The organism is Serratia sp. CY52157 (genome assembly GCF_052168495.1).
GTDB lineage: Bacteria > Pseudomonadota > Gammaproteobacteria > Enterobacterales > Enterobacteriaceae > Serratia > Serratia ureilytica.
Map to the genome: position 1 here is coordinate 282,162 of NZ_JBJNMO010000005.1, position 56,264 is coordinate 338,425.

Here is a 56,264-nt window from a genome sequence, read left to right on the forward strand (position 1 = left end):
AGTTACTCGGCCCATCCATGGGCCTCACCCCTTCGGGGCCGCTGCAAGCAGCGTTTAAATCTGCTCCCGGCAGATTTTTCACCCCAGTCACTTACTTCAGTAAGCTCCTGGGGCTCCTGCGCTTGCCGCCTAGCTGCAACTTGAAAGCTATAGGCTATAGGTAACGGCGCGGCATGCCGCGCCACGGGAAAACCTTCGCCTCCCAGCGTTTACCTCATCCCATTACGCGTTCAACCCACCAGCTTTTTGGTCATCGCCAGCAGGGCTTTCACGTCCTGCGGACGCGTATCGCCGCTGGTGGCGTCGATGATCGAGCTGTAGATATGCGGGATCACGCGTTTCACGCCGGCCGCCAGCGCGATCTCGACGATCGGCTCAAAGTTCTCCAGATCGATACCGCCGGTCGGCTCCAGCATGAAGTCATGCTCGGCGCAGGCCTTGGCTACGTACTGGTACTCGTCCTTGCACTTCAGGCCACCCATCGGGAAATACTTGATGGAGCTGCCGCCCATGTCTTTCAGCAGGGCGATGGCGGTTTCCACCGGCACGATGCCATCCGGCGCCGCGGCGCTCAATGGGCCGGTAGAGATCTTCACCCAACCGACGCGGCCGGTCGGCGACACCAGGCCGTTGACCACGCTGTCGTTCTGGCCCAGCAGCGCGCGGCTGGCGCCGACGCCGGTGAACACCTGGTTAACGTGCTGCGGCTGCACCTGCTGAGCGATCAGGCTGACCATCGCCGACTGCTTCGGATCGCCGGCACCCAGGCCGACCGAGAGCGCGTTTTCAATCAGGCGCGCATAGCGCAGCATGTCGGTCACCGCGCTGTCGACGTCCGGGTAGTTCTTGGAGAGCACGCCCACCAGCACATGGCCTTCCGCCGCGGCGTAGATGTCCTGCGCGTTGGCTTTGGAGCCGGCCAGCACGTTCAGGCAGACGCGGTCGCGATAGTAGTTAGGCTGCAGCTTCATGCTTGTTTCTCCGTAAACAGATTTTTGATACAGGTAAAGACGGTCATCAGTTGCCGCTCGTCGACGCTGCGCACGTCGACCTCAATCTTGCCCTCGTTGGCCTTGTAGCCGCGGAAGTAGATGGCGATATCGCCGGTTTTCAGCGCCTGGACGATGTCATAAGTCGACCGCCCCAGCACCGCTTCGTCAAAGGCGATCTCGGCGCGGGCGATATCGCGGCCGGCGCTGTCCCAGACGGTCCTGGCGCTGACGCCGGTCAGGGTGTTGAGGCTGTCGAGGAACGGCGTCATCCGCTCCACCATCTGTTGCCCGGTGGTTTTCTCAAGCGTCAGATAGCTTTCAATCGCCTGGGTCAGGCCGAGGATGCCCTCTTTGCCGACCTTCATCGCCCGGCCGATGCCGCCGGATTGCAACTTCACCCACTCGACGTACTGTTTCTTGCCGATCACGAGACCGCTGGTCGGCCCCTCGATGGCTTTGGCGCCGCTGTAAATCACCAGATCGGCCCCCATCTGGTAATAACACATCAGATCTTCTTCCGCCGCGGCGTCGACGATCAGCGGCAGGTTATGTTTGCGCGCCACCACCGCCGCCTGCTCGACGGATAGAATGCTTTTCTGCACGCAGTGGTGCGATTTGACGTACAGGATCGCCGCAGTCTGCGGCGTGATGCAGGCTTCAATCTGCTCCGGCGAACATTCGTTGGCGTACCCCGCCTCCACCACCTTGCCGCCGCCCAGCGCCACCATGGTGTCCACCGGCGCGCCGAAGTTGACGTTGTGACCGCGCGGCAGCACGATCTCGCGCGGCACGGCGATCGGCGCCGAATGCAGGTTCACCAGCAGATTGGCGTTATCTTTAACGATCACCGCCGCCACCGACTGGGCGATGCCCGCCGAGGCGCAGGAGACGATCACCGCATCTTCCACGTTGAGCAGATCGGCGATGTAGGCGCCGGTCTTGTTGACCAGATCCTTGATTTCGAAATAGTGGTTCAGGCCGTAATCAACGGCGTCGATCACGTCCTGGCGCGGCGTGGAAACGCCGAGAATGGTCATGCGGCCGGAGGTGTTGATCACCTGCTTCAAACCGTATTTTTCATAAATCGAAGACATGGCTTGCCTCCCCTTGTTCGGTTAATAGGATTTCCCCGGCCACCACCGCGGCCAGCGGCACCAGCAGCCGTTCGCCCTCGGCGGTTTGCCCTTCGGCGTCGGCGAATACCTGCGGTTCGCAGCGCAGCTCAAACAGCGTGAAATCGGCGTCATAGCCCGGCTCCAGCCGCCCTTTGCCGCTCAGCTGCAGGGCCGACGCGGCGTTCTCCGTCACGCAGGCGATCACCTGCGGCAGCGTCAGGCCGACGCTGAAGAATTTGGACATCACCGTCGCCAGGCTGTGCACCGGCCCGTTCATGCGGTTGCGGCAGTAAATATCGGAGCTGATGGTGTGCGGCAAAATGCCCAGTTTGATTGCCTGGCGCGCCACCTCGAAGCTGAAGCTGGCGGTGCCGTGCCCTACGTCGAGCAATACGCCGCGCCGCAGCGCGCGCTGGATAGACTCGCGCAGCGTGCCCGCCGGCGTCAGAATGCGGTTCGGTTTGCCGTTGTAGCAGTGGGTGATAATGTCGCCACGGGTCAGCAGATCGGCGATGTCGTCCAGATCCGGCGGGTTATTACCGATATGCACCATCAGCGGCAGCTGGCGGTTTTCCTGCTGGATCTCTTTGGCCAACACCAGCGGCCGGGTGCCGTTCTTGCCCACCACGCTGCTGCTCATGCGCGCCTTGATGCCGATGATAAAGCCGGGGTGGTTGGCGATGGCCTGGCCGGCCTCGCGCTTGTCGATGTCCGTCAACTCCGCCAGCTCGTTCTGCCGCAGCAGGCCGATGCGCGAGATATTGAGGAAGGCGAAAACGTTGGTTTTGGCGCTGCGCGTCAGCTGATAAAAGGCGTCGATATCGTCGGCACCGGCGCTGCCGGCATCGACCACGCTGGTGACGCCGCTGGCGACGCCGACCCGATCCGGCTCGTCATGGTAGATCGGCGATTCGGGATAGCAGTGCACGTGCGCATCGATCCAACCGGCACTCAGGCGGCAGTTGCCCGCCAGATCCAGCTGGCGAACGGCGCTGACGTCCGCCGCCAACCGCCCCACCGAGGCTATTTTGCCGTCTTTCACCGCCAGATCGATCAGCGTATCGTCCGCCAGTCTGGCGCCTCTGATTACTAAGTCATACATACCGCATTGCTCCTGTTAGCCCGGGCGCCGCCGCAGCATCGGGCGGCGCCTGGCGCAGGCCTCTTAAGAAATGGCTACCGGGAAGATCGCCCCCAGGATCATCGCGCCGAGGATCGCTCCGCCGGTGATCGGTTTACCCCAGATATAGAACAGCAGCGCGCCGAGCAACGAACCGATGCCGATCGGGATCGAGGCGGTCATCGCCGACAGGATGATCAACGGCCCGAGGAAGCGGCCCGAGGAGTTGCCCGCGCCCATCATCACGTCAGCCCCGTAGGTGGAGTTGCTCTGATTGATGGTGAATTTGCGCGCCAGAATGATCACATAACCGATCGCCAGGCCGATGATCAGGCCGGTAGCCAGCGAAGCGGCGAAGTTGGCGACCGGGAACACGATGCCGGCCCCCAAAAGCAGCGCCGGTACGCCCAGCCCGACGCCGGTCTGGATCGCGCCGCCAATGTCGAGGATGCCTACCAGCGAACCTTCGATGATGCGCGCGAACAGGAAGCTGGCGCCGAACGCCGCCACCGCGCCGTACACGCCGGTATCCATCCCCGCCCGCAGCATGGAGACGAAGGCCACTTCGTTAAAGGCGCCGATGCCGTACAGGTAGTACATGTGCGTCCCGGCGAACACGCCGGAGGACAGCAGGCCAACAAAAATCGGGAATGACCAGTCGGCGTACCAGAAGCCTTTTTGGGTTTGCTCTTCCATCATCCCGCTCCTTATTTACCGCTCAGGGTGTTGTGAATGGCGTCCAGCCAGCCCGGCACGCCGAGGCTGAAGGACTCGAGAACTTTCATGTCGAAGCCGCGGAAGAAGCCGCTCAGCACGAACAGCAGCACGATCACCGCCATCATGATCTTGGTGATTTTGTTCCAGCCGCTCTCTTCCACGCCTTTGCCGATCAGAATGCCCAGCACCAGGCCCGGTACGGCGTTGCCCATGATCAGCTGCGCCAGGCCGCCGAAAATGGTGCCCCAGAAGCCGGAACGGCGCCCGGCGTCGATCGCCGCCAGCCAGAAGATCACCGGCATCACGGTGTTCACCAGCAGGTTGGCCGCCGGCACCAGCACCTTGATCGCGGTGACCTGCAGCGCGGCAGGCACGGCGGAAGCGGTGGTATTGAGGAAGGCCACCACCAGCATGCCGATGATGCCGCAGGCGATGGCCATTTTTTTCGGATCGTGCAGCGTTTGCGCCAGATTGCGGTTCTTGACCATCAGGGCCGCCGCGCCCCAGTGCGGGATGATGCGGTGATCGACGTCCTGCGTGAAGGAGCCCGCCGCCACGGAAGACGCCCAGGCGTTGAAGAAGAAGCCCAGACCGAATGAGAAGTGGGAAGCCGGATCGCCCTCGCAGGAGTTCAGCTCGCCCAGGGTACGAAACGCCCCCATGCCCTGTGTTGTCGGCGCGTGGAACATGCGTGCGGCGCCGGCCCCTACGCCGACCCCCACCAGCCCACCGATAATAATCGATTTAAATAAGATGATTAAAAACATCAGTATACCCTTTCATTTATGCTAACGTTTTTATTTCGTGACGAAGACAACCTTCTCGGTATTGATAATGGTTACGTTCACGGTTATTTCCAGAGAAACGGCATAGCTCTTTCTTTCACGCGGCAAAAAGAAGAAAAGAAATTTCTCTTTTGTTATTTTCTCTTCCGCTTTCACCACGCTGACGTCCTGCGGCTCGATGCGCAGCAGAATATTGTTGGTGGACTTTAATACCGCGCCCTGCACATTAGCCAAGGCGGAAGCAAAAGCTTTCGCTTTGCTGTCGCCTTTACCCTCCACCTTTACCGATGTGGTATATTGCTCTTTCATTATGGGTTGCCATGTTTTTTGACGTAGGCTTCCACCAGTTTCTGGCCCAGCTCTTCTTTATCCATAAAGCCGAACCCCAGCACGTTGCAGCCTTCGTTAATTGCCGTCACGCCCTCTTCCACCGAACGCATGCCGTATTTGGCTTTGTAGCCGTATTTGGTTTGCGCGGTAATCGCGCCGGCGCCGCCGCTGCCGCAAAAAGAGATGCCCAGCTGCGCGTTTTCCGCTTTCATGACGTCGCCCAGCTTCATATCCGCCGCCACGCCGGGGATAACCACCGCTTTTCCGCCTGCGTTTTCAACGCCCTGGCCGACTTTTTGCCCTTTGCCCAAACGATCGCCGATCACTACGGTAATTTGACCCATGGTATATTCTCCTGATTGAAATCGATGCGTTAACCGCTATGCGTTATTATCTTTCGCCACTTCGAAGTGCACTGAAAGCAAATAGGCTTCTTCGATAGGCAATGTGCCAAACTGATCCACCACGCGCTCCGCCATTTGCATGGACTCGGCGGAAATTTCGTCGAACAGTGATTTATCCACCTCCGGCAACGGCTCACCGGTTATTGAGCGCAGCACCATGGCGCGAATATGCGATTCCAGCATCTGTTGCTGCACCGCATTGGTATAAATATTCTCAGCATTCAGCATCGCGGTAATATCCGCCAGCACCCGAGCGGTGATCTCACCGGCTTCGCTGATATCGGATTGTTCAATTTCTTTTATCGAAGCAGATCCATCATTCACTTTTCAGTACCCCTAGATCCCACATTAATCAGTAAGCCGTAAAGCGCATCACCTGAATAACCCGCTTTCTGTGATGTCTTTACCCTACCCCCGGTAAGATTTTCTGTGGAGACCGGTTTTTTCCAGTTCGAAGTGGAAATCGAATGACGCGCGGAGATCCATTTCGCAAAACGGCGTTAAGGCGAAAAAGTAAATGAGATAACAATTACATAACCCGGCTAACGGTTTTTTTTGCCTCGATTGACGATAAAAGCCTTCGTGATCGGGATCTCTTTCTTTTCTCGCCCCAACCGCCTACTATCAATGGGACAAATCGACATTACCCACACCCCCGCTCCTCTGGCGCGGGGGTGTTGCTTTGTGTTGTTTTTCCGAATTTATGGGTGCACAGACTGGCGCCCTTTGATTTGACTGGAGAGTGGAATGACCAAACCCATCATTACTATTAATGAGCTGGATGCGGAACGCCTGGATGCGCTATTGGAACAACCGGCCTTTGCCAACACCGACGTCGCCGCCGCGCTGAACGACGAATTGGATCGCGCGGAAATCCTGCCGCCGGAGAAAATGCCGGCCAACGTGGTGACCATGAACAGCCGCGTGCGTTTTCGCGATCTGCACACCGATGAAGAGCACGTGCGCACGCTGGTTTACCCGGCCTCGCTGAAAGACAGCCACGATCAGCTGTCGGTGATGGCGCCGCTGGGCGCAGCGCTGCTCGGCATGCACGTCGGCAAGCAGATCTCCTGGCAATTGCCGAACGGTGAAGAAGCGCGGATTGAAGTGCTGGAATTGCTGTACCAGCCGGAAGCGGCGGGCGAATACCACCGTTAAGCGGTTCTCAGGGCGGCATCCGGCCGCCCTTTCTGTTTCAGAGGCAGATAGCGATCAGCACGGCGATCAGCAGCAGCACGTAGATTTTGGCATGCAGCGCATCGCTCACCTTCGGCAAACAGCGCCTGGCAAACACGATCCCCGCAATCCCCGCCACCACCAGCAGCCCCAAAATGTTCAGATTGACGTAGCCCAGATACTGCGGCCCGCTCATCTCGCGCCACCCCAACACGATATACATCAGCGCCCCGATCACCGCCACCGGGATCGACAGCGGGTTGGCGGCGCTGACGCAATACTTCATGTCATAGCCATGGCGGCGCAGCAGCGGCACGGTCATCACGCTGCCGCCCACCCCCAGCAGCGTGGCAATGCCGCCGATCAGCGGCCCGCCGCCCCACAGCGTGGCAGGGGAAAGTTCAGCGCGCGCCGGTTTGGTCAGGAACCCCCGGCGGAACAGACAGTCGGCGATGGTCACCGCCATATAGGCCACGAACAGCACGCGGATCACGCCGTCCGCCAGCAGCGAGGAGGCAAACGCGCCCAGCGCCGCGCCGATGCCGATGAAAAAGATCAGCGGCACGATGGTTTCCCGCAGCAGGTTGCCGCTGCGCCAGTTGGTCAGGGTGGCGTACCCCGCGTTGAGGATCATCACCGCCGTCGAGGTCGCCACCGCAATATGCATCGCCTGGCCGGGCTGCTCGCCTGAGGCGGAGATCAAATGGTAAACGAAAGGCACCACCACAAAGCCGCCGCCGAAGCCGAACAGAATGGTGGTGATGCCGGTCAGAAAACCGGCACCCAGAACGATTAACATTTCAATCATGGCCGTGCGCCCGCACGAAGTCGTCGAACCCGGCGCAGAACTGCCCCGCCAGCGGGTGGAAACGATCGCCGACGAACAGCCCCAGATACTGCTCGCGCACGGCGTCGTGATCCACCAGCTCAATGCCCGCCTGTTCCGCCTGCGCCAGCGTCTGCGCATCCGGGAAGCCCCAATAGCGCGAATCGCCCTGCTTTTCCGCCGCTATCGCTTCGCTCCGTTCCGCCCGCATCAGCTGGCGCGCCAGGAAGGTGCCGCTCTGCACGCCCAGCAACATCATGTTTTCCAGGAACGACAGGTCGTGGCGCAGCTCGGCGGGCAGGCGGGCGAGCACCGGGCCGGCATCCCAATGTTCGTCCATTTCATGCAGCGTCACCGCACAGTCCTTGTCACCGTTCATCATCGCGCGGAACAGCGTCATCACCCCGCGATAGCGCGGCAAGTCGCCCGGATGCAGGTTCCACAGCAGCTTGCCGCGCCGGCTGAAGGCGCGCACATAGTCGGCGGAAAATTTCTGATAACAGCGCAAAGAAATCACCCCGTCCATATGACCCAGGCTGCTGATAAACGCGGCGTCATTGATGTCGAGAATGCGATGCGCTTTGACCCCGGCGGCGGCCAGGAACAGTGCCGGCGGCTGATAGGCGCCCTCACAGGCGGCGGCGTTGCGGCCAACGAACGGGAACACGAAATCGTTCAGCACCTCGCGCTCATACAGCCCCAGGCGGCGAACCGCCGGCTCTTGGGCGCGGCCGCCGCTTTTCGCCAGGGGGAAATACACCGTAAAAGCACACTCGCCTTTCAGGGCGGCGATCAGATCCTGACACACCAGCCAGGAGAAAATGTCGTTGCCGACAAAGAGCGCTACGTTTTTCATGCTTCAGCCTTCTTTGCGTTGAAAATAGGGTTGTTAAACACGATTTTGCTGATATCTCGCGTGATGGATTCCATCGCCGAGGTGTAAAAAAGGTCGCCCTTGGCGGGCGCACCGAGCGAGTAGAGATGCTGCTCGCGGCCGCGGCGATCGGCGATTTTCAGCGTGTGCGGGTTGCACTTCACGCCGCCGAACAGGTTCTCCTGCACCACCCCGTCTTGCAGCAGTTGATGGCTCAGGCGGTTGGGCGGCAGTTGATAGGAAGGCGTGGTGCAGTTGAACAGATACTGCGCATGCACCCGCGTCTCATGGCAACGAAGGATAAATCCGTCCGTCCCCTTGCTGATATCCGCCAGGCCACCGCAGGCGCGCAGGCGTTGGCTCTCCAACGCCGCCACGATCTTGTAGGCGTTCTTGATCGGCATGGCGTGCCGATTGCGCATCCAGGAGGAGTTGTAAAAGCGCATGAAGATCTGCCGGTTGTTGGCATCCATTTTGACCCAGGCGGCGCACACCGTCGGATGGATCGCCGCCAGGTAGCTGCAGATGTGCTCCCGGGCAAAGCGCGCCCGGTCGAGGCTGTCCGCCAGATCGCGGTAGCAATCGCGCCTTTCCCCCAGCGCCGAGAGCACCGTCAACCGTTCCGGCCCCGGATAGTGACGCGCCAGCGCGGCGTTGATCGCATGCACCAACTGATGCGCATCAATAAAATCGTTACCGGCGACAAAGCGCCGCAGCCCCTCAACAAACGCCTCCGGCGGCGGACGCATCAACGCCGGTTGCACGCTGGGGAACAGGCCCGAACGCGACAGGGCGCAGATATCGGTGGCCCCCAGGCGCTCCATCAGTTCAACGATGGCGTCGATCGCCGTCAGGCTGCAGCCGATCACGCCGATGGTTGAGTAAGGGTTGATCGGCGGCAGATCCCGGTGGGCCTGATAAGCGATCACCCCGTCCACCGGATAGAGACATTCCGGCGGGTTATGCCCAGAACACAGCACCAGCGCGTTCATCTGTTCGGCGGCGCCGCAGGCGGTGGTCAGCCGATAGCCTGCCTCGTGCGGCGCAATGGCATTCACTTCGGCGGTCACGAAATTCAGCGCCACGTTGCTGTCCGCCGCCATATACATCGTCATGTCGCGAATAAAATCGAGATATTCCCGATACAGCCAACGCGGCGGATAACGATCCTGGCAAAACTGCGGGAAATGCATGGCGATCCAATCGACGAAGTGCGCGTCGTCGAAAATATCCGCCGACATATTTTCTGGCGTCATATTTAATATATGGCTGTCAAAATCGCTGCTGTATGCCATACCGCCCTTGAAGCCCTGCTTGTCGAACACCGTCAGGGAAAGCGGCCTTTTGCAATGATTAACCGACTTATTTTTTATAAAGTTATACGCAAAAGAGATGCCGGCGGCTCCGCCGCCAATCACACCGAACTTATACATGAAATATCACCTTATAGTCATTGAACTGCGCTAAGAACTATTGCTTCAGGTGTTGGAATAAAATGACGATTTATTCCTTATTAACTTCTTGTATTGCGAGAACGAAAACCTTCTTCTCACCCCGGTGTGAAAACTTGCGCGGGCTTTATGGCCGATAAAATAACGGCGCCCCGGACAAGCGTTATTTTTCTGCCCCGATAGTAGGGCGACCTCCGCTGGCTTGCTTTATATGAAAGGCCAACTATCATTGCGTTTCGGCCAACCTGCCGCCAAAGGGGACACATGCGCAACGTCCGCATTGATGACATCGACCACGTAGCGCGCGCGGTGATCGCCATCGGCACCGATTATCCGCCGGGGCATTTGCTGCCGATGCACAGCCACCGGCGCGCGCAGTTGCTGTACGGCGCCACCGGCGTCATGCACGTTTTCACGCAGCAAGGCAATTGGATCGTCCCGCCGCAACACGCGGTGTGGCTGCCGCCGCAGATGCCGCACGCGGTGAGGATGGTCGGCGTCACTACCCGCAGTCTGTACCTCGAACCGGGCGCGTTGCCCGCCGAACAGCCTCAGGTTTGCCAGGTGGTTAGCGTCACCCCGCTGATGCGCCAGCTGTTGATGGCGGCGGTGGACATGCCGCTGGAGTATGAGCGGGAGGGACGCGACGGGGCGCTGGCGACGCTGCTGCTGCACGAGCTGGCCCGGCTGCAACCCTTGCCGTTGCACATCCCGCTGCCCGCCGATCCTCGGCTGGGCGAGCTGTGCCGCGCCTTTTTGCAGCACCCCGACGCCCACGACTCCGCGCAGCAATGGGCCCCTCGTCTGTACATGAGCATTCGCACCTTCAGCCGCTTCTTTCGGGCGCAGACCGGCCTGCCTTTTTCGCAATGGCGTCAGCGCGCCTGCGTGGTGCTGGCGCTGGCGCTGCTGGCCGAAGGGCGCAGCGTGACGCAGGTGGCCATGGAGATGGGATATGACAGCAGCGCGGCGTTTTCAACCATGTTTCGCCGCGTGCTGGGGCAGGCGCCCTCCTCCTATCTGACGGAAGACGGGCGCGACGGTTGACGGGTTAGCGGAATTTCTTGTGATTGGCGTCGCGGGTCTGCTTGAAGCCCTGCGCCAGCTGCTTGGCTTCGGCGACTTTGCCCTGATTGGCCAGCGCCAGCGCCTGATCGATCTGGCCGATCAGGGTATCCAACCCGCTGCGGAAATCTTTCATCTCCGGGCTGTCGGCGGCTTTGCTCTCCAGTTTCGGCGGAGTACCCTGCTTGGCATCCTGCGCGGCGGCGCGCATGTTCTGCAGGCTCTGTTTGAGGGTGGCGGCGGAGTCGGTATTCAGCACCGTTTTGTAGTTTTCCGCCAGGGTGTCCATATCGTCGCCCAGATCGGCGGCGGCCGCCAGCGAACTGGCCGCCAGCAGCGTCAACGCCGCCAGCGCTTTCAGGGTATTCTGCATGTTTGCTCACCTTCCAGTTATTGTTTTAGTTAACCCACCGCTACCATAGGCAAGGCCGGGCAAAATCGAAACCGGAGATTTGTAAGCAAGGTTGAGACGGGATAACGCGCGGCCGGCGGGCGCCGACCGCACAGAGGATCACTGGCCGGCGATCTTCATTTCCGGCAGCAGCACCGAACCGCACTGGATATTGCTGCGGGTTTCGATATCGCTGCCGACGCTGACGATGTTGCGCAGCATGTCTTTCAGGTTGCCGGCGATGGTGATCTCGCTGACCGGGTACTGGATCTCGCCATTTTCCACCCAAAAACCGGCGGCGCCGCGAGAATAATCGCCGGTGACGCCGCTGACGCCCTGGCCCATCAATTCGGTAACCACCAGGCCGGTGCCAAGCTGTTTCAGCATGCCGGCGAAGTCTGCGCCCTGCCCGGCAATACGCCAGTTATGGATGCCGCCGGCATGGCCGGTGCTGTGCAGGCCAAGCTTGCGCGCCGAGTAGCTGGTCATCAGCCAGGTTTGCAGCACGCCATCCTTGACGATATCGCGCCGTTGGGTGCGCACGCCCTCGCTGTCGAACGGCGTTGATGCCAGCCCTTTCAGCAGATGCGGGTGTTCCTCGACGGTCAGCCACGACGGCAGGATCTGCTTGCCGAGCGCGTCCAGCAGGAAAGTGGATTTGCGGTAGACGCTGCTGCCGCTGATGGCCCCCACCAGATGGCCGAACAGCCCGGTGGCCACTTCGGAGGCGAACAGCACCGGCGCCTTCATGGTCGACAGTTTACGCGGCGCGAGACGCGCCAGCGTGCGGCGGGCACACTCCTGCCCCACCCACTCGGGGCTGTGCAGATCGCCCATCGCACGGCCGATGGTGTAAGCGTAATCCCGCTCCATGTCGCCGTCCTGCTCCGCAATGACGCAGCTGGACAGCGAATGACGGCTGGAACAGTAGCTTTGCAGCATGCCGTGGCTGTTGCCGAACACCTTGATGCCGTAGTGGCTGTTGAAGCTGCCGCCTTCGGTGTTGGTAATGCGTTTGTCCGCCGCCAGCGAAGCCTGCTCGGCGCGCGCCGCCAGCTCGATGCCGCGCTCGGCGTCCAGCTCGGTCGGGTGGAACAGATCGAGATCCGGCGCCTCAAACGCCAACAAATCTTTCTCCGCCGGGCCGGCGCAGGGATCTTCAGAGGTGTAACGCGCGATGTCCAGCGCCGCCTGTACGGTGCGGGCGATGGCATCCGGGCTGAGATCGGTGGAAGAGGCGCTGCCTTTGCGCTGACGGTGATACACGGTGATGCCCAGCGCGCCATCGCTGTTGAACTCGACGTTTTCCACCTCGCCGAAGCGGGTGCTGACGCTGATACCGGTCGATTTGGTGACCGCGACTTCCGCCGCGTCGGAACCGGCGCATGCCAGCTCCAGAGCCTGAGAAACGGCCTGTTCCAGCGCCTTGCGCTGTTCTGCAACTTGAGTGACTACTTTCATCAATCTGCCATAATTAATCAGAAAATCGTTGAGAAAAGTGCCGGAGCGGCGTAGTTGTGCACGCGGGGCGGCGCGCAAAAATCCTGAGATCTCTGCCGTTGAGTCTAACAGGAACCGCGTTGAATTTCGCATAAAGCCGAACGGTAAGGCCGGGATAAAATACAAAACTCGCGCGTCACTCGACGATAAGTTTTACCGACTTGCCGATATTCGCCATCATGTTGACCAACGCATCCAACGTAAATTTCTCGGTTTTCTGATTCACCACGTCGGACACGCGCGGCCGGGAAGTGTGCAGATAACGCGCCGCCTCTTCCTGGCGATAGCCTTCTTCCTCAATCCACGCGCTGATCTCTCCCATCAGCTGTTTTTTTAGTGCGATAAGCTGCGCAATCTCCGCATTGGACTGTGCTTGCAATTGCCGAGCCTCATCGGCGGAAAACCCCAAATCTGCAAACACATTGCCGCCTGCTGGCGTAATGTGGCGCGAACCGGTATCAATCGGCTTGGTCATGACCTTTACTCCGCTCATTAATGACCGCGTCATAACGCGCTTTGATTATCTGAATATCGTGGCGGCTGGTTTTCTCCGCCTTCTTTTGAAAGCTGTGCAGAACGTAGATCGCTTCACTGAACTTTGCCACATAGACCACCCTGAACGCTCCGTCGATGGCATATAAACAGATTTCGATAACGCCATTTCCACAACTGGTCATCGTTTTCCAATTACCGGGCTCCAAACCTCTTTGCACTTTACTCAGTTCAAATCCTGCCGCTTTTCGCGCATCTATTGGAAAGGCCAATAAATCCTCTAACGATGAACCGCGCCAATCAATGGCTTTCTCGATGCCATCATCCATGAATACCACCTCATTTTGTATAAAATTTTATACAAACATGATGATAAAAACAACAGCATGAATTCAGAGGACAGGAGCCTAGACATAATAATGCCCCAGCGCGGCAGCTATACTCAGTTTGCTCAGGGCACGCAATTGGCGGGTTGCCGGACAACCTGTTAGGATTAGCCTCTTTTTAACGGAGCCTACCATGAACAAACAGCCTGAAGACTGGCTCGACGATGTCCCGGAGAATGAAAACGAGGACGATGACGAGATTATCTGGGTCAGTAAAAGTGAAATTAAACGTGATGCCGAAGCGCTGAAAGACCTGGGGGCCGAAATGGTCGATCTGGGCAAAAACGCGCTGGATCGCATTCCGTTGGACGAAGATTTGCGCGCCGCCATCGAGCTGGCGCAGAAGATCAAGAAAGAAGGCCGTCGCCGTCAGCTGCAGCTGATCGGCAAGATGCTGCGCGCCCGCGATATCGAGCCGATCCAGACCGCGCTCGACAAACTGAAAAACCGCCACAACCAACAGGTTTCGCTGTTCCATAAGCTGGAAGCGCTGCGCGACCGCCTGGTGGAAGAAGGCGATGACGTCATTCCGTCGATCCTGGATCTGTATCCGGCCGCCGATCGTCAACAGCTGCGTTCACTGGTGCGCAATGCGCAAAAAGAGAAGGCCGCCAACAAGCCGCCTAAGGCTTACCGCCAGATCTTCCAATACCTGCGCGAGCTGGCCGAAGCGGCTGACTAAGCGCCGCCGCCATCCCGGGATGAACCCGTTTCATCCCCGGTGATGCGCCGGTTCACCGCTGCTTTCGCGGATATTGAAACGCAGGCTGCCTTCCAGCTCTTCTTCCGCTTCTTCAAACAACAGAATGATCGCGCCAAAACGACGCTTGCTGCGGGCATTGAGGTGGGTGAACTCGATTTCCACCGGCAGACCGATATCGCCGGTCACCACGTCCCACAGCGCGTCGAGGTTGGCGCCAAACCCCTCGTCCAGCGCAAACTTATGCGCGAAATCGCGGTAGAAGGCCGGCACATCCTGGATCTGCTCAAAATCAAACTCTACTTTTGCCATCAAACTCACTCCACACGAATGAAGTTTTTGTAATGGTCACGCGAGACGAAGATCAGACCGTCGCTCGAATACAGCAGGCGATCGGCGCCGCGCCGGCCACACTGGTAATTGATGTCCGCTTCACGCCAGACCCGGCCGCCGGCGCTCGGCAGTTGCCCTTCACGGTTAGAAAATCGATCGCCGCCAATCGCCTTGCCCGGCAATACCGAACAGAGGTTGCCTGAACGCGGGTCCCAGCCCTGCTCGCGCGCCTGCTTCTTGGTGATGTAATAATCCGGCAGCCGCTGATGCTGCTGCAGGTAACTCACCACCGTTTGCTGCTGCGTGAGCCGATCGATGCTCTGTTGCTGCCCCGCCGGCGCTTGCACCACCGCCGCATTGCCGCCAATCGCACGGTGCTCGTTGCCGCGCAACGCGCTGAAGACGGCGATGACCACGGCGATGACAATCGCCAACAGAATCCGCTTGTTCATGACATTCCCTGAAATTATGCCGCCGGAGGCGCCGCAGCTCCCCCAGGCTAGTTAGGTATATAGTCGACCTGGATGAAACTAAGATGACCGACACGTTGCGTTTTCGCGGCGGTGTGGGTTTCATCCATTCATGTCAATGATGCCACTTTCCAGCCGTTCTGGCACTCGGAGTCTCTCTGAAAACGAGCCGCCTGCTCTGAGACGGCCCGCCGAACAACGACTGCTTACAGTATAGTCAGGGAAGGCGCCGCACAGCGCGGCGCAACAGGAGGGAACGCATCAATCGATCAAGGCGTGGCGATAGCGGTGCAGCATGTCGGCCAGGCGTTTCACCGGCCCGGTGACGCTGAGCGGCGCCTGATTGTCGACCAGCTTCTGCTGGTACTCGTTCATTTCGCCCAGCAAGCGATCGTAGTAATAGGCGCGCTTGACGTCGTTCTTGGCGGAGACCACCCGATCGGCGGTGCTGCGGATCTGGCGGTGGAAGGCCGACAGCTCTTCGCTGGCCGGAATTTCCGCTCGCTGCATGCGCTGGTGGGCGATGATCAGGTTCAGCGCCAGACGATACTTGGCGATGTCGTTCGGGAACATCATCAGCAGCTGATTAAGCTGCTGATACAGCGCGGGCAGGTGGTTTTGCCGACGGCGCGCCGCCTTGGTGGTCAGCGCCGACACCGCGCTGCTGACGAACTGGTTGAGCAACGTGCGGCCGGTGCGTTCGCGCGAATTATCGCGGATCAGCAGCAGCACCATCAGCCCGACGCAGCTGCCGAGGAACTGGCCCAGCGCCCCGTCGAGAAACTGGGTCACGTTGAACTCCATCGGGTTGCTCAGCACCAGAATGTTGATGGTCCCCGCCAACAGCCCCAGCGAACCGAGCCGCCGCTTCTGCACCTCGATGCCGATGAAAAACGCCAGCAGGCCTAGGCTGAGACACAGCAGCAAAATGCTCTGCTGGGTCGCCGGCAGGATCACCATGAAGAACAGAGAACCGACCGGGATTGCCGCCAGCATGCCCAGCACGAAATCCATCGCCACCATGCGCGGCGCCGGGGTGCGCATCGCCAGCGAGGTGATCACCGCAATGATCACCATAAAACCGCTGCCGGACGTCCAGCCGGTCCACAGCCACAGCAGGCAGCCGAAGGCCGTCGCCACAAAGGTGCGCAGGCCGTTGATCATCGCGTGATGCCCTTCCGCCGAGGTCGGCTTGACCACGGTTTCATTGCTCAATACGCCCTCTTCCACCGCGCTGATGCTGCAGTTGGTGTGCACGCCTTTCGACAGCAGCAGGTAGCGCGTCGCCGCGCCGACCCAGCCGGTGATGGTCGGCAGCGTTTCCTCGGAGCGATGCGTGGTCAGCACCTGGCGCAACAGCTTCATGCGCTTGTGGATTTCCTGCGGGGTCTCCGCCGGAACCATCAGCTGTTCCCGCAAACTTTCTTTCAGCGCCTGCGGGTGATTCAACAAGATCAGATAGGTTTCACAGGCCTGGGTGATCAGCGTCAGCGACAGGGTATGCAGCGCTTTCACCCGTCGGTTGACCTTCTGCCAGCGCGAGGACTCCATCATCAGGTTGTTGCGCATGCCGTCCAGCGCCGTGGTGCTCTTCACCAGATTGCTCCAGGCGCGGTCGATGTCCTCTTTATCGGCATGGCTGATGCACATCTGCATCAGGCGGTATTGATCCACCAGCAGCTTATCCACCGCCCGATCGATGTCCTGCTTGATCGAACGCGGCGAAAACAGCAGATCGGCCAACACGGCGCTGACGATCCCCAGCACGATCTCGCTGCAACGCTCGATGGCGAACTGCGGCGCTTCCAGCAGGTGGGCCTCGCTGGTGGCGACCGTCACGATGATGATCAGCGCGGTATAGCCGGCCAGCCCCCAGGCGTAGGAGTTCTCCACCTTGATAAGCGAAGAGAGCCAGGTGCAGAAACCGGCCCACATGCAGCACAGCATCAGCATCACTACCGGCGCGCGGGCGGTGGTGATGATGATGAGCAGGCCGACGAAGCAGCCGATAAAGGTGCCGATGATGCGCAGCCAGCCGCGATGGCGAATGGCGCCGGAGAAGGGTTCACCGCCGGCGGCAAAGGCCGGGCCGGCGACGACGATGGCGGCGGTCATCGCCGACCAGCGCGGGGTTTCCAGATTGAGATGGAAGCCGACGAACAGCGCAAACACAATCGCGAAGCTGAGTTTGAAGGCAAATCTCAGCCGGATAAAGGTTGGGCTGCTCATTAGCCGAACTCACGCAGCCGGTGCATCAGGCGCACAAAAGGCGAGCCGCTGTCGGCATTGCGATCGTTCTTGCCGACGATCACCACGGTGGCGGTGGTGCCGGCCGGGTACGGATGCTGTTGGTCCTTGACGTCCAGCAGGATCTTCACCGGCACGCGCTGCGCCAGGCGCACCCACTCCAGGTTGCTGTCGATCGAGGCCAACCCTTTGTTGTTCATCGTGCTGCTGCTGTTGTTCACCGCCGCCGCCACGCTATCGACGGTGCCATGCATGATGCGGTTGCTGCCGAGCGGGGTAATCTCCGCGCGATCGCCCTTATTCAGGCCGTTCAGCTTGGTCTCTTCCAGGTACGCCAGGATGTAGAAGGAATCTTTCTTCACCAGCGCCACCGCGACCGACCCGCGGGTGATGTATTCACCGGCGTGTACGTTGAGGTTGGTGATCCAGCCATCGGCCGGGGCGCGCACCGTGGTGCGCTCCAGATCCAACTGCGCCAGCTCGCGAGCCGCAATGGCCTTCGCCAGCTGGTGCTGCACGGTCTGCAGCGAGTTGTTCGACTGGTCAATCTCTTCCTGCGACATCGCCTGCACGCCCAACTTCACGCGGCGGCCGGCCTCACGCCGTTTTTCCGCCGCCAGCGTCTGATAGTAGGCGACGTCGGCGCCGGCTTCCGCCAAGGCCTGCTCATAACGCGGCCGATCGACCACGAACAGCACCTGGCCTTTCTTGACCAGTTGGTTGTCCACTACCGGCACGTCGGTCAGCAGGCCGCTGACGTCCGGCGCGATCGCCACCACGTCGGCGGTGAACTTGGCGTCACGCGTCCACGGCGACTCGGTGTAGAACACCCAGGCCTTGAATACCGCGGCAATGCCCAGCAGCACAAGAATCAAAGTGATCGCGATTCGGGTTATTTTTATCGAAAAATTTTTCACAGCGACCTCAAACAAAAAGACACGAAATCAGATAAAACAAGCAGCAATACAGCGCGGTATTAAACAGCGCCGGATGCCAGACAAAATCGTAAATCCCCGTCGGCTGCAGCAGGCGGCGCAAGAGAAAAAACAGCGCCAGCGACACCAGCAGCTCGAAAAACACCGGCGGAAACGACAGTCCGAAGATGACCATAACCGGAAGCAAACTCATCACTTTTTCCTTATTGTTCACTGCGCCGGGGAAAGACAGGTCTCGCCATTCACATTCTCTTTACATTTTAGCGTGCGCGCGCCACAAATCTTGACCAGGCAGCTTGTCCAGGTCACGAACCCGAAAAAAGGTTAAACTTTGGGGCAGACATCCACGACAGGGATTGCGAGGGTGCCGGAGGAGCGGCAGGATGACGTCGCCGCTCGCTCTCGCACGTTGGTGAGGTCTATTCACCCGACCACGTTATATTAGCCTGCTTACTATCAAGGCATCAACAATCTGTGATCTAAATCACTTTTAAGCCAGAGTGAATAATGGAAAGATTAAAACGCATGTCGGTATTCGCCAAAGTGGTTGAGTTCGGGTCGTTTACCGCGGCCGCGCGTCAACTCGACATGAGCGTTTCATCGATCAGCCAAACCGTCTCGAAACTGGAAAATGAGCTGCAGGTCAAGCTGTTGAACCGCAGCACGCGCAGCATCGGCCTGACCGAGGCCGGCAAGATTTACTATCAGGGCTGCCGACGCATGCTGCAGGAAGTCAGCGAAGTGCATGAGCAGCTGTACGCGTTTAACAATACGCCCGCCGGCACGCTGCGCATCGGCAGCTCGTCCACCATGGCGCAAAACGTGCTGGCGAACATGACCGCCGAGATGATGAAAGAGTACCCGGGTCTGACGGTCAACCTGGTGACCGGCATACCGGCGCCGGATCTGATCACCGACGGGCTGGATCTGGTGATCCGCACCGGCGCGCTGCAAGACTCGAGTCTGTTCTCGCGCCGCCTGGGGCAGATGCCGATGGTGGTGTGCGCCGCCAAAAGCTACCTGAGCCAGCACGGCACGCCGCAGAAGCCGAGCGACATGGTCAACTTTTCCTGGCTGGAGTACAGCGTGCGGCCCGACAGCGAATTCGAACTGATGTCGCCGGAAGGCATCACCACGCGCATTTCCCCGCAGGGGCGCTTCGTCACCAACGACTCCTCCACCATGATCCGTTGGCTGAAAAACGGCGCCGGCATCGCCTACGCCCCGCTGATGTGGGTGATCGAAGAGATCAAACGCGGCGAGATCGAGATCCTGTTCAAAAGCTACCATTCGGATCCGCGGCCGATCTACGCGCTCTATACCGAGAAGGACAAACTGCCGCTGAAGGTACAGGTGTGCATCAACTATTTAACCGACTATTTCGAACGCGTAGCGGCGGTCTATCAGGGTTATCGCTGAGCAGCGCTTAAATAGCGGCGCGCCAGCGCGGCCAGCAGCATCAGCGCCAACATGCCGATGCCCCACAGCAGCCAGACGGCGTAGCCCGCCCAGGCCAGCAGCAGAGGAAAATAGCTCGCCAGCCCGTTGCCCAGCTGTTTCAGCCACGGCAGCCAGGTGTCCAACACCGTCTGCGGCACCAGGCTCAGCGCACCGTTCACCGGCAACGTTGCGTTTCCGGCCGCCTCCGCCAACGTCGGCAGCCAGGTCAGCAGGCCGGATACGCCCCAGGCCAGCAACGTCCACAGCGCCATGGCGCCGAGCAGCAGCGCGGCCGTCCAGCCGCCCCGATTCACGGCACACCGCCGCCGCACTGCGGACAAAAGCGGCTGCCCGGCGGCAACGGCGCGGCGCACTGTCCGCAGGTGGCGCTCACCGCGGCAAACGGCTGGCCGCAGCGGTGACAATAACGCGCGCCCGGCTTATTCACGGCCCGGCATTCCGGGCACTGCGGCCCCTGTTCGCCATGCTGGCTATAGCGGTTGCCATGGTGGCCACCGCCGTGGCCCGCGCGCCGATGACCGCCGTTAATACCGCCTTGCCCCAACAACCTTTTCAGTAAGCTCATCCCGCCTCTCCTCTGTGCATTCACGCTGAAGCTCACTGTAAACCCTGGAGTAAACTCCAGGGTAAAGCCCGGCGATGAGGATTTACGTTTCATTACATCGTAATAATGGCAAGGCTTTGATGCCGTTAACAAAAGCATCATCGGCATTATCCCACGCCGCCGCGCTGCGTTATGCTGCGGGCACCTCTCCCTGCATCAGGAATAACCATGAAAAAAATCATACTGGACTGTGACCCGGGGCATGACGACGCCATCGCCCTGCTGCTGGCCTGGGGCAATCCGCAGATCGACCTGCTGGCGGTCACCACCGTGGTGGGTAACCAGACGCTGGACAAAGTGACGCGCAACGCCCTCGCGGTGGCGCGCATCGCCAATATCACCGGCGTGCCCTTCGCTGCCGGCTGCCCGCGCCCGCTGGTGCGCAATATCGAAGTGGCGCCCGACATTCACGGCGACTCCGGCCTCGATGGCCCGGTGCTGCCGGAACCCCACCTGCAGCTGGACTCGCGCCACGCGGTGGATCTGATCATCGATACCGTGATGGCCCACCCGCCCGGCAGCGTGACGCTGGTGCCGACCGGCGGCCTGACCAATATCGCCATGGCGGTGCGTAAAGAGCCGCGCATTGCCGAGCGGGTCAAGGAAGTGGTGCTGATGGGCGGCGGCTATCATGTAGGCAACTGGAGCGCAGTGGCGGAGTTCAATATCAAAATCGATCCCGAGGCGGCGCACATCGTGTTCAATGAAAAATGGCCGCTGACCATGGTCGGGCTGGATCTCACCCACCAGGCGCTGGCCACGCCGGCCGTCTGCGAACGCATCGCCACCCTCGGCACCCGGCCGGCCACCTTCGTCGGCGAACTGCTGGCATTCTTTGGCCGTATGTACCAACAGGCGCAGGGCTTCAGCGCCCCGCCGGTGCACGATCCTTGCGCAGTGGCCTACGTGATCGATCCGAGCGTTATGTCGGTGCGCAAAGTGCCGGTGGATATCGAGCTGACCGGCACCCTGACGTTGGGCATGACGGTCGCGGACTTCCGCGCGCCGCCGCCGCCGGACTGCCACACCCAGGTCGCGGTCAAACTGGATCAGGATAAATTCTGGGATCTGGTGGTGGATGCGCTGGAGCGGATCGGCGACGTGGAGTAGCGTACAAGAGACGAGATTAACGCGCTTGGGCAGGCGCGTTAGTCCGTATTCTGCCGCGGCAAAGGGAGGCTCAAGCCATAACCGCTTTTATTTCCAATGCAGCAGAACAATCCTAATTATTAATCATTTCATAAAAATTAAAAAAAACAGATAATAACAAGAAGAATCTTAATGAAAATAAAACCATGAAAATCACATTGAATTTAAAAACCAGCAATGGAAAACGATGAAATAAATCTCCACCGTCACGCCGCCACTGACGGCATCAATTAAACAAGCAGATACCTCTTTTATTCTTCGCATGGCCTGCCAATATAGGCCATCACCGGGATACCCCACGATATCCACGCACGCAAGAACCACAACCAACCTGTTGATTTTAATTAATAAAAATAATATTAAGATTAAAAATTGACTGAATCACAATAGATTTGAGAAAATGGCGCGTCTGATTTTGCAAACAAAAAAATGCCTTTTGCGAGTGAAAAATACGGCTTAACTTTTCTTTGGGCAAACAGCCTCGCGCATTCTCAGGGCAAATATTATTTATCTTTTTACCATAAAGACGGTTTAAATTTCCCGTGAGACATTGTCGATTTCAACATTACACGCATTTCAATACCAGGATAAAGGATAGGGAATAATCAAAACATGCATTTAATAAACGCTATCAGGCCTTGGCAGGTTAACCATGGCCGATAAATCTCCCGCTAACGCAGCGACCATCGCCGTGCTGCCCCTGCTGCTGATCTGGATGGCGGCGATCCTGCCAGTCTATCATCCCAACATGGGCGGCGACGGTCTGGCGCTGCCGCAAAACATTCTGGCCTGGGGCGTCATGGCGCTCACTACGCTGATCGTGACGTTTACCGTTTGCCTGGGTCGCATCCGCCTTTCGCTCACGCCCACCGCGCGCCTGTTGCTGCTCGGCATCGCCGTGCTGGCGCTGCCGTTGCTGTATACCCGCCCCGAATGGCGCGAAGACGCCCTGTGGCGCTGCGCCGGTTTGCTCGGCGGTTGGTTGTTCTATGTCGCCTGCCTGCAGCTGCGCGTCACCGCCCGGCAGCGCGAGCGGCTGCTGTTCGGCCTGTTGTTTGCCGTCGGCATTCAGGCGTTGTTGGCGGCTTTACAGCTGTTCGCCCCCGCGCTGGCCTGGGTATCCCCTAACGGCGGCCGGGTCTACGGCGTCTTTCAGCAGCCGAACGTGCTGGGCAGCTTTATCGCCACCGGGCTGGCTTTGGCGCTCTGGCTGCTGCTGGCTCCCTTCTCTGCGCCGACACGGCGGCAAATCCCGCTGCTCGCGCTGCTGGCCGCTTTCTCCGCCCTGCTGGTGCTGATCCAGTCGCGCGCCGCCTGGTTGGGGGCCGCATTGGCGGCGGCGCTGCTGCTGTGGCGCTTTGCCCGCCAACGCCCGGCCGCAAGCCGCTGGGCCGGCGGCGCGCTGCTGCTGGGCGCCGCGATCGGTCTGACGGTGCTGTTCACCGGTTTCGGTCTGGAGACAAGTGGCGTCTTGCTCGACCGCGAGTTCTCCAACAGCGCGCGCCTGACCATGCTGCACGACGTCGGCGCCATGATCCTGGCCAAGCCGCTGCTGGGCTGGGGCTACGGCGGCTTCGAATACAGCTTCGCGCACTTCCGCCTGCAGACAATGCCCTGGAGAGAAGTGCTGGAAGTCGCCGGGCATCCGCACAATGAAATCCTGCTGTGGTGGGTCGAGGGCGGCCTGACGGCGCTGGCGGGTATCGCTATCGTCCTTGCCGCCGGCGTACGGCTGCTGAAAAGCGCCTGGCAACGGGATCGAGAACAGCCGAACGGTGCGCGCGTCGGCCTGTTCCTGGTGCTGCTGCCGATGCTGATACACACTCAGCTGGAATACCCTTTCTATCTGTCTGCGCCGCACTGGCTGGCGTTTCTGCTGCTGCTGGCGCTGCTGGACGGCCAAACCGGCGAGCCCCGCCAACTGCCGTTCGCCAAAACCCTGAGCCTGCCGGTGGCGCTTGCGGCGCTCGGCGTGCTGGTGATGGCGGCCTTCGCCTGGCAAGGGCGCATGGCGCTCACTCAGTCGGAGCGCACTATGCTGGCCAACATCGACAGCATCGAGCAGATGCCGCCGCCGGCCGCCTGGATCTACCGGGAGCGCAAAACCTTCGACGAGCAATCTCACGCGCTGCTGGTCTATAACCAAACGCGCGATGATGCCCTGTTGACCGGCTATCGGCAGTGGGCCAATGCCTATCTGCAGCACCGCATCGACGCCAACGTCTACGCCACGCTGATCATGATCTTGCGCTATCAGGGGGATCAGGCACAAGCCGATGCTCGCCAGCGGGAAGCCGCTTTTCTGTTTGCGCGGGATGCGCGGTTCAGGTAGGGACAACGAGGTGAGAGCGATGCTTCGCCGCTCTCACCTGCGTCATTTTATGTCGCAAAATTAACGCGGCAAAATCGCGCACTCTTTATCCAGCAGCGACTCTACCGAAGCGCGGTTGCCGACGTCCCAGCCGCGCTTCGAGGCCAGCAAAATAAACCCCCGTTGGCCGCCAAACGTGGTGGGCACTAACGCCACGCCATATTCCGCCATCTGCGGCGGCGACAGATGGAAATAATCCGCCAGATCCTTAATCGGGTAAACGCCCATCGCGGTTGGCTGCATCACGCGGCGCGCGTAGTAGGTGTGGCGCAACAGCTTATCCGGCAAGGGCCGCCATTGTTCCTGTATGTAGGGGCGTTCCGCCTGCAATTGACGCCGCACGTCCTCACGCAGACAGGTCAGGTGAATATGCAATTGGTTTTGGCTACGGCCGTATGCGGAGTTGATCGCCATGCCCAACATATCATCCGGCACCGGCCCGCCATATTCGGCGGCCAGCCGATAACGCATCAGCCAGGCATAGCCAAAATAGTCCGTCCGTTCCCCGGCCAACAGCTGCGGGCTTTCGATGCCGGAGAGCGGCGCCGTCGGAACCAGAATAAAATGATAGGGGTAACGCGGATTTTGCAGCACGCTAAAGCCCTGGGCCTTCCCCTGCGGCATATAAATCTGCTCACAGGGCGCCGGATCGCGCTTTTGCTGATAATTGGCCATGCAAAGCTTATCGACCACGCCCCACAGCGCATCGGAGCGGGCGCAGCCCGTCAGGGACAGGACGCCCAGCGCCAGCAGCCAACGCCTGGCGGGTATAGCCAGACGCGTCATCATCGTATTGCTCTGTTTTTTCGCCACGTCAATTTTATTCCATTATATCGTGCAGGCTACGGCGTCCTGCCGCGCTTAGCGTTACGAATGCGAGAAAGGCCGCAAAATGGAGCATGATTGAGGGGCCAACGCGGGGCCCCTGGAGGAAAAATTACGCCGTGCCGCCGACGGTGAGCGTGTCCAGTTTCAGCGTCGGTTGGCCGACGCCCACCGGCACGCTCTGGCCTTCTTTGCCGCACACGCCCACGCCTTTATCGAGCGCCAGATCGTTGCCGACCATCGAGATCTGCTGCATCGCCTCGATGCCGGAGCCGATCAGCGTCGCCCCCTTCACCGGTTTAGTGATGCGGCCCTTCTCGATCAGATAGGCTTCGGTGGTAGAGAACACGAACTTGCCGGAGGTGATATCCACCTGGCCGCCGCCAAAGTTCGGCGCGTACAGGCCGTATTCAACGCTGGCGATGATCTCTTCCGGCGTCGATTTACCCGCCAGCATGTAGGTGTTGGTCATGCGCGGCATCGGCAGATGCGCGTAGGACTCGCGGCGGCCGTTGCCGGTCGGCGCGACGCCCATCAGGCGCGCGTTGAGCTTGTCCTGCATGTAGCCTTTCAGCACGCCGTTTTCGATCAGCACGTTGTACTGGCCCGGCACGCCTTCGTCGTCGATCGCCAGCGAACCGCGGCGCCCTTGCAGGGTGCCGTCGTCCACCACGGTACACAGCTCAGACGCCACCCGCTCGCCCATATGGCCGCTGAACACCGAGGTGCCGCGCCGGTTGAAGTCGCCTTCCAGGCCATGGCCCACCGCTTCGTGCAGCAGCACGCCCGGCCAGCCGGCGCCCAACACCACCGGCATATTGCCGGCCGGCGCCGCTACCGCGCCGAGGTTGACCAGCGCCATGCGCACCGCTTCTTTGGCGTAGGCATCGGCACGCACGTCGCCGTCGACGGTTTCCAGGAAGTAGTCATAGCCGAAACGGCCGCCGCCGCCGCTGGAGCCGCGCTCACGCTTGCCGTCCTGCTCCACCAGCACGCTGACGGAAAGGCGCACCAGCGGGCGAACGTCCGCCGCCAGCGTGCCGTCGGTGGCGGCCACCAACACCTGCTCGTAAACGCCGGTGATGCTGGCGTTCACTTCCTGCACCCGCGCATCGGCGGCGCGCGCCACCTTGTCGACGCGGTGCAACAGGGCGATTTTCTCTTCGCGCGGCAGGCTTTGCAGCGGATCGAGCAGCGGGTACAGCGCTCGATAACCGATTTCGCCCAGGGTATGCGCCCGCCCGTCGCCCTGCTCGCGCACGATGCTGCGCGCCGCCTGGGCGCTCTGCTGCAGCGCATTCAGAGTGATCTGATCGGCATAGGCGAACCCGGTCTTCTCACCGCTGACGGCGCGCACGCCGACGCCCTGGTCGATATTGTAAGAGCCATCCTTGATGATGCCGTCCTCGATCACCCAGGCTTCGTGATAGCTGGACTGAAAATAGAGATCGGCGTAGTCGATACGGCGTTCTGCCAGTTGACCCAGTACCGAGTACAGGTCTTGATGACTCAGCTTGTTGGTAGCGAGTAACTGCTCACTGACAAACGTCAGACTCATAATGGTTTCACTCTTGATTGGAGGATAACTTGTCAGACGGCGCCGTCAGCGACGTCTGGAATCGGTTGTGCTGCAGCACCGGCATCTGCACACGAATATTTTTCAGGCTTGCGGCGTCCACGCGCACCTTCAGTGCCGCCACGGCGTCCGGGTTCTCGGCCAGTACCTTGCCCCAGCCGTCGACGGCCAGCGTGTGGCCCCAGGTGCGACGGGTCGGCCCGTGGCGCCCCACCTGCGCCGGCGCCAGGATCATGCACTGGTTCTCGATCGCTCGGGCGCGCAGCAGGATTTCCCAATGCGCCTCGCCGGTTACCCGCGTAAAGGCCGCCGGCACCGAAATCAGTTCGGCGCCCTGCGCCCGCAGCGCCTGGAACAGCGCGGGGAAGCGCAGATCGTAGCATATGGTCATGCCCAAACGCCCGACCGGCGTATCCACCACCGTCAGGTGCTGCCCATGCTGGTAGGTATCCGACTCGCGGTAATGGCCGTGCGCGTCGTTGATGTCCACATCGAACATGTGCAGCTTGTCGTAGCGGGCGCGGATCTCGCCCTGCTCGTCGAACAACAGGCTGCTGGTGGTGATAAGCTCCGGGTTCTCACGGCTGACGAGCGGCATCGAGCCCACCAGCAACCACACGCCATAGCGGCGCGCCAGTTCGCGCACCGCATTCTGCAGCGGGCCATCGCCCTGTTTTTCCGCCTGTTGGCGGTAGGCTGCGGAGTTGGCGAACAGCAGCGCGTTCTCCGGCGTCATGACCAGTTTTACCCCGGCATTGAGCTGCTTAATCTGCTGTTCAATCTGGGCCAGGTTATCGCGCACCTGATCGCCACTGCACAACTGCAACAACGCAACGTTAGCATTCCTCATGACGCCTTATCCTCCTTTGACTTACGCTGTACCTCATTGATCTTCGGCTGGTCGAGATCGCCGCCGATATGGTAGCGAATCAGCGAAATCTTGCTCCACAGCGGCCCCAGCACCTGCGAGGCGGCGAACACCGCCGCGCCGACGATCGGGTTAACGACAAACGCCGTGGCCACGCCGACGGTCGCTGAAATCGCCGGCGCCACCACCGCTTCCATATCGATGCGGCGGCGCGCCAAATCGATCTGGCCGCTCATAGCAATATCCGCCGCCAAGCCATCGATCAATAGATTATCAGTATGCATTATGCCATCTTTCAGCCAGGCGGTACTGCGGATGGAATCAAAGTAGAAGCCTTTGCCGAAGGTATCGCTGAAGTCGAACTGCAGCTTGCGCAGCAAAGCGTCGAAGCTGACCAGCCGCAGCAGCTGACCGGCGCGGCCGCCGCCCATGCTGTCGATCTCGCCCTTGCCCATTTTGACCTGCAACGCGCCGCTCAACGTATCGACCCGCGGCTGCCACGGCGTGCCATGCCAGTACAGATCAAAATCCACGTCGTAAGGCGCCCCTTTGAGCGGAATGGTGATGCCAAAGAAGGCGGCGGTTTCATCAATCTTGCCGCCGAGCAGCTTGCCTTTCAGCGAGCTGCGCTCTTCCTGCGCGTTTTGTTTCCACAGGCCGGTGGCGGTCATGCGCCCTTGGCCGGTATCGACCAGGCCGTGATCCAGCGTCAGAGTATCGCCCCGATTAGTCAGATCCGCCTCGACCTTGCCGAGGTTCTGCCCCAGTACCCAGCACGACTTGCAGCGCAACATCAGCGAAGGCCAGTCGCGGAAGGAAACTTTTTCGGTCGACGGCGGTGGCGTGCCCGCCGCGTTTTTCGTCTCTGCGAACTGCGGGTTGTAATACAGATAATTGATATCGGCGCGCCACGGCCCGCGATCGGCCACCCGCAGGCTGCCGTCCACTTCGTCGCTCTTGGCGCTCACGAGGGTAGCGCCAAGCTGTTTCTCGGCCGACAGCGTCAGCTTATGCCAGGCCTGGCCGCCCAACAGCAACTGCGGCGTGGTCAGCGCCACGGTGGTGGGGAAGCTGAAACCGCCCACCTGGCCGCTGCCGCCGCCCTGTTTCAGCGCCGGCGCGAGCAGCGCCAGCCACTGCTCACCGTCCAGCGCCGGCAGATTCAGCGTCATCGACTTGCCGGCCGGCAGCGGCGGCGTGCCGCCCCCGTTGGTTTGCCAGGCAGCGCGCGCCAGATTCACCTGTTTTTTATCGAAGTTCCATTCACTGTTGAAACGGTTCTGTTTGCCCGCGCTACCGGTCAACATGAAGCCGTTCAAACCGCCTTTGACCTTGACGTTCACCGGCAGCGCCTCTCCTGGTGCCTTGTCCAGCGGCGAAGGTAAGTGACTGCTCACTTTCTTCAAATCCGCGTCGAGACCGATATCGTAGCTGGCCGAACCTTGGTGCGGCAGCGTGATGGCCACCTGGCTCTGCCAGGGCGCGCTGCCGCTGAGCGCATCGGCGGCCTCTTTCGGCAGGCCGGGGAACTTGCCCGGCTGCCAGTCTCCTTTCAGACCAACGTTGACCTTGTAGTCACGCTCGCCTTCCTGCGTAGTGAAGTTGACCGCCACCGGTTGCCCGAACCAGTTGGCCGACAGGGTGTCGCTCTCCAGATTGCCGTTGTTGAAACGGAATTTGCCGCTGAGCTTCTGCAGCTCGCTTTCCAGCGGTTTTATCAGCAACGAATTATTGTTCAGCGCCACTTCACCGGTGGCTTTGACCTGCTCGCCGTCCAGCGGGATATCCAGATGTAAGCGCCCACTGACATCGCCGCCAATTTGCAGCTGCTCCAGCGCCGCCCCCAGCGAATCGTGCAACGGCGTCTGCATAAAGTAGTCATGCACATCGCTGCCCGCGCCGGCCACGTCGGCGTCAATCAGCAGCCGCTCTTTCAGGTAATCCGGGATCACCGCGCTGATATTTTTACCCGCCACCTTGCCCAACCGGGTTTGCGGCGCATGCATCCACAGCCCCTCGTTGGCGAAATCGAGATCGATCGCCAAATCGGTCAGCGCCGGCCAGCCCGGTTGGAACTGGAAGGTGGCATGGCGCAGCGGTACGAAGACTTCGAACTGTCCTTCGTTTTTGCGATACGGGAAGTGCTGCGGATCGCCGGAATAAATCAGCGTGGCGTTATCCACCTGGCCGCCCTGAATGGCGCCGCTCAGGTAGTCCACCAGATGCTTGCCCATCAACGGTTCCGGGAAATAGCGCCAGGCGTCGGCGCCGTCATACAGGCGGATGCCCGCCAGGATGTTCAGCCACGGATCGCCCTTGGCCGGCTGCTGATAACGGAAATCGCCGTTGACCCACAGCGACTTCGCCTTGACGTCCAGCCCCTGGCTCGCCAGTTCCCAGCCCTGATCGTTGTAACGCCAGGTCAGCGCGCCACGCGCGCTGCTGATTTCAAGCGGCGCGCGGAACATGTCGCCGTAAGGCAGAGTGCTGTCGGTGAGCCCCAGCGTCAGGCGGCCGTTCTCCACCCCGCCGCTCAACGCCCCGGAGAAGTGGTTAACGCCCGGCAGCAGTTCCCAACGCTGCCAGCTGACATCGCGCCACAGCGCCTGGAAACGGCTCTTTTCCGGCTGCTTGAGCGGAATGTCCAGCGCCAGCGCTTCCAATTGCCCCTGCGGCTGCAGATCGTTCCAGCGGTCGAGCACGTCCGGGCTGAGGAAGGAGAAGGTCGGCAACAGCGCCGACAGACGCTCCAGCTGAATATCAGTCGCGCGCACACGCAGTTCTTCATTCTGCGCCGGCCCCATGAATTCGGTGTTTTCCGGCAGCCACAGCGCGGAAAGCCCGCCCTGCGGCCAGGCCTGGCCGTCGGTGCTCAACCGCAGTTGCGGCACGTCGAGCTGCCAACCGGTGCCCTGGCGGCGCAGCGACAGCGCCAGATTATCCACGTCCAGCCGGTGCTGCGCGGCGCCGGTGTCCCAGTTGGCCGCCCCCTGCTTGAGCAACGCATTGCCGCCGGCGATCTGGCCGTTCTGCACCTGCAGCCAGGCCGCCAGGCTGAAGTCGGCGCTTTCCAGCCCGGTGTTGGCGCGCAGCCAGCGGGTAAACCAGGGTTTCATATCGATGTTATCGGCCTGCAGGTAGACCGTGCCGGTATCCAGCAGGCCCTGATTATCGTGCAGGTCCATGCGCAGCTGCACCACGCCGTGTTGGCCGTTCAGCGTAGACAGACTGATCTGCCCCTCGGCGCGGTGGCGATCGCGGCCGTTGAGCCAGGTCAGCTGAGGAATGTCGAATTCGGCGCGCGCGCCGGCGGGCGTCAGGAACGAGATACGGCTGTCGCGCAAATCGAAGTGATCGAGCTGGCGCAGCATCAGATCGCTGATCTTGCCCGGCTCAAGGCCTTCGCCCTGCTGGTCGCCGCCCAGCGTGGCGTTCAAGTCGAGGCGGAATTGGTAGAAGGTCAGATCGCGGAACTGCCAGCGCCAGTGCAGCAGCGACTGCCACACGTCCAACGCCAGCGTCACGCGCTCGATATGCACATCGCTTTTGGGCAGCGTAGCGCTCAGGTTGCGCATTTCAAGCTGCGGGCCGAACGTTTCCCAGCTGCCCTGCACGAAATCCATCCGCACGGGCACGCCGGACAGTTTCTCCACCTGCGCCAGCAGTTGGGGGCGGTAGTCGTTCAGCTTCGGCAGCATCAGGCGCAGCCCGCTGATCAGCAGCGCCACAATCACAATTAGGGTGGCGCCTGTTGCTAACAGAATCCCAGGCAGTCGCCTCACGCAGTTCTCCTTGCTCCGCTGCCTGGCAACGGGAATATCTATGCACTGACGGGCCCGGCGTGCCGGGCCCCTACCGATGTCGGGCGGGCTACATCATGACGACGTCGAACTGCTCCTGGCTGTACAACGGTTCGATCTGCACCTTCACCTGTTTGCCGACGAAGATCTCCACTTCGGCCAGCGCGTGCGACTCTTCGCTCTTCAGCGCTTCGCCGACCGCCGCGGAGGCGTACACCAGGAAGCGATCGGAATCGTAGGCGTGATGCACGCGCACAATTTCGCGCAGGATCTCGTAGCACACGGTTTCCACCGTTTTCACGGTGCCGCGCCCATTGCAAGTAGGACAATCGTGACAGAGCACATGTTCAATGCTTTCACGCGTTCGTTTACGCGTCATTTCAACTAAGCCTAGCTGAGAGAAGCCGTTGATCGTGGTTTTTACCCGATCTTTACTCAACGCCTGCTCCAGCGAGTGCAGCACCCGGCGGCGATGCTCTTCGTTGTTCATATCGATGAAGTCGATAATGATGATGCCGCCCAGGTTGCGCAGCCGCAGCTGGCGGGCAATGGCCTGCGTCGCCTCGATGTTGGTATTGAAGATGGTTTCATCGAGGTTGCGGTGGCCGACGAAGGCGCCGGTGTTGATGTCGACGGTGGTCATCGCCTCGGTCTGATCGATGATCAGATAACCGCCGGACTTCAGCTCCACCTTGCGCTCCAGCGCGCGCTGGATCTCGTTTTCCACATCGTACAGATCGAAAATCGGTTGGCTGCCGGTATACAGCTCCAGCTTGCGGGTGATGTCCGGGATATACTCGCCGGTAAACTCCACCAGCAGATCGTGCGTCAACCGCGAATCGACGCGAATGCGATCCAGCGCCGCGCCGGCGAAGTCGCGCAGGATGCGCTGCGCCAGCGCCAGCTCGCCGTACAGCTTGTATTTGGTCTGGTTGCGCTTCTTGCGCTCCATCACCTTGGTCCACAGGCGTTTGAGGAACGCCGCGTCCTGCGCCAGCTCCTCCTCGCCGATGCCCTCCGCCGCGGTGCGGATGATAAAACCGCCCAGCTCGTCGCAGTGCGGCGCAACGATGGACTTCAGGCGTTCACGCTCGGCTTCGCTTTCAATACGCTGCGACACACCGACGTGCGCCGCGCCCGGCATGAAGACCAGATAGCGCGAAGGCAGCGTAATGTCGGTAGTCAGACGCGCGCCCTTGGTGCCGAGCGGATCTTTCACCACCTGCACCATCAGGTCTTGCCCCTGGCGCACCAGCTCGGCGATGTCGCGCACGTGGAAGTTTTTCCGCTCGTCGCCGGCGACGCATTCGGTATGCGGCATGATGTCGGAGGCGTGCAGGAAGGCGGCCTTGTCCAGGCCGATGTCGACGAACGCCGCCTGCATCCCCGGCAGGACGCGGCTGACGCGCCCTTTATAGATATTGCCGACGATGCCGCGTTTGGATTCGCGTTCGATATGAATCTCTTGCAGAATGCCGCCATCGATATAGGCGACCCGCGTTTCAGACGGTGTGATATTAACCAGTAGCTCAGCTGTCATGCCTTCTCCTCAGAGCCGGTCGATAATGGCAGCGCCCATCAACCGGTTCTTACATCACGTAATGCGACAAAATTACTGAGCAGCTCATGTGTTTCGACCAGTGGCAGACCGACCACCGCGTGATAACTCCCGGTTATCGTTCTGACGAAACAACCACCCTTTCCTTGAATGCCGTAGGCGCCCGCTTTATCCATCGGTTCGCCCGTAGCAATATAGTCGCGGATATCCTGTTGCGACAGGCTGCGGAACGTCACGTCGGTCACCACCAGCTGGCAACGCACGTCTTGGCGATCGGCGATCGCCACCGCCGTCATCACCTGATGCTGTTTGCCCGACAGGGCCGCCAGCATCTGTGCCGCATGGGCTTCGTCGCGCGGCTTCTCCAGCACCCGGCCGTTGAGCACCACGATGGTGTCGGCGCCCAGCACCGGCCGATCTTCCTGCGCCAGCGCCACGCCCGCTTTGGCCTTGTCCTGCGCCAGGCGGCGCACATAGGCTTCTGCGGCTTCGCCTTCCCGGCGCTGCTCTTCGGTATGCGTCAACAGGATGTCGAACGATACGCCCAGCAGGGTCAGCAGTTCACGTCGACGTGGGGAGCCGGAGGCCAGATAAAGCGAAGTCATTGAGATACCCTTACTGTACGGCGAACTGACGGCGGATTTTGCGCATCAACAGGAATAACCACGGCCACAAAATGCCGTTTACCACACTACTCCAGAACACCTCTGGGCGGAAAGAGACGTTGATCACTAAAAACTCAGCCCAGAACACCACCACGTCCATCGACAGCGACAGCAGCACGACGATCAGCGCCTGTTGCCACAGCGCCATATTGCGGAACAGTTGGAATTTGAACGCCACCAGGTAGGCGATGATGCCCAGCGCCAGCGCGCGTACGCCCAGCGTGGAGCCGAGGATCAGATCCATGATCAACCCCAGCACGAAACCGGTGCCGACGTTGACGCGGTGCGGCAAGGCCATCACCCAGTAAATGAGGATCAGCACCAGCCACGAAGGCCGGAACATGTAGATCTGTTCCGGCCACGGCATGATTTGCAGCACCAACGCCACCAGGAACGACAGCCAGATGATCCAGCGCCCGTGGCTGCGGTAACTGTTCATTGCACCACTCCCGCCGCGGCAGGCTGGGCTGGAGGCTGGGCAGACGCCGGAGCGACGGTTTGCGGCGCCACGCCGGTGGCCGGCGCCGGCAGCTGCGGCCCGACCGAACCGGCAGGCGGCAACACCTGCGGCATCATCTGCATCAGGCGCTCATTGGCCACGCGGTGAACTTCGTCCGGCGGCAACGGCATGTCGCCGTTGCGATCGGCGCCCCACAGCAGCAGCAGGTAGCGCAAGCGCTGCAGACCGGCGGTCGGCCGTGCCTGAATCACAGTGTAAGCGCGTTGATTGTCGACCTTGACCGAAGAGACTACCGCCACCGGATACCCTTCCGGGAAACGGCCGCCGAGGCCGGAGGTCACCAGCACGTCGCCAACGCGGATATCGGTATTGTTCGGCAGGTGTTCCAGCTGCAGATCGTCGGCGCAGCCGCTGCCTGCGGCGATCACCCGAATATCGTTGCGCAGCACCTGAATCGGCAACGCGTGCGAGGCATCGCAGATCAGCAGCACGCGGCTGGTCACCTTCGCCACCGCCACGACCTGGCCAACTACGCCCTTGTCACTGATCACCGGCTGGCCTTCATAGACGCCGTTATCCGACCCTTTGTCGATAACGACCTGGTCGCTATACGGATCGGAACCGGTGGAGATCACCTGGGTGACCATCTTGTGTTCGTCCTGGCGCAGCGGGGAACCCAGCAGCTCGCGCAAGCGGGCGTTTTCCTGCTTGAATTGGCCAAGAAGAAGAATATCGCTGTTTTTCAGCAGCAGTTCCTGCCGCAGAGCTCGGTTTTCCAGCTCCAGCTGTTGGCGGGTGGCCAGCGTTTCCGACACGCTGTCCAAAACTTTACGCGGCCCGTTGGCCAGAAAATAGAAAGGGCTGACTGCGGTGTCCATGTAGTTACGTATCTTCACGAACGTGCCGAGCCGGCTGTCGGCAACGATCAGGCCAATGGCCGCGATCACCGCCAAAAAAAGTCGCAGTTGCAGGGAAGGCCCCCTGCTAAAAATCGGCTTCATAAATTATGCGAGTTCCTCGACAACAGAAAGAGGAACCGTACCCGATTTTCGCTGTGCGCATTCATCCGATACGATTCCTCCTTCCAGGGGCTGACTATTCTTCGCTGAACAAATCGCCGCCGTGCATGTCGATCATTTCCAACGCCTTGCCGCCGCCGCGCGCCACGCAGGTCAGCGGATCTTCCGCCACCACGACCGGGATGCCGGTTTCTTCCATCAGCAGGCGATCGAGGTTGCGCAGCAACGCGCCGCCGCCGGTCAAGACCATGCCGCGTTCGGAAATGTCGGAGGCCAATTCTGGCGGGCACTGCTCCAGCGCAACCATCACCGCGCTGACGATGCCGGTCAGCGGCTCTTGCAGGGCTTCGAGGATTTCATTGGAGTTCAGGGTAAAGCCGCGCGGTACGCCTTCAGCCAGGTTACGGCCGCGCACTTCGATTTCGCGCACTTCGTCGCCCGGATAGGCAGAACCGATTTCGTGCTTGATGCGCTCTGCGGTGGCTTCGCCGATCAGCGAGCCATAGTTGCGGCGCACATAATTGATGATGGCTTCATCGAAACGGTCACCGCCGATGCGCACGGAAGAGGAGTACACCACGCCGTTCAGCGAGATCACCGCCACTTCAGTGGTACCGCCACCGATATCCACCACCATGGAGCCGGTCGCTTCGGAAACCGGCAAACCTGCGCCGATCGCCGCCGCCATCGGCTCTTCAATCAGGAACACTTCACGCGCGCCGGCCCCTTGGGCGGACTCGCGGATAGCGCGGCGTTCAACCTGGGTTGCGCCGACCGGCACACAGACCAGCACGCGCGGGCTTGGGCGCATAAAGCTGTTGCTGTGAACCTGTTTGATAAAGTGCTGCAGCATTTTTTCGGTCACGAAGAAGTCGGCGATCACGCCGTCTTTCATCGGGCGAATAGCCGCGATGTTGCCGGGGGTGCGGCCCAGCATCTGTTTGGCGTCATGACCGACGGCCGCTACGCTCTTTGGGGAGCCGGCACGATCCTGGCGAATGGCAACCACCGAAGGTTCATTCAGTACGATGCCTTGCCCTTTAACATAAATCAGGGTATTGGCGGTACCCAAGTCGATGGACAAGTCGTTGGAAAACATGCCACGAAATTTCTTAAACATAACGAAAGGATAATCCTGCAAGCTGGGGGCGGAAAATAAAATCCGCCTACTTTACCAACCACACGAAGCAGCGACAAGGCGCAAAAACGTTCTACTTCGGTGAAAAATAGTCTGTATTGTTTCTGCTCGAATGCACGGAAATTGGATGAGGCCTGAATTCCCTGAACAAAGGCTCAGTTTACCACCCTGTCAACGCACGAAACGGCGTAACACAGCTCATAAAATCTAACATATTCCCTGATTGCCGCCGGTGGTAAGCACCTACCAACGTCAACCAGATAAAGGCAGACAAGAGCCTATCTCAAATAGGCGTTGTTGTCGCAGGCAGTTTGGAAAAAACTCCAAAAAGACGGTAACGAGGCCCAGATGGATCCGGTCCTCATTCTACGTCAATTTTTGTCCGTCAATCAGCTTAAACACGATAACGACGTGAATATTTTTTACGCCCCACGTCGATCGGTTCCGGCGACGCGAAAAAGTCGCCCTGCCCGCCATGGATCCCACGCTCTTTCAGCGTCTGCCATTCGTTGCGCGTACGTACGCTGGCAGCGAACACCTGAGCGCGCGTGCCCGCGCAGGCGCCGGTCAGGCTCTGCACGAACAGTTGGTTTTCGTCCCGCTTATCGATACTCCGCACCAACCCCGGGTGGAGCTTGACGATCTCCACCTGCAACGACTTGATATAGGACGTACTGACCACGGTTAACCCCGCTTTGGACACCGCCAGGCGGCAACCCAGCCCTGACAGCAACCTCAGCACCGGACGCAAACGGTCGATATGTTGACACACATCTGCCTCCGCAAGTTCAATCAGAATTCGTCGACGCTGACTTTTTTCGCACTGCAACAGCGTATCGCGCAGCCAGCGTTGGAAAGAGCGCTGCAAAATCGAGTCCACGCACAGCGGGAACGCCAGCGTTTCTTCAGGCCACTGCGCCAGCAACGGGATGATGCGGCTCACCTGTTGGCGATCGTAACTCTCCGCCAACCCCAATTGCTCCACCAGCGGCATATATTCCGCCGGCAGCAATTCCTGGGCGCCGTCATAAATTCGGCTCATGATCTCGCGGTGGTGCACCTCGCCTTCCACGGTCACCGCCGGTTTCTGATACAGCCGCGGGCCGCCGCGCGCCAGCACCTGTTCCAGCAGCGTGCGCCACTTGACGCTGCCGCGCCCCTTTTCCGGCACCTGGCTGTCGTACACGTACCAACCGTTTTCGCCCTGCAGCGTAGCGTGCCGCGTCGCCTGCTCCGCGTAATCGATCACCTGCTCCGTGGTCTGGCCGCTGCGGTACGCCACGATGCCGATGTGCAGGAAAGCCTCACGGTCGATCATCGCCGTGGAAGGCAAGGCATCGATGGCGTTGACCAGCTGTGAGGCGATGCCGTCGGCCTCCTTCAGCGTGCGATGCGGCAGCAAGACGGTAAAATCGCTGTGAAAATAGCGCGCCAGCAGCGCCGACGGATAGCGCATCACGAAGGTAGACAGCAGATTGACCAGCGAATACATCAGCTCCTGCACCGCCACGCTGCCGTGCGTGTCGCGCAGGGTCTCGAAATCGGGCAGCCGCACCATCATCACGATGCCGTGCGAGCCTTCCTCTTCCAGCTGAGTGGTCAATTGGTTATCGAAGAACAGGCGATTGTTCAGCCCGGTTTTGGCGTCCTGCGCCGCGAAGGCGCGGATCAGCGTATCGACCCGGCTGCGCTCCTCCCGGGCTTCCGCCAGATCGGCCAGCAGGCGGTCGAGCGCCCCGCTGACGTTGGCCGGCCATTCGCGCACGTCGCCCTGCATGACGTTTTCGCGCTCGCCGTTCAGAATGCGCCGCGCGCGGCGCTCCAGACGATCCTCGCCGTCGGCCTGTTCACGCAGCCAGCGCAGGCTGAACAGCAAAATCACCACCATAACGACGATCGACAGCGTGACGGCGGCCGTGGATTGCAACGTGCGCACATCGCTGGCGAAGGGATCGAGGTAGGTGATTTGCAGCGTACTGCCCGGGTGCTGCAACAGCGGCCGCGAGACCTGACGATAGCCGTTCAGCGCATCCCAAGGCTCTTTTTTCGCCGTCGGCAATTTATAGTCGAGGAGCTTGCTGGCGCCGGCCTCTACGCGGATCGACACAATGCCGAGCGGGCGCATGACAATCGGCAACCATTTCTCCTGATCGCGCGGCGACTCGCGCAACATGGCTTGATCGAGAGACGTGACCAGCGAATCAAAGCGACGCTCCTGGCGATCCTGGGTAACGTAAAAGAAGCTGTATGAGCATCCCATCAGCATCAAAAACATCGCCAGCGCGACCAACAGAGTGATCAATGCAGAGAGTTTGGTGGTAAATCGCATCCCTGTGCCTTGTCCGCTATGGTTAAGTGAGTGTTCACCCTTTAGCTAAAAGGGGCCGTCCAACCCTAACAAGCCTTGCTGAGGAATTAAACCTGCAAGCGCCGTTTTTGTCCTTTATCAGGACTTGGGCCGCTTATTATGCATATAGTCAAATAAATGTGATTCAGCCATTGATAGAAAAGTGTAAACGAGAGGAAGAGTGACATGCGTGCACTGTTATTGGAACAACAAGACGACCAAACTCTGGCTCATATCAAAGATATCGGCAGCGATCGGTTGCCGGAAGGCGATGTTACCGTCGACATCAACTGGTCCAGCCTGAACTACAAGGATGCGCTGGCGATCACCGGGAAAGGCAAGATCGTGCGTCATTTCCCGATGGTGCCGGGCATCGACTTCGCCGGCACCGTGCGCCACAGCGGTGACGCTCGCTTTAAAGAGGGGCAAAGCGTGGTGCTCACCGGTTGGGGCGTGGGTGAACACCACTGGGGCGGCCTGGCCGAGCAGGCCCGCGTCTCCGGCGAGTGGCTGGTGCCGCTGCCGAACGGCCTGGATGAGCGCAAGGCGATGATCATCGGCACCGCCGGCTTTACCGCCATGCTGTGCGTGATGGCGCTGGAGGAAGGCGGGGTACACCCGGACGACGGCGATATCCTGGTTACCGGCGCCAGCGGCGGCGTGGGCAGCACCGCCATCGCCCTGTTGGCGGCGCTGGGGTACCGGGTGACCGCCATCAGCGGCCGCGACAGCAATACCGACTACCTGAAAGCGCTCGGCGCCAAAGAGGTGATGTCGCGCGATGGCTATATCGACACGCCGCGTCCGCTGGAGAAACAGCTGTGGGCCGGCGCGGTGGACACCGTCGGCGACAAACTGCTGGCCCGGGTGCTGGCGCAGATGAACTATAACGGCACCGTCGCCGCCTGCGGCCTGGCCGGCGGCTATCAGTTGCCGACCACCGTGATGCCGTTCATTCTGCGCAATGTGCGCCTGCAAGGGGTGGACTCGGTGCATACGCCGCTGCATCGCCGCCAAACCGCCTGGGAACGGCTGGCCGGCATTCTGCCGGACAGTTTCTATCAGCAAGCCACGCACGAAATCACCCTCGAACAGGCGCCGGCCACCGCCGCCGCGCTGCTGAACAACCAAATCACCGGCCGCACTCTGGTGAAAATCCGCTGACGGACTCCCCCCGGCGACGGGGGGCTCACCGGCGTCTGCGAAATTTCATATTTTCCCGCGTCCCCTCGCTTCCGGCCGGCTTTAGCGCCATGCTTATTTCATGGAGCCCCGTTAACCGCTCGCGGGCGGCGGGCATCAGTCGCGGAGAACATAAGCATGAACAAACACCCCAAATTGACCGAGGCCGACGTCACGCCGGAGAGCGTATTCCACCAGCGGCGCAAAGTGCTGCAGGCGCTCGGCATCACCGCCGCCACGCTGGCGCTGCCTACCGGCGCGCAGGCGGACCTGCTGTCGTGGTTCAAAGGCAACGATCGTCCCAAAGCGCCGCCGGGCAAAGCGCTGGAATTCAGCAAACCGGCCGCCTGGCAGGCGCAACTGGCGATGACGCCGGAAGACAAGGTCACCGGCTACAACAACTTCTATGAGTTCGGCCTCGACAAGGCCGATCCGGCCGCCAACGCCGGCGGGCTGAAGACCGAAGGCTGGAAAGTGCGCATCGACGGCGAAGTGGCGAAGCCGATAACGCTGGATATCGACGATCTGATGAAGCGTTTCCCGCTGGAGCAGCGCATTTATCGCATGCGCTGCGTCGAGGCCTGGTCGATGGTGGTGCCGTGGATCGGTTTCGAGCTGGGCAAGCTTCTCAAGCTGGCCGAGCCGAACGGCAGCGCGCGCTACGTGGCCTTCCAGACGCTGTACGATCCGGAACAGATGCCCGGCCAGAAAGATCGCTTTATCGGCGGCGGCCTGAAATATCCCTACGTCGAAGGGCTGCGGCTGGACGAGGCGATGCATCCGCTGGCGCTGCTGACCGTCGGCGTGTACGGCAAAACCCTGCCGCCGCAAAACGGCGCGCCGCTGCGGTTGATTACGCCGTGGAAATACGGCTTCAAAGGCATCAAGTCGATCGTGCATATCCGTTTGGTGCGCGATCAGCCGCCGACCACCTGGAACCAATCTGCGCCGAACGAGTACGGTTTTTACGCCAACGTGAATCCGCACGTCGATCATCCGCGCTGGTCGCAGGCCACCGAGCGTTTCATCGGCGCCGGCGGCATACTCGACGTCAAACGCCAACCGACGCTGCTGTTTAACGGCTATGCCGATCAGGTGGCGTCGCTGTATCACGGCATGGACCTGCGGGAGAATTTCTAAGTGCGCCTGACGCCTGTTCATATCAAATGGCTGAAAGCCGCCCTGCATCTGGCGGCGTTTTTACCCTTTCTCTGGCTGGTATTGGCGGTGGATCAGGGCTGGTTCAGCGCCGATCCGTCCAAGGACATTCAGCATTTTACCGGCCGGATGACGCTGAAACTGCTGCTGGCCACGCTGGCTATCGCCCCGCTGGCGCGCTACGCCCGGCAACCGCTGCTGATCCGCTGCCGCCGCCTGGTCGGGCTGTGGTGCTTTGCCTGGGGCACGTTGCACCTGATAAGCTACTCCACGCTGGAACTGGGGCTGAGCAATCTCGGCCTGCTGGGCAGCGAGCTGGTGAATCGCCCGTATCTGACGCTCGGCATCCTCACCTGGCTGATCCTGCTGGCGCTGGCGGCCACCTCGACGCTGTGGGCGATGCGCAAACTGGGCGCCAAATGGCAAACGTTGCACAACTTCGTCTATCTGGCGGCGATCCTCGCGCCCATCCACTATCTGTGGTCGGTCAAAACGTTTTCACCCCAGCCGTTCATTTACGCGCTGTTGGCGGTGGCGCTGTTGGGCCTGCGTTACAAGAAATTCCGCGCCTGGTGGCGCTGAATCGCGCGGCGGCGCGTGGGATTGCCGCTGAAAAACGCGCGCCGCCGGCGGGAACTTTTTTTGTGTTCCAGCGCTCATATTCCTGTCACGGCTCCCCGAGTTCGTCGATTTGGGGTTGAATATCTTCGCTGATAAGACCAGTATTTAGCTGCGAATTGCTACGATATCGTTATAATGCCCGACCTTGTTTCTGTTCTCAGGGTGAATTTGCCCCTTAACAGGTGACAAATCGGTAACATCGGGTTATTTTCTACGATGATGGTTTTATTGCCGGAGATACCAGCACAATGGCGGATAAGTTTCACATTTTGCTTCTGAACGGCCCCAATCTCAATCTGCTGGGGACGCGTGAGCCGGAGAAGTACGGCAGCACGACGCTGACAGAGATTGTTAACGGATTGGAAAACCAGGCATCCGCATTGGATATTACCCTGAGCCATCTGCAGTCCAACGCCGAGCATCAGCTGATCGATCGCATCCATCAGGCGCGCGGCAATACCGATTTCATTCTGATAAATCCGGCGGCGTTCACGCATACCAGCGTGGCGCTGCGCGATGCGTTGCTGGCGGTGCAGATCCCGTTCATCGAGATCCACCTGTCCAACGTGCACGCCCGCGAACCTTTCCGCCATCACTCTTATCTCTCAGACGTAGCGGTAGGCGTGATTTGCGGCCTCGGCGCGGATGGCTACGCTTTCGCTTTACAGGCAGCGGTTAACCGTCTGTCGAAAACCCACTAATTGCTCCACAAAAAGAGTACGGAATCACACTCATGGATATTCGTAAAATCAAGAAACTGATCGAACTGGTTGAAGAATCAGGCATTTCTGAACTGGAAATCTCTGAAGGCGAAGAATCGGTTCGCATCAGCCGTGCCGCACCGGCGCAGGCTTATCCCGTCATGCAGCAGGCCTACGCGATGCCGGCACAGCAGCAGCCAGCCCTGGCTAACGCCGTTGCCACCGCGCCTGCGGCAGAAACCCCTGCAGCACCGGCGGCCGTGAGTGGCCACGTCGTTCGTTCCCCAATGGTAGGCACCTTCTACCGCACCCCAAGCCCGGACGCGAAAGCCTTCGTGGAAGTGGGCCAGAAAGTGAACGCCGGCGATACCCTGTGCATCGTTGAAGCCATGAAAATGATGAACCAGATCGAAGCGGACAAGTCCGGCGTCGTGAAAGCCATCCTGGTGGAAAACGGCCAGCCGGTCGAATATGACGAGCCGCTGGTCGTCATCGAATAACGAGGCGCCCCCATGCTTGATAAAATTGTTATCGCCAACCGCGGCGAGATCGCGCTTCGCATCCTGCGTGCCTGTAAAGAACTGGGCATCAAGACCGTTGCGGTTCACTCCGCGGCCGACCGCGATCTGAAACACGTTCTGCTGGCCGACGAGACCGTCTGCATCGGTCCTGCGCCATCGGTAAAAAGCTATCTGAACATCCCGGCCATCATCTCGGCGGCGGAAATCACCGGCGCAGTGGCGATCCACCCGGGCTACGGCTTCCTGTCCGAGAACGCCGACTTCGCCGAGCAGGTTGAACGCTCCGGTTTCATCTTCATCGGCCCGAAAGCCGAAACCATCCGCCTGATGGGCGACAAGGTTTCCGCGATCAACGCCATGAAAAAAGCCGGCGTGCCATGCGTGCCGGGCTCCGACGGCCCGCTGACCGATGACATGGATAAAAACCGTGCCTTCGCCAAGCGCATCGGTTATCCGGTGATCATCAAGGCCTCCGGCGGCGGCGGCGGCCGCGGCATGCGCGTCGTGCGCAGCGACAAAGACCTTGAGCAGTCCATCAACATGACGAAAGCGGAAGCCAAAGCGGCTTTCAACAACGACATGGTGTACATGGAAAAATACCTGGAGAATCCGCGTCACATCGAGATTCAGGTATTGGCCGACGGCCAGGGCAACGCCATCTATCTGGCCGAGCGCGACTGCTCCATGCAGCGTCGCCACCAGAAAGTGGTCGAAGAAGCGCCGGCGCCGGGCATCACCAGCGAAATGCGCCGCTACATCGGCGAGCGCTGCTCGAAAGCCTGTGTGGAAATCGGCTATCGCGGTGCGGGCACCTTCGAGTTCCTGTATGAAAACGGCGAGTTCTATTTCATCGAAATGAACACCCGTATTCAGGTAGAGCACCCGGTTACCGAAATGATCACCGGCGTGGATCTGATCAAAGAGCAGCTGCGCATCGCTGCCGGTCAGCCGCTGTCGATCAAACAGGAAGAAGTGAAGATCCACGGCCATGCGGTAGAATGCCGCATCAACGCCGAAGATCCGAACACCTTCCTGCCGAGCCCGGGCAAGATCACCCGCTTCCACGCGCCAGGCGGTTTCGGCGTGCGTTGGGAATCTCATATCTACGCCGGTTATACCGTACCGCCGTACTATGACTCCATGATCGGCAAACTGATCACCTACGGCGAAAACCGTGACGTGGCGATTGCCCGCATGAAAAACGCCCTGGCTGAACTGATCATCGACGGCATCAAAACCAACGTTGAGCTGCAGCAGAAGATCATGAACGACGAAAACTTCCAGCACGGTGGCACCAACATCCACTATCTGGAGAAGAAGCTGGGTCTGCAGGAAACCTAAGCAGGCACGCAGCATCGTCTGACGAAAGGCCGGTTAATCACCGGCCTTTTTCTTTGGCGCTGACGCCAGTAACGGCTTGGCAAAACGCCGTCATGCCGTAAAATTCCCTACCTTTGATGAATCCATCACCGTAAACCTATGGGAGACACGGATGGACAAACGCTTTATTCAGGCGCACCGCGAAGCGCGCTGGGCGCTGGGGCTGACGCTGCTCTACCTGCTGGCCTGGGGGCTGGCGGCCTACCTGCCGGACAGCGCCATCGGCGTCACCGGCCTGCCGCACTGGTTCGAAATGGCCTGCCTGCTGGTGCCGCTGCTGTTCATCGGCCTGTGCTGGCTGATGGTGCGCACGGTGTTCCGCGACATTTCGCTGGAGGACAGCGATGCAAACTGAAGTGATCCTGCCGCTGGTCGCCTACCTGTTGCTGGTGTTCGGCCTGTCGGTGTATGCCTATCGCCGCCGTCAGAACGGAAATTTCCTCAGCGAATACTTCCTCGGCAACCGCTCGATGGGCGGCTTTGTGCTGGCGATGACCTTGACCGCCACCTACATCAGCGCCAGTTCGTTTATCGGCGGGCCCGGCGCCGCCTACAAATACGGCCTGGGCTGGGTACTGCTGGCGATGATCCAACTGCCGGCGGTGTGGCTGTCGCTCGGCGTGCTGGGCAAGAAATTCGCCATCCTGGCGCGGCGCTACAACGCCATTACCCTCAATGACATGCTGTATGGCCGCTACCAAAGCCGCCTGTTGGTGTGGCTGGCCAGCCTCAGCCTGCTGGTGGCGTTCCTCGGCGCCATGACGGTGCAGTTCATCGGCGGCGCCCGCCTGTTGGAGACCGCCGCCGGCATTCCTTATGACACCGGCCTGCTGATCTTCGGCATCAGCATCGCGCTGTACACCGCCTTCGGCGGCTTCCGCGCCAGCGTGTTGAACGACGCCATGCAGGGGCTGGTGATGCTGCTTGGCACCGTGCTGCTGCTGGTGGCGGTGATCCATGCCGCCGGCGGACTGGACAGCGCAGTAAGCAAACTGCAGCAGATCGATCCGGCGCTGGTGTCGCCGCAGGGCGGCGATCAGATCCTCAGCCTGCCGTTTATGGCGTCATTCTGGATCCTGGTGTGCTTCGGGGTGATCGGCCTGCCGCACACCGCCGTGCGCTGCATCTCCTACAAGGACAGCAAGGCGGTGCATCGCGGCATTCTGCTCGGCACCGTGGTGGTGGCGGTGCTGATGTTCGGCATGCACTTGGCCGGCGCGCTCGGCCGCGCGGTATTGCCCGATCTCAAGATCCCCGATCAGGTGATCCCAACGCTGATGATCACCGTGCTGCCGCCGTACGCCGCCGGGATCTTTTTGGCGGCGCCGATGGCGGCGATCATGTCGACCATCAACGCCCAACTGCTGCAATCCTCCGCCACCATCATCAAGGATCTCTACCTGGGCGTGCGGCCGCAGCAGATCCACAACGAGCGATTGATCAAGCGCTTCTCCAGCCTGACCACGCTGATCCTCGGTCTGCTGGTGCTGCTGGCGGCCTGGCGGCCGCCTGAGATGATCATCTGGCTCAACCTGCTGGCTTTCGGCGGGCTGGAGGCGGTCTTCCTGTGGCCGCTGGTGCTGGGCCTGTATTGGGAACGCGCCAATGCACAGGGAGCGCTTAGCTCAATGGTGTCGGGTGCGGTATGCTATACGCTATTGGCCAGCTTCAACCTGCAACCGGCGGGGCTGCACCCTATCGTGCCTTCGCTGTTGCTCAGCCTGTTGGCGTTTTATCTCGGTAACGTCGTCGGCGAAAAGCGCCGGGCGGCGTCATCATTACCCTCTTGAAGAGAATTGCTATGCCTTGGATCCAACTCAAACTGAACACCACCGGCAGCCAGGCGGAAGACCTGAGCGACGCGCTGGTGGAAAGCGGCGCCGTGTCGGTGACCTTCCAGGACACCCACGACAATCCGGTGTTCGAACCCTTGCCGGGTGAAACCCTGCTGTGGGGCGATACCGATGTGATCGGCCTGTACGACGCCGAAACCGATATGGCCGAGGTGGTGGCGATGCTGGAACAGCACCCGCTGCTGGGCGCCGGTTTCCGCCACAAGATAGAACAGCTGGAAGACAAGGACTGGGAGCGCGAGTGGATGGACAACTTCCACCCGATGCGCTTCGGCGAGCGCTTGTGGATCTGCCCGAGCTGGCGTGACGTGCCCGATCCTGACGCGGTCAACGTGATGCTCGATCCGGGCCTGGCGTTTGGCACCGGCACCCACCCGACCACCGCGCTGTGCCTGCAGTGGCTGGACGGCCTCGATCTGGCCGGCAAAACCGTTATCGACTTCGGTTGCGGCTCCGGCATCCTGGCGATCGCCGCGCTGAAGCTGGGTGCGGCGCGCGCTATCGGCATCGACATCGATCCCCAGGCCATTCAGGCCAGCCGCGACAACGCGCAGCGTAACGGCGTTTCAGAGCGTCTGGAGCTGTATCTGCCGAAAGACCAGCCTGCCGACCTGCTGGCGGACGTGGTGGTCGCCAACATCCTCGCCGGCCCGCTGCGCGAGCTGGCGCCGCTGATCGGCTGTCTGCCGAAGGCCGGTGGCCATCTGGGGCTGTCCGGCGTGCTGGCCAGCCAGGCGAGCAGCGTAGCGGAAGCCTACGCAGAGAAGTTCACACTCAACCCGGTCGCCGAGCGCGAAGAGTGGTGCCGCATTACCGGTCGCCGCAAGTAAGCGTCACGGTATAGTGCCCCTCTCGTCCACCGGCCCTGCGCCGGTGGATTTTTTTTGTCCGGCGATCGGCCCTCGGGCGGCACAAAATTTTATGCAATTTTTCGCCGCTCAACGACGGATCGCCCTGAGAATGCGCCTTCCAGGCAGGCTATCCCGGCAAAAATAGCGGGCGAATGCAGATAATATCCTGCGCAAAGGCGAATATTTTGCCGCACACAAAATAAGCACTTTTCATCAACTTATTGTAAAATATATATAATATTTTTATGAATCGCCGCGTAGCGTATTTTTCGTCCTAATATCGGGCCAATTGGTTAAAGTTTGGCCTTTCATCTCGACGCAAAAATGCGTAATATACGCGCCCTTGCGGACACAGTATGGTCACTCTTTGTCTATGCGCATTGGACACCACCAGCTTACTAATTGCCTGATTGCGGCCCCGATGGCCGGTATTACAGATCGCCCGTTCAGAACCCTCTGTCATGCAATGGGTGCTGGGATGGCTGTATCCGAAATGCTCTCCTCCAACCCGGAGGTGTGGCGGACGGATAAGTCGCGTCTGCGTATGGTGCATAGCGATGAACCTGGGATCCGCTCCGTGCAAATTGCCGGATGCGATCCTGATGATATGGCCGCCGCCGCGCGTATCAACGTGGCCAGCGGCGCGCAGATCATCGACATCAACATGGGATGCCCGGCCAAAAAAGTGAACCGGAAGCTTGCCGGGTCCGCTTTGTTGCAGTACCCGGATCTGGTTAAACGGATCCTCCACGCGGTGGTCGACGCGGTGGATGTGCCGGTAACGCTGAAGATTCGCACCGGCTGGGCGCCAGAGCACCGTAACTGTGTAGAGATTGCCCAACTGGCCGAAGACTGTGGTATTCAGGCCCTGACGATTCACGGCCGAACCCGCGCCTGTCTGTTTAACGGCAACGCGGAATACGACAGCATTCGGGCAGTTAAGCAGAGTGTTTCCATTCCGATTATCGCGAATGGGGATATTACTGACCCGCATAAAGCCAGAGCAGTGCTCGACTACACCGGGGCCGATGCCCTGATGATAGGCCGCGCTGCTCAGGGGAGACCCTGGATCTTCCGGGAAATCCAGCATTATCTGGACACTGGGGAGTTGCTGCCGCCGATGCCGCTTGGCGAGGTGAAGCGCTTGTTGATTGGGCACATTCGGGAATTGCACGGCTTCTATGGCCAAGGCAAGGGATTCCGGATTGCTCGTAAGCACGTGTCCTGGTATCTCCAGGAACACGCTCCGAATGACCAGTTTCGGCGCACATTCAACGCCATAGAGGATGCCAGCGAACAGCTGGAGGCGTTGGAGGCATATTTCGAAAATCTTAGCGTAAAAAAAGAGCTGACAGAACTATGTTCGAACAACGCGTAAATTCTGACGTACTGACCGTTTCTACCGTTAACTCACAAGATCAGGTGACTCAAAAGCCTCTGCGTGACTCGGTTAAACAAGCACTGAAGAACTATTTTGCTCAACTGAACGGTCAAGACGTAAATGACCTGTATGAGCTGGTACTGGCTGAAGTTGAACAGCCACTGTTGGACATGGTGATGCAATACACCCGTGGCAACCAAACCCGCGCAGCCCTGATGATGGGCATCAACCGCGGCACGCTGCGTAAGAAGCTGAAAAAATACGGCATGAACTGATACTAGTCAGTTAACGTGTTGAAAAGGCGCTTTATCTCATTTGATAAGCGCCTTTTTCTTTGGGGCACGCCCGGTTTGCAGGCAATAAAAAAGGCCGCAACGCGGCCCTTGGGGTAAAAAGCGGAGACCTTACTCGGTCGCTTTGTTTTTGAGGCTTTCCGCCCCTTGCTTGGTCTTGTCCCAAGCCTTCTCCGTACCCTGTTTGGTGGAGTGCCAGGCTTTTTGCGAGCCTTCGCTCACTTTACTGCCAACGCTATCGCTCTTGCCTTCGGCGGCGTGCTTGGCTTTCAGCTTCAGCTCTTCACCCTTGTCCTGAGACTGGTGCAGCTTTTCTTTGGCGGTATCCGCCCCTTTATGCGCCTCAGCGACAACCTCGTTGCTGGCGTGAGCGGCGGTGTCGGTCGCGGTTTCAGCAGCGAACACCGGGGAAGCGAGCAGCAGTGCAGACAAGGCAATGATTGATTTCTTCATAAGTCCCTCTTTTCTCAGATACGTGCCATTCGTCATGAAACAAGATGGCATGAAACGCCCCTTGAACGATTTAAGAATAGGACTAAAACCAAAAAAATCGATATAAAATTTTATTACAAACAGTTTTATTGATTTTTTATGCCACTAAGCAGCATGAGCGGGGAAAGCGCACGAAAAAGTTAAATTTTTCCTGTCACAAAACTATAATTTGTACGAATTTTTAACATGCACTAACAGGGATGGATTCTATGGTTGCCGCGATCATTATCGGCATTTTTATCATCAGCTTCCTCTACGCACACTCCCGCGGCAAAGAGAAACAAAAGCTTACCCGTCAGCTGTTCGATCACTCCACGTTTATGGGGCCGATCAACATGTTTATGACCGGTTTCTCCCGTTTGCCCGCCAAACAGCCCTATTTCGACGAAAAAGGCTTCCCGGAGCTGCAGACGCTGACCGACAACTGGCAGACGATCCGCGAAGAAGCGGTGCGCCTGCAGGATCACATCAAAAAGGCGCAGTCGCACAACGATGCCGGCTTCAACACCTTCTTCAAACGCGGCTGGAAACGTTTCTATCTGAAATGGTACAGCGACAGTCATCCTTCGGCGCAGACGCTGTGTCCAAAAACCGTCGAGCTGCTCAACCGCATCCCGTCGGTCAAGGCGGCGATGTTCGCCGAGCTGCCGCCCGGCAGCCACCTGGGTAAACACCGCGATCCTTACGCCGGCTCGGTGCGCTATCACCTGGGGCTGATGACGCCCAACGACGATCGCTGCTTCATCGAAGTAGACGGCGAGCAGCACAGCTGGCGCGACGGCGAGGCGGTGATCTTCGACGAGACCTACGTGCACTGGGCGCAGAACGCCACCGATCAGACGCGCATCATTCTGTTTTGCGACGTCGAGCGGCCAATGAAATGGCGCTGGGCGCAGGCAGTCAACCACTGGGTCGGCGCTACGCTGATGTCGGCGGCCAGTTCGCCGAACGACGATCAGGACCGCACCGGCGGCATCAACCGCATCTTCAAATACGTCAACGCGGTGCGCGATGCCGGCCAACGCCTGAAAGCGCGCAACCGCCGCGGTTACTACCTGCTGAAATGGCTGGTGATCGCCGCGATCTTCGCCGCGATTATCATTCCCAGCCTGTAAAACGCGCCAATCCTCAACTCAGGGGCAACGCGAATGAGAATATTCGCATGCCCCTCTTCCGCCACACCCCGTACCCTGTGTTAGCATAAGCATTCCTAGAGCCGCCTCCGCTGGCCAACAGCTATCCCTCCGAAGCCTGATAGCAGCGCAAACCGCCCTTCGAATGTAAATGTTTAGTCAATTATGGAATTCCGACTAAACCCTGGCCGTACCCGGGTGTCTGAGTAGTCGTATCGCTATCGAGTGGAACCTTTATGCGTTACAGCTTGCTGCCCCTTTTAACGTATAAAACGAGTTTCTATGAAATCAGCCAAAGCATTTCAACTGGCCTTGCTGCACCCGCGCTACTGGCTAACCTGGTTCGGCCTCGCTCTGCTGTTCCTGCTGGTACAGCTCCCCTATCCGCTGCTCTACCGTCTGGGGGTGTGGATGGGACGCACCTCGATGCGTTTTCTCAAGCGCCGCGTCACCATCACCCGTCGCAACCTCGAGCTGTGCTTCCCCGAGATGGACGAAGCGCAGCGCGAGCGCAAAGTGGTGGGCAATTTCGAATCCCTCGGCATGGGCCTGCTGGAAACCGGCATGGCCTGGTTCTGGTCAGATAAACGCGTCAAGCGCTGGTTCAACGTCTCCGGCATCAACCACCTCAAAATGGCGCAGCGCGACGATCGCGGCGTGCTGGTGATCGGCGTGCATTTTATGTCGCTGGAGCTGGGCGGCCGGGCGATGGGCCTGTGTCAGCCGATGATGGCGATGTACCGTCCGCATAACAACAAGGCGATGGAATGGGCGCAGACCAAAGGCCGCATGCGTTCCAACAAGGCGATGATCGATCGCAAGGATTTGCGCGGCATGGTGCATGCGCTCAAGCGCGGCGAGGCGGTGTGGTTCGCGCCGGATCAGGACTACGGCCCGCGCGGCAGCGTATTCGCGCCGCTGTTCGCCGTCGATAAGGCCGCCACCACCAGCGGCACCTTCATGCTGGCGCGCATGGCCAACCCGGCGCTGGTGCCGGTGGTGCTGATCCGCCGCGAAGGCGGCCGCGGCTACGACCTGCTGATCCAACCGGCTCTGGAAGACTATCCGCTCAGCGATGAACAGGCGGCGGCGGCTTACATGAACAAAGTGATCGAGAAAGAGATCATGCGGGCGCCGGAGCAATACATGTGGCTGCACCGCCGTTTCAAAACCCGACCGGCTGGCGCGCCCTCGCTGTACTGACCCTCTTTTTTTCAGCCCGGCCAACGCCGGGCTTTTTTGTGCGCCGCGTTTAAAAAATCTGCGGCTCGGGATCCCGCTTTCCTGTAATCTCCTTTTTTACCCGCACAGGAAAGGAAATGATGAAAGCTCAAGTCCGCATTGCTCTGGTCGGTGATTACAACCCGCAAGCCGTGGCCCACCAGGCTATCCCCGTGGCGATCCAGCTCACCGCCGCCCACCTCGACATCGACGTTCAGCCCCAGTGGCTCCCGACCGAAACCCTGACTTCCCCCGACGCGCTGCAAGATTTCGACGCCATCTGGGTGGTGCCGGGCAGCCCGTATCGTCACGACGACGGCGCCTTTATGGCGATCCGTCATGCGCGGGAAAACGACGTGCCGTTCCTCGGCTCCTGCGGCGGTTTTCAATACGCCATCGTCGAATACGCCCGCAATGTGATGGGCTGGCACGACGCCGGTCATGCGGAAACCGACAGCGGTGGCCGGCTGGTGATCGCCCCATTGAGCTGCTCACTGGTGGAAAAAACCGGCGACATCGTTTTTCAGCCTGACACCCGCGTCGCGCAGGCCTACGGCAGCCTGAACGCCCATGAAGGCTACCACTGCAACTTCGGCGTGAATCCGGACTTCGTCGCCGATCTGCAGCGCTTCCCGCTGATCATCAGCGGCCACGATGCCGAAGGCGACGTGCGCGCCATCGAACTGCCGGGCCGGCGTTTTTACGCCGCCACGCTGTTCCAGTCGGAACGCGCCGCGCTGCGCGGCGAGCTTTCACCGCTGGTGGTGGAACTCGTCAAAGCCGCCGCCAACGGGTAAAGCGCGATGAACCAAAAAAAAGCCCTCTTGCGAGGGCTTCACATATAAATAACGCGGTCAGTGCCGGATGAGCGCATTCAGCACGGCGCTGATGCGCTTTCCTAACCCGCGCCGGTTCGCGGCTTCCGACATCATGGTGACATGATCGCCATCGACCAAATTAACCGTTACCGCCGACGCCGGCAAATGCCCCTCCCAGCCGAGTGCCGAGCCGTCACGGCGGTTGTAACCCGCCGGCTTGATGCGCTGCCAGTAGGCTTCCAGATCGTCGTTCAGCAAGCCGGGCATCTCCTCCACCGCTTTAAACAGGTGCAGATTAAGGCCGAGCGGCCGGATGACGCTGGCGCCGACCAGGGTCGCATAGTGATAACGCTTGTGCCATAACGCGGCTTCCTTCAGCGGATCGTCGAGGAAAGTGCTGATGCCCTGGCCGTGCAGCACGGCCAGCGCCTCCTCCACCGACAGCGACTGCAGGCGAGCGAACAGCGCAGTCTCCAGCGTCGGATGTTCCACCTCCAGCCAACTGAGGAACAGCTGCGTCGCATCGCGCATAGCCTGCTGCGGCCGCATGGTGTCGAGCAGGCCCACCAGCGCCACCTCTTCCCCCTCCGCCTGCAGCCGTTCCGCCACCATGTAGGTCAAGATCCCGCCCGAAGAGTAACCGAACAGGTGGTAAGGCCCGCTGGCTTGCGTCTGTCGGATGACACCGGCAACGATCTCCGCCATCGTCTCCATCGTTGCCGGCGGCGCGTCGGTCATCGCTGGCCACGGCACGGCATAAATCGGGAACTCCGCATCGATCTCTTTGGCTATCTCATAAACATAGGAGTGATCGCCATAACCGGTCGGCATGAAGAAGACCGGCAGGCGCTGGCCGCTGCGGCGAGCCGGCAATGCCTTGAGCGGTTTTTCGCCCATGCGCTGCTCGACATGCGCCGCCAGATCCGCCAACACCGGGTGATCAAAGATCGCCTGTACCTGCAGTGCAATTCCCCACTGCTGCGCCAGACTCGCCTGGCGTACCGCCAACAGCGAGTGGCCGCCCAGTTCGAAGAAGTTGTCGTGCCTGCCAATCTGCGGCAGCCCCAGCAGCTCCGCCCACACCTGCGCCAACAGCGTTTCAGTATCGCCGCGCGGCGCTTCGTAGACTTCGCCAGCGGCGGCGGCCATCTCCGGCGCCGGCAGAGCCCGCCGGTCAATCTTGCCGTTTGGCGTCAGCGGCATCGCCGCCAGCCAGACAAAGGCCGCAGGCAGCATATAGTCCGGCAGCTGCGCCGCCAGGTGCTGGCGCAATTCACCGGCCAACCCGTCGCTCGCCACGTCCTCACGCACGCTGATCCAGGCGATCAACCGCGTATCCACACCGACGCAGTGGGCATCGACCACCGCTTCGTTCACCGCAGGGTGCGCCGCCAGGCGCGCCTCGATCTCTCCCATCTCGATGCGGAAGCCGCGAATTTTCACCTGACGATCGTTGCGTCGCTGATACTCGAGATTGCCGTCCGCCCGATAGCGCACCAGGTCGCCGGTGCGATACATTCGCCCACCCGGATTGAACGGATCGTTCAGGAAGCGCTCTGCGGTCAGTTCCGGCCGGTTGAGGTACCCCAGCGCCACGCCGACACCGCCGATATACAGTTCGCCGGTAACGCCCAGCGGCGCCGGTCGGCCGCGCGCATCCAGTACATAGGCGCAGGTGTTGCCGATCGGTTTGCCAATCGGCAAGCGCGTTGCGCCTTGCACATCGACGATCGTCGCCGTCGTCGCGAAGGTGGTCGCCTCCGTCGGGCCATAGGCGTGGATCACCTGTACCGGCCCCGCTTCCTGCAGCAGACGTTCGAAGGCGCGCGGTTCCTCTTTTTCCCCGCCGCAGATCAGATAGCGCAGCTGAGCCAGCGTCGCGCCCATGCTGTACACATACTGATTGAACAACGCGGTCGTCAGGAACAACGTCGTCACGCGATGTTGCGTCAATGCGGCGCTCAAACGCGCTGCATCCATCACGGTTTCCGCCGGGATCACCACCAGTTCGCCGCCGTTCAACAGCGCCGCCCACACCTCCATCGTCGCGGCGTCGAAGGCCGGGTTAGCGGCATAAGCCACCCGTTCGGTCGCATCGAACGCCGCATAACGGTTGTTGATCACCAACCGAGTGATGCCCTGGTGCGGCGTCATCACGCCTTTCGGCAGCCCTGTGGAGCCGGACGTGTACATAATGTACGCCACCTCACCGCTCGATAGCGCCAGCGCCGGGTCGTTCTCGTCACCGCCTGGGACCTCCGGCCGCAGCAGCGGCAAGGTATCCCCATCCATCGCTTCACCGACGATAAGGCGCACGTCGCTGTCCTCCAGGATCCACTGCTGACGTGCCGCCGGCAGTTGCGGGTCGATAGGTACATACACCGCGCCGGCTTTGAAGATCGCCAGTTGCGTCGCCACCAGATCGATGCTGCGCGTCAGACGCGTCGCCACGCGCTCGCCCGGTTGAATGCCGTGAGCGATCAGAGCATGCGCCAACCGATTAGCCTGGGCGTTCAACGCCGCATAGCCGATCCGACGGTCGCCTTGCACGATCGCGACAGCCTGCGGCGCACGCTGCGCCTGGCGTTCAAACAGCTGATGCACGCAAAGCTCTGCCGGATAAGGCGCCGTCGTCTGATTCCATTCCTCCAGCAGCAACCGGCGCTCAGACGGCGGCAGGATCTCCAGCTCGCTCGCCGGCAGGGTCGGCTGACTTTCCAACGCCTGCGCCAATGAGGCCAACGCCTGTTGCATATAGCCGCAGATCCTCGCCGCCGGCACCGGTTCGCTGACCTGCGCCGTCAGCCCCAGAGAGTCGCCGCCATCTTCCACCGACAGGACGAACGGATAGTTGGTGCGCTCCTGCGCGCTCAATAGCGTCATACCTTCCGGCAACACCAGCTCGCTGCCGTTGTTATGGCGATAGTTGAGCAACGCGCTGAACAGCGGCATCCCCGCCGCCACGCCGCTGCAGCTCTGTGCCAGCGCCAGCGGCGCGTGCTCATGATGCAGCAACCCGCTCAGCCGCGCGTGGGTCTGGCGCGCCGCCGTCGCCACATCGTCATCGCCGATGTCGAGGCGCAGCGGCAACGTATTGATAAACAGCCCCATCGCGCGCTCGGCGCCTTCCCCCGCCTGCATCCGCCCCAGCAGCACTGTGCCGAACACCACGCGGTCGTCGCCGCTGGTGCGGGCCAAGACCTGCGCCCAGGCCAAATGGCACAGGCTGGCCAGGCTCACGCCCAGCCGTTTGGCCTGATGCCGCAGACGTTCGTTCAGTGCCTTGTCGATGGGCTGGTGCGCCGTGGTGACGCCCTTGCCGTCGCCGCGCACGTTGCCGAGCCCGAACGGCAGCACCGGCTCTTCGATGTCCGCCAGCATGGTGCGGAAGAAGGTTTCATGCTCTTGCGCGCTGACGCTCAAACGCGCCTGCGCCACCGCATTGCGGAACGGTGGTGCGGCCCTCAGCTCAGCACCTTTGCCGGCGAGGATCGCGGCGATCTCTTCCTCGATCAATGCCGCCGTGGAATGGTCCCCCACCAGATGGTGCCATTGCTGCAGCATCCACCAGCCGCCATCGCTATCTTGCGCCACCACCACGTTCAGCAACGGTGCACGGCTAAGATCCAGGCGCGCATGCTGCGGATCGAAGCGTGCCAGCAGTTGCTCGCCAATCGCCCCCTGCGCCGGATCGAGCGTCAGCTCAGTCCACGGCAGCGCGGCGGCGCGCCAAACGACCTGTACCGGCTCGCGGATCGCCTCACTGATGAACGCCGTGCGCAGAATATCGTGACGATCGATCACCTGTTGCATCGCAGTCCGCCAACGATCCAGACGCTCGCGGTTCTCAAAGCGCAGCAGCGTTGACAACAGGTACGGATCGCCCCGCTCCGCCAACAGGTGGTGGAACAGAATCCCCTCCTGCAACGGCGACAGCGCATAGATATCCTGCACGTTGGCCACGCCGCCCGGCACGCGCGCCACGATGCTGTCGATCTCAACCTGGTCCAGCGAAGCCAGTGGCAACAGCTCAGGCGTAATGCGCTCGCTATCCGGCCGCAGCAGGTTCTCAGGGATCTCGATTTCGCAGCGCGCCTCCAGCGCCTCCGCCAGCGAGGCCAACGTCGGAGCGGTAAACAGCGTCTGCACGTTCGCCGTCAGGCCGCAGCGACGCAGCTCTGCGATCAGTTTCACAGCCAGCAGCGAATGCCCGCCCAGCTCGAAGAAATTGTCGTGTCGGCCGACATTCGGCAGACCGAGCAATTCGCCCCAGATCGCCGCCAACAGGGTTTCCGTCTCTCCCAGAGGCGCTTCATAACCCACGCGCGCAAAGTCGTCGGCCTGCGGCGCCGGCAGCGCGCGGCGATCCACTTTGCCATTCGGGGTCAACGGCAAGTCGGCTAGCATCAGACAGGCCGCCGGCACCATGTAGTCCGGCAGCTGCGCCGCCAAATGCCGCCGCAGCTCGTCTGTCAGCTCGCGGCCCTCGGCCTCGGCTTGCGGAACGAT

General features: G+C 60.5%; 54 protein-coding genes (1 of these 54 only partly in view). 20 read left to right on the forward strand and 34 right to left on the reverse strand.

Features of this window, described 5'->3' with window-relative positions; genetic code table 11:
* Positions 1-230 precede the first annotated feature (230 nt).
* The 8 genes from dagF to ACJ8IP_RS18035 all read right to left on the reverse strand — a co-directional run bounded on the left by dagF (position 231) and on the right by ACJ8IP_RS18035 (position 5,766).
* The gene (dagF, locus tag ACJ8IP_RS18000; RefSeq protein ID WP_033651249.1) at positions 231-971 is read right to left on the reverse strand and encodes a 2-dehydro-3-deoxy-phosphogluconate aldolase; all 741 of its coding nucleotides are present in this window, start codon (positions 969-971) and stop codon (positions 231-233) included.
* Entirely contained in the window at positions 968-2,086 is a 1,119-nt protein-coding gene (locus tag ACJ8IP_RS18005; RefSeq protein WP_042785440.1) for a DgaE family pyridoxal phosphate-dependent ammonia lyase, read from the reverse strand. The genes dagF and ACJ8IP_RS18005 overlap by 4 nt, the downstream gene beginning before the upstream one ends.
* The gene (locus ACJ8IP_RS18010) at positions 2,070-3,209 is read right to left on the reverse strand and encodes an amidohydrolase/deacetylase family metallohydrolase (protein WP_042785442.1); all 1,140 of its coding nucleotides are present in this window, start codon (positions 3,207-3,209) and stop codon (positions 2,070-2,072) included. Before ACJ8IP_RS18010 ends, ACJ8IP_RS18005 begins: the two co-directional genes overlap by 17 nt.
* Positions 3,210-3,272: 63 nt before the next feature.
* A complete protein-coding gene (locus tag ACJ8IP_RS18015; protein ID WP_004937013.1) occupies positions 3,273-3,923 on the reverse strand; it encodes a DUF4310 family protein in 651 nt (216 codons plus the stop codon).
* A gap of 11 nt (positions 3,924-3,934) precedes the next feature.
* Entirely contained in the window at positions 3,935-4,711 is a 777-nt protein-coding gene (locus tag ACJ8IP_RS18020) for a DUF4311 domain-containing protein (protein WP_004937006.1), read from the reverse strand.
* Between the two features lie 30 nt (positions 4,712-4,741).
* Complete coding sequence (locus tag ACJ8IP_RS18025) at positions 4,742-5,038, reverse strand: DUF4312 family protein (protein ID WP_004937003.1); 297 nt, start codon at positions 5,036-5,038, stop codon at positions 4,742-4,744.
* A complete protein-coding gene (locus tag ACJ8IP_RS18030) occupies positions 5,038-5,403 on the reverse strand; it encodes a glycine-rich SFCGS family protein (RefSeq protein WP_004937000.1) in 366 nt (121 codons plus the stop codon). Before ACJ8IP_RS18030 ends, ACJ8IP_RS18025 begins: the two co-directional genes overlap by 1 nt.
* 36 nt (positions 5,404-5,439) lie before the next feature.
* Complete coding sequence (locus tag ACJ8IP_RS18035) at positions 5,440-5,766, reverse strand: glycine dehydrogenase (protein ID WP_089192640.1); 327 nt, start codon at positions 5,764-5,766, stop codon at positions 5,440-5,442.
* Between the two features lie 444 nt (positions 5,767-6,210).
* Here ACJ8IP_RS18035 and rnk point away from each other — a divergent pair, with 444 nt between their 5' ends.
* On the forward strand, positions 6,211-6,621 hold the full coding sequence (rnk, locus tag ACJ8IP_RS18040; RefSeq protein WP_004936993.1) for a nucleoside diphosphate kinase regulator: 411 nt from the start codon (positions 6,211-6,213) through the stop codon (positions 6,619-6,621).
* 37 nt (positions 6,622-6,658) lie between these two features.
* Here the strand turns inward: rnk and ACJ8IP_RS18045 are convergent, their stop codons facing one another.
* From ACJ8IP_RS18045 to ACJ8IP_RS18055, 3 genes are read right to left on the reverse strand one after another with little or no spacing between them, the layout of a single operon-like run.
* Positions 6,659-7,447 (reverse strand): sulfite exporter TauE/SafE family protein, encoded by a 789-nt coding sequence (locus tag ACJ8IP_RS18045; RefSeq protein ID WP_033644477.1) that lies wholly within the window; start codon positions 7,445-7,447, stop codon positions 6,659-6,661.
* Positions 7,440-8,321, reverse strand: a complete 882-nt coding sequence (locus ACJ8IP_RS18050; RefSeq protein ID WP_164106536.1) for a formyltransferase family protein — start codon at positions 8,319-8,321, stop codon at positions 7,440-7,442. Before ACJ8IP_RS18050 ends, ACJ8IP_RS18045 begins: the two co-directional genes overlap by 8 nt.
* Entirely contained in the window at positions 8,318-9,772 is a 1,455-nt protein-coding gene (locus ACJ8IP_RS18055; protein WP_164106538.1) for an FAD/NAD(P)-binding protein, read from the reverse strand. Before ACJ8IP_RS18055 ends, ACJ8IP_RS18050 begins: the two co-directional genes overlap by 4 nt.
* A gap of 282 nt (positions 9,773-10,054) precedes the next feature.
* On the opposite strand from ACJ8IP_RS18055, the gene ACJ8IP_RS18060 reads away from it, so the two are divergent.
* Positions 10,055-10,837 carry an AraC family transcriptional regulator gene (locus tag ACJ8IP_RS18060; RefSeq protein WP_033644472.1) on the forward strand — a complete coding sequence of 261 codons (783 nt, stop codon included), beginning with the start codon at positions 10,055-10,057 and terminating at the stop codon, positions 10,835-10,837.
* A 4-nt stretch (positions 10,838-10,841) separates the two neighbouring features.
* Here ACJ8IP_RS18060 and cybC read toward each other — a convergent pair whose 3' ends face one another.
* The 4 genes from cybC to ACJ8IP_RS18080 all read right to left on the reverse strand — a co-directional run bounded on the left by cybC (position 10,842) and on the right by ACJ8IP_RS18080 (position 13,567).
* Positions 10,842-11,228, reverse strand: coding sequence for a cytochrome b562 (gene cybC, locus ACJ8IP_RS18065; protein WP_033644470.1), 387 nt, complete (start codon positions 11,226-11,228; stop codon positions 10,842-10,844).
* 138 nt (positions 11,229-11,366) lie between these two features.
* Entirely contained in the window at positions 11,367-12,707 is a 1,341-nt protein-coding gene (pmbA, locus tag ACJ8IP_RS18070; RefSeq protein WP_033644467.1) for a metalloprotease PmbA, read from the reverse strand.
* A gap of 175 nt (positions 12,708-12,882) precedes the next feature.
* The gene (locus ACJ8IP_RS18075; RefSeq protein WP_033651243.1) at positions 12,883-13,221 is read right to left on the reverse strand and encodes a helix-turn-helix domain-containing protein; all 339 of its coding nucleotides are present in this window, start codon (positions 13,219-13,221) and stop codon (positions 12,883-12,885) included.
* The gene (locus ACJ8IP_RS18080; RefSeq protein ID WP_147880656.1) at positions 13,205-13,567 is read right to left on the reverse strand and encodes a type II toxin-antitoxin system RelE/ParE family toxin; all 363 of its coding nucleotides are present in this window, start codon (positions 13,565-13,567) and stop codon (positions 13,205-13,207) included. The genes ACJ8IP_RS18075 and ACJ8IP_RS18080 overlap by 17 nt, the downstream gene beginning before the upstream one ends.
* Before the next feature lie 190 nt (positions 13,568-13,757).
* On the opposite strand from ACJ8IP_RS18080, the gene yjgA reads away from it, so the two are divergent.
* Entirely contained in the window at positions 13,758-14,306 is a 549-nt protein-coding gene (gene yjgA, locus ACJ8IP_RS18085) for a ribosome biogenesis factor YjgA (protein ID WP_004936968.1), read from the forward strand.
* A 30-nt stretch (positions 14,307-14,336) separates the two neighbouring features.
* On the opposite strand, the gene ACJ8IP_RS18090 is transcribed toward yjgA, so the two are convergent.
* The 5 genes from ACJ8IP_RS18090 to aaeX form a co-directional block, all read right to left on the reverse strand.
* Entirely contained in the window at positions 14,337-14,636 is a 300-nt protein-coding gene (locus ACJ8IP_RS18090) for a barstar family protein (protein ID WP_033644909.1), read from the reverse strand.
* A gap of 5 nt (positions 14,637-14,641) precedes the next feature.
* Positions 14,642-15,109 (reverse strand): ribonuclease, encoded by a 468-nt coding sequence (locus ACJ8IP_RS18095; RefSeq protein ID WP_033644465.1) that lies wholly within the window; start codon positions 15,107-15,109, stop codon positions 14,642-14,644.
* 279 nt (positions 15,110-15,388) lie between these two features.
* Positions 15,389-17,356, reverse strand: coding sequence for a p-hydroxybenzoic acid efflux pump subunit AaeB (aaeB, locus tag ACJ8IP_RS18100; RefSeq protein ID WP_164106540.1), 1,968 nt, complete (start codon positions 17,354-17,356; stop codon positions 15,389-15,391).
* Positions 17,356-18,291, reverse strand: coding sequence for a p-hydroxybenzoic acid efflux pump subunit AaeA (gene aaeA / locus ACJ8IP_RS18105; RefSeq protein ID WP_442524481.1), 936 nt, complete (start codon positions 18,289-18,291; stop codon positions 17,356-17,358). Before aaeA ends, aaeB begins: the two co-directional genes overlap by 1 nt.
* A gap of 7 nt (positions 18,292-18,298) precedes the next feature.
* Positions 18,299-18,502 (reverse strand): p-hydroxybenzoic acid efflux pump operon protein AaeX, encoded by a 204-nt coding sequence (aaeX, locus tag ACJ8IP_RS18110; protein WP_004936952.1) that lies wholly within the window; start codon positions 18,500-18,502, stop codon positions 18,299-18,301.
* 314 nt (positions 18,503-18,816) lie between these two features.
* Between aaeX and aaeR the strand changes: the two genes are divergently transcribed.
* On the forward strand, positions 18,817-19,728 hold the full coding sequence (aaeR, locus tag ACJ8IP_RS18115) for an HTH-type transcriptional activator AaeR (protein WP_004936950.1): 912 nt from the start codon (positions 18,817-18,819) through the stop codon (positions 19,726-19,728).
* Here the strand turns inward: aaeR and ACJ8IP_RS18120 are convergent.
* Both ACJ8IP_RS18120 and ACJ8IP_RS18125 read right to left on the reverse strand, forming a co-directional pair.
* Positions 19,719-20,063, reverse strand: coding sequence for a hypothetical protein (locus ACJ8IP_RS18120; RefSeq protein ID WP_147880658.1), 345 nt, complete (start codon positions 20,061-20,063; stop codon positions 19,719-19,721). The two genes, aaeR and ACJ8IP_RS18120, sit on opposite strands and share 10 nt — an antisense overlap.
* The gene (locus tag ACJ8IP_RS18125) at positions 20,060-20,335 is read right to left on the reverse strand and encodes a zinc ribbon domain-containing protein (protein WP_033644459.1); all 276 of its coding nucleotides are present in this window, start codon (positions 20,333-20,335) and stop codon (positions 20,060-20,062) included. The genes ACJ8IP_RS18120 and ACJ8IP_RS18125 overlap by 4 nt, the downstream gene beginning before the upstream one ends.
* Positions 20,336-20,542: 207 nt before the next feature.
* On the opposite strand from ACJ8IP_RS18125, the gene uriH reads away from it, so the two are divergent.
* Together uriH and ACJ8IP_RS18135 are read left to right on the forward strand one after the other, a co-directional pair.
* On the forward strand, positions 20,543-21,484 hold the full coding sequence (gene uriH, locus ACJ8IP_RS18130; RefSeq protein ID WP_046687885.1) for a uridine-preferring nucleoside hydrolase UriH: 942 nt from the start codon (positions 20,543-20,545) through the stop codon (positions 21,482-21,484).
* 691 nt (positions 21,485-22,175) lie between these two features.
* Positions 22,176-23,855 carry a PglL family O-oligosaccharyltransferase gene (locus ACJ8IP_RS18135; protein WP_147880659.1) on the forward strand — a complete coding sequence of 560 codons (1,680 nt, stop codon included), beginning with the start codon at positions 22,176-22,178 and terminating at the stop codon, positions 23,853-23,855.
* 60 nt (positions 23,856-23,915) lie between these two features.
* Here the strand turns inward: ACJ8IP_RS18135 and ACJ8IP_RS18140 are convergent, their stop codons facing one another.
* From ACJ8IP_RS18140 to csrD, 10 genes are all read right to left on the reverse strand, one after another.
* A complete protein-coding gene (locus ACJ8IP_RS18140; protein ID WP_033644908.1) occupies positions 23,916-24,680 on the reverse strand; it encodes a CDP-diacylglycerol diphosphatase in 765 nt (254 codons plus the stop codon).
* 151 nt (positions 24,681-24,831) lie between these two features.
* Positions 24,832-26,277 (reverse strand): metalloprotease TldD, encoded by a 1,446-nt coding sequence (tldD, locus tag ACJ8IP_RS18145; protein WP_033651236.1) that lies wholly within the window; start codon positions 26,275-26,277, stop codon positions 24,832-24,834.
* A gap of 7 nt (positions 26,278-26,284) precedes the next feature.
* Positions 26,285-27,145: a deaminated glutathione amidase gene (gene nit1 / locus ACJ8IP_RS18150; RefSeq protein WP_089192296.1), complete on the reverse strand. Its 861-nt coding sequence runs from the start codon at positions 27,143-27,145 to the stop codon at positions 26,285-26,287.
* Positions 27,142-30,945, reverse strand: a complete 3,804-nt coding sequence (yhdP, locus tag ACJ8IP_RS18155; RefSeq protein ID WP_442524482.1) for an AsmA2 domain-containing protein YhdP — start codon at positions 30,943-30,945, stop codon at positions 27,142-27,144. The genes nit1 and yhdP overlap by 4 nt, the downstream gene beginning before the upstream one ends.
* Before the next feature lie 88 nt (positions 30,946-31,033).
* Positions 31,034-32,503, reverse strand: coding sequence for a ribonuclease G (gene rng, locus ACJ8IP_RS18160; RefSeq protein ID WP_019453170.1), 1,470 nt, complete (start codon positions 32,501-32,503; stop codon positions 31,034-31,036).
* Positions 32,504-32,541: 38 nt separating this feature from the next.
* A complete protein-coding gene (locus tag ACJ8IP_RS18165; protein ID WP_033644452.1) occupies positions 32,542-33,126 on the reverse strand; it encodes a Maf family protein in 585 nt (194 codons plus the stop codon).
* Between the two features lie 10 nt (positions 33,127-33,136).
* Positions 33,137-33,625, reverse strand: coding sequence for a rod shape-determining protein MreD (gene mreD, locus ACJ8IP_RS18170; protein WP_004936918.1), 489 nt, complete (start codon positions 33,623-33,625; stop codon positions 33,137-33,139).
* On the reverse strand, positions 33,622-34,647 hold the full coding sequence (gene mreC, locus ACJ8IP_RS18175) for a rod shape-determining protein MreC (protein WP_033644451.1): 1,026 nt from the start codon (positions 34,645-34,647) through the stop codon (positions 33,622-33,624). Before mreC ends, mreD begins: the two co-directional genes overlap by 4 nt.
* 94 nt (positions 34,648-34,741) lie before the next feature.
* Complete coding sequence (gene mreB, locus ACJ8IP_RS18180; RefSeq protein ID WP_003855260.1) at positions 34,742-35,785, reverse strand: rod shape-determining protein MreB; 1,044 nt, start codon at positions 35,783-35,785, stop codon at positions 34,742-34,744.
* Positions 35,786-36,197: 412 nt separating this feature from the next.
* The gene (csrD, locus tag ACJ8IP_RS18185; RefSeq protein WP_033644450.1) at positions 36,198-38,132 is read right to left on the reverse strand and encodes an RNase E specificity factor CsrD; all 1,935 of its coding nucleotides are present in this window, start codon (positions 38,130-38,132) and stop codon (positions 36,198-36,200) included.
* A gap of 204 nt (positions 38,133-38,336) precedes the next feature.
* Here csrD and acuI point away from each other — a divergent pair, with 204 nt between their 5' ends.
* From acuI to fis, 11 genes are all read left to right on the forward strand, one after another.
* Positions 38,337-39,314, forward strand: a complete 978-nt coding sequence (acuI, locus tag ACJ8IP_RS18190) for an acrylyl-CoA reductase (NADPH) (protein WP_033644448.1) — start codon at positions 38,337-38,339, stop codon at positions 39,312-39,314.
* 156 nt (positions 39,315-39,470) lie between these two features.
* Positions 39,471-40,472, forward strand: coding sequence for a protein-methionine-sulfoxide reductase catalytic subunit MsrP (gene msrP, locus ACJ8IP_RS18195; RefSeq protein ID WP_147838563.1), 1,002 nt, complete (start codon positions 39,471-39,473; stop codon positions 40,470-40,472).
* Positions 40,473-41,072 carry a protein-methionine-sulfoxide reductase heme-binding subunit MsrQ gene (gene msrQ, locus ACJ8IP_RS18200; RefSeq protein WP_016930241.1) on the forward strand — a complete coding sequence of 200 codons (600 nt, stop codon included), beginning with the start codon at positions 40,473-40,475 and terminating at the stop codon, positions 41,070-41,072. It begins immediately after the preceding gene.
* A 287-nt stretch (positions 41,073-41,359) separates the two neighbouring features.
* The gene (gene aroQ / locus ACJ8IP_RS18205) at positions 41,360-41,812 is read left to right on the forward strand and encodes a type II 3-dehydroquinate dehydratase (RefSeq protein WP_004936891.1); all 453 of its coding nucleotides are present in this window, start codon (positions 41,360-41,362) and stop codon (positions 41,810-41,812) included.
* 32 nt (positions 41,813-41,844) lie between these two features.
* On the forward strand, positions 41,845-42,312 hold the full coding sequence (gene accB, locus ACJ8IP_RS18210; RefSeq protein ID WP_033636178.1) for an acetyl-CoA carboxylase biotin carboxyl carrier protein: 468 nt from the start codon (positions 41,845-41,847) through the stop codon (positions 42,310-42,312).
* A 12-nt stretch (positions 42,313-42,324) separates the two neighbouring features.
* Positions 42,325-43,674: an acetyl-CoA carboxylase biotin carboxylase subunit gene (gene accC, locus ACJ8IP_RS18215; RefSeq protein ID WP_033651233.1), complete on the forward strand. Its 1,350-nt coding sequence runs from the start codon at positions 42,325-42,327 to the stop codon at positions 43,672-43,674.
* Between the two features lie 151 nt (positions 43,675-43,825).
* A complete protein-coding gene (locus ACJ8IP_RS18220) occupies positions 43,826-44,068 on the forward strand; it encodes a YhdT family protein (RefSeq protein WP_033644445.1) in 243 nt (80 codons plus the stop codon).
* Positions 44,058-45,503, forward strand: a complete 1,446-nt coding sequence (panF, locus tag ACJ8IP_RS18225; protein ID WP_004936863.1) for a sodium/pantothenate symporter — start codon at positions 44,058-44,060, stop codon at positions 45,501-45,503. Before ACJ8IP_RS18220 ends, panF begins: the two co-directional genes overlap by 11 nt.
* 11 nt (positions 45,504-45,514) lie before the next feature.
* A complete protein-coding gene (gene prmA, locus ACJ8IP_RS18230) occupies positions 45,515-46,396 on the forward strand; it encodes a 50S ribosomal protein L11 methyltransferase (RefSeq protein ID WP_164106551.1) in 882 nt (293 codons plus the stop codon).
* A 394-nt stretch (positions 46,397-46,790) separates the two neighbouring features.
* On the forward strand, positions 46,791-47,795 hold the full coding sequence (gene dusB / locus ACJ8IP_RS18235; RefSeq protein ID WP_033644443.1) for a tRNA dihydrouridine synthase DusB: 1,005 nt from the start codon (positions 46,791-46,793) through the stop codon (positions 47,793-47,795).
* Positions 47,777-48,073 (forward strand): DNA-binding transcriptional regulator Fis, encoded by a 297-nt coding sequence (gene fis / locus ACJ8IP_RS18240; protein ID WP_000462905.1) that lies wholly within the window; start codon positions 47,777-47,779, stop codon positions 48,071-48,073. The genes dusB and fis overlap by 19 nt, the downstream gene beginning before the upstream one ends.
* Before the next feature lie 129 nt (positions 48,074-48,202).
* On the opposite strand, the gene ACJ8IP_RS18245 is transcribed toward fis, so the two are convergent.
* Positions 48,203-48,544 (reverse strand): hypothetical protein, encoded by a 342-nt coding sequence (locus ACJ8IP_RS18245; protein ID WP_016930249.1) that lies wholly within the window; start codon positions 48,542-48,544, stop codon positions 48,203-48,205.
* A 248-nt stretch (positions 48,545-48,792) separates the two neighbouring features.
* On the opposite strand from ACJ8IP_RS18245, the gene lpxO reads away from it, so the two are divergent.
* From lpxO to ACJ8IP_RS18260, 3 genes are all read left to right on the forward strand, one after another.
* A complete protein-coding gene (gene lpxO / locus ACJ8IP_RS18250; protein ID WP_033651231.1) occupies positions 48,793-49,698 on the forward strand; it encodes a lipid A hydroxylase LpxO in 906 nt (301 codons plus the stop codon).
* A gap of 300 nt (positions 49,699-49,998) precedes the next feature.
* Positions 49,999-50,919, forward strand: coding sequence for a kdo(2)-lipid IV(A) palmitoleoyltransferase (gene lpxP, locus ACJ8IP_RS18255; RefSeq protein ID WP_033651230.1), 921 nt, complete (start codon positions 49,999-50,001; stop codon positions 50,917-50,919).
* A 116-nt stretch (positions 50,920-51,035) separates the two neighbouring features.
* Positions 51,036-51,734, forward strand: coding sequence for a CTP synthase C-terminal region-related (seleno)protein (locus ACJ8IP_RS18260; protein ID WP_439332684.1), 699 nt, complete (start codon positions 51,036-51,038; stop codon positions 51,732-51,734).
* A gap of 57 nt (positions 51,735-51,791) precedes the next feature.
* Here ACJ8IP_RS18260 and ACJ8IP_RS18265 read toward each other — a convergent pair whose 3' ends face one another.
* A protein-coding gene (locus ACJ8IP_RS18265) for a non-ribosomal peptide synthetase (protein ID WP_273974402.1) crosses the window boundary here: on the reverse strand, positions 51,792-56,264 show its 3' portion. Its footprint extends 13,302 nt past the window's final position; the window shows 4,473 of its 17,775 coding nt (coding positions 13,303-17,775); its start codon lies off the right edge, out of view — the gene reads right to left on this strand; it ends in the stop codon at positions 51,792-51,794.

What these genes read in the sequence shown, in the direction of transcription:
- dagF (WP_033651249.1), bottom strand. Translation starts at nt 971, where the DNA reads ATGAAGCTGCAGCCTAACTACTATCGCGACCGCGTCTGCCTGAACGTG.
- ACJ8IP_RS18005 (WP_042785440.1), bottom strand. Translation starts at nt 2,086, where the DNA reads ATGTCTTCGATTTATGAAAAATACGGTTTGAAGCAGGTGATCAACACC.
- ACJ8IP_RS18010 (WP_042785442.1), bottom strand. Translation starts at nt 3,209, where the DNA reads ATGTATGACTTAGTAATCAGAGGCGCCAGACTGGCGGACGATACGCTG.
- ACJ8IP_RS18015 (WP_004937013.1), bottom strand. Translation starts at nt 3,923, where the DNA reads ATGGAAGAGCAAACCCAAAAAGGCTTCTGGTACGCCGACTGGTCATTC.
- ACJ8IP_RS18020 (WP_004937006.1), bottom strand. Translation starts at nt 4,711, where the DNA reads ATGTTTTTAATCATCTTATTTAAATCGATTATTATCGGTGGGCTGGTG.
- ACJ8IP_RS18025 (WP_004937003.1), bottom strand. Translation starts at nt 5,038, where the DNA reads ATGAAAGAGCAATATACCACATCGGTAAAGGTGGAGGGTAAAGGCGAC.
- ACJ8IP_RS18030 (WP_004937000.1), bottom strand. Translation starts at nt 5,403, where the DNA reads ATGGGTCAAATTACCGTAGTGATCGGCGATCGTTTGGGCAAAGGGCAA.
- rnk (WP_004936993.1), top strand. Translation starts at nt 6,211, where the DNA reads ATGACCAAACCCATCATTACTATTAATGAGCTGGATGCGGAACGCCTG.
- ACJ8IP_RS18045 (WP_033644477.1), bottom strand. Translation starts at nt 7,447, where the DNA reads ATGATTGAAATGTTAATCGTTCTGGGTGCCGGTTTTCTGACCGGCATC.
- ACJ8IP_RS18050 (WP_164106536.1), bottom strand. Translation starts at nt 8,321, where the DNA reads ATGAAAAACGTAGCGCTCTTTGTCGGCAACGACATTTTCTCCTGGCTG.
- ACJ8IP_RS18055 (WP_164106538.1), bottom strand. Translation starts at nt 9,772, where the DNA reads ATGTATAAGTTCGGTGTGATTGGCGGCGGAGCCGCCGGCATCTCTTTT.
- ACJ8IP_RS18060 (WP_033644472.1), top strand. Translation starts at nt 10,055, where the DNA reads ATGCGCAACGTCCGCATTGATGACATCGACCACGTAGCGCGCGCGGTG.
- cybC (WP_033644470.1), bottom strand. Translation starts at nt 11,228, where the DNA reads ATGCAGAATACCCTGAAAGCGCTGGCGGCGTTGACGCTGCTGGCGGCC.
- pmbA (WP_033644467.1), bottom strand. Translation starts at nt 12,707, where the DNA reads ATGAAAGTAGTCACTCAAGTTGCAGAACAGCGCAAGGCGCTGGAACAG.
- ACJ8IP_RS18075 (WP_033651243.1), bottom strand. Translation starts at nt 13,221, where the DNA reads ATGACCAAGCCGATTGATACCGGTTCGCGCCACATTACGCCAGCAGGC.
- ACJ8IP_RS18080 (WP_147880656.1), bottom strand. Translation starts at nt 13,567, where the DNA reads ATGGATGATGGCATCGAGAAAGCCATTGATTGGCGCGGTTCATCGTTA.
- yjgA (WP_004936968.1), top strand. Translation starts at nt 13,758, where the DNA reads ATGAACAAACAGCCTGAAGACTGGCTCGACGATGTCCCGGAGAATGAA.
- ACJ8IP_RS18090 (WP_033644909.1), bottom strand. Translation starts at nt 14,636, where the DNA reads ATGGCAAAAGTAGAGTTTGATTTTGAGCAGATCCAGGATGTGCCGGCC.
- ACJ8IP_RS18095 (WP_033644465.1), bottom strand. Translation starts at nt 15,109, where the DNA reads ATGAACAAGCGGATTCTGTTGGCGATTGTCATCGCCGTGGTCATCGCC.
- aaeB (WP_164106540.1), bottom strand. Translation starts at nt 17,356, where the DNA reads ATGAGCAGCCCAACCTTTATCCGGCTGAGATTTGCCTTCAAACTCAGC.
- aaeX (WP_004936952.1), bottom strand. Translation starts at nt 18,502, where the DNA reads ATGAGTTTGCTTCCGGTTATGGTCATCTTCGGACTGTCGTTTCCGCCG.
- aaeR (WP_004936950.1), top strand. Translation starts at nt 18,817, where the DNA reads ATGGAAAGATTAAAACGCATGTCGGTATTCGCCAAAGTGGTTGAGTTC.
- ACJ8IP_RS18125 (WP_033644459.1), bottom strand. Translation starts at nt 20,335, where the DNA reads ATGAGCTTACTGAAAAGGTTGTTGGGGCAAGGCGGTATTAACGGCGGT.
- uriH (WP_046687885.1), top strand. Translation starts at nt 20,543, where the DNA reads ATGAAAAAAATCATACTGGACTGTGACCCGGGGCATGACGACGCCATC.
- ACJ8IP_RS18135 (WP_147880659.1), top strand. Translation starts at nt 22,176, where the DNA reads ATGGCCGATAAATCTCCCGCTAACGCAGCGACCATCGCCGTGCTGCCC.
- ACJ8IP_RS18140 (WP_033644908.1), bottom strand. Translation starts at nt 24,680, where the DNA reads ATGACGCGTCTGGCTATACCCGCCAGGCGTTGGCTGCTGGCGCTGGGC.
- tldD (WP_033651236.1), bottom strand. Translation starts at nt 26,277, where the DNA reads ATGAGTCTGACGTTTGTCAGTGAGCAGTTACTCGCTACCAACAAGCTG.
- nit1 (WP_089192296.1), bottom strand. Translation starts at nt 27,145, where the DNA reads ATGAGGAATGCTAACGTTGCGTTGTTGCAGTTGTGCAGTGGCGATCAG.
- rng (WP_019453170.1), bottom strand. Translation starts at nt 32,503, where the DNA reads ATGACAGCTGAGCTACTGGTTAATATCACACCGTCTGAAACGCGGGTC.
- ACJ8IP_RS18165 (WP_033644452.1), bottom strand. Translation starts at nt 33,126, where the DNA reads ATGACTTCGCTTTATCTGGCCTCCGGCTCCCCACGTCGACGTGAACTG.
- mreD (WP_004936918.1), bottom strand. Translation starts at nt 33,625, where the DNA reads ATGAACAGTTACCGCAGCCACGGGCGCTGGATCATCTGGCTGTCGTTC.
- mreC (WP_033644451.1), bottom strand. Translation starts at nt 34,647, where the DNA reads ATGAAGCCGATTTTTAGCAGGGGGCCTTCCCTGCAACTGCGACTTTTT.
- mreB (WP_003855260.1), bottom strand. Translation starts at nt 35,785, where the DNA reads ATGTTTAAGAAATTTCGTGGCATGTTTTCCAACGACTTGTCCATCGAC.
- csrD (WP_033644450.1), bottom strand. Translation starts at nt 38,132, where the DNA reads ATGCGATTTACCACCAAACTCTCTGCATTGATCACTCTGTTGGTCGCG.
- acuI (WP_033644448.1), top strand. Translation starts at nt 38,337, where the DNA reads ATGCGTGCACTGTTATTGGAACAACAAGACGACCAAACTCTGGCTCAT.
- msrP (WP_147838563.1), top strand. Translation starts at nt 39,471, where the DNA reads ATGAACAAACACCCCAAATTGACCGAGGCCGACGTCACGCCGGAGAGC.
- aroQ (WP_004936891.1), top strand. Translation starts at nt 41,360, where the DNA reads ATGGCGGATAAGTTTCACATTTTGCTTCTGAACGGCCCCAATCTCAAT.
- accB (WP_033636178.1), top strand. Translation starts at nt 41,845, where the DNA reads ATGGATATTCGTAAAATCAAGAAACTGATCGAACTGGTTGAAGAATCA.
- accC (WP_033651233.1), top strand. Translation starts at nt 42,325, where the DNA reads ATGCTTGATAAAATTGTTATCGCCAACCGCGGCGAGATCGCGCTTCGC.
- ACJ8IP_RS18220 (WP_033644445.1), top strand. Translation starts at nt 43,826, where the DNA reads ATGGACAAACGCTTTATTCAGGCGCACCGCGAAGCGCGCTGGGCGCTG.
- panF (WP_004936863.1), top strand. Translation starts at nt 44,058, where the DNA reads ATGCAAACTGAAGTGATCCTGCCGCTGGTCGCCTACCTGTTGCTGGTG.
- prmA (WP_164106551.1), top strand. Translation starts at nt 45,515, where the DNA reads ATGCCTTGGATCCAACTCAAACTGAACACCACCGGCAGCCAGGCGGAA.
- dusB (WP_033644443.1), top strand. Translation starts at nt 46,791, where the DNA reads ATGCGCATTGGACACCACCAGCTTACTAATTGCCTGATTGCGGCCCCG.
- fis (WP_000462905.1), top strand. Translation starts at nt 47,777, where the DNA reads ATGTTCGAACAACGCGTAAATTCTGACGTACTGACCGTTTCTACCGTT.
- ACJ8IP_RS18245 (WP_016930249.1), bottom strand. Translation starts at nt 48,544, where the DNA reads ATGAAGAAATCAATCATTGCCTTGTCTGCACTGCTGCTCGCTTCCCCG.
- lpxO (WP_033651231.1), top strand. Translation starts at nt 48,793, where the DNA reads ATGGTTGCCGCGATCATTATCGGCATTTTTATCATCAGCTTCCTCTAC.
- lpxP (WP_033651230.1), top strand. Translation starts at nt 49,999, where the DNA reads ATGAAATCAGCCAAAGCATTTCAACTGGCCTTGCTGCACCCGCGCTAC.
- ACJ8IP_RS18260 (WP_439332684.1), top strand. Translation starts at nt 51,036, where the DNA reads ATGATGAAAGCTCAAGTCCGCATTGCTCTGGTCGGTGATTACAACCCG.